The 57,671-nt window shown below is 47.5% G+C and carries 33 protein-coding genes (2 of these 33 only partly in view); 10 read left to right on the top strand and 23 right to left on the bottom strand.

Going from position 1 to position 57,671, the window contains the following annotated elements; all coding sequences use genetic code 11:
* A protein-coding gene (locus AAHN97_RS07235; protein ID WP_343306893.1) for an excinuclease ABC subunit UvrA crosses the window boundary here: on the bottom strand, positions 1–1,336 show its 5' portion. The gene continues 917 nt to the left of window position 1, outside the view; only the first 1,336 of its 2,253 coding nucleotides appear in the window; it begins with the start codon at positions 1,334–1,336; the stop codon falls past the left edge of the window.
* Positions 1,337–1,406: 70 nt separating this feature from the next.
* On the opposite strand from AAHN97_RS07235, the gene AAHN97_RS07230 reads away from it, so the two are divergent.
* Positions 1,407–1,826 carry a glycine zipper domain-containing protein gene (locus tag AAHN97_RS07230; protein WP_343306892.1) on the top strand — a complete coding sequence of 140 codons (420 nt, stop codon included), beginning with the start codon at positions 1,407–1,409 and terminating at the stop codon, positions 1,824–1,826.
* A gap of 74 nt (positions 1,827–1,900) precedes the next feature.
* On the opposite strand, the gene AAHN97_RS07225 is transcribed toward AAHN97_RS07230, so the two are convergent.
* Both AAHN97_RS07225 and AAHN97_RS07220 read right to left on the bottom strand, forming a co-directional pair.
* Entirely contained in the window at positions 1,901–3,886 is a 1,986-nt protein-coding gene (locus AAHN97_RS07225) for a RagB/SusD family nutrient uptake outer membrane protein (protein ID WP_343306891.1), read from the bottom strand.
* Positions 3,887–3,897: 11 nt separating this feature from the next.
* Positions 3,898–7,119, bottom strand: coding sequence for a SusC/RagA family TonB-linked outer membrane protein (locus AAHN97_RS07220; protein WP_343306890.1), 3,222 nt, complete (start codon positions 7,117–7,119; stop codon positions 3,898–3,900).
* A 421-nt stretch (positions 7,120–7,540) separates the two neighbouring features.
* Here AAHN97_RS07220 and AAHN97_RS07215 point away from each other — a divergent pair, with 421 nt between their 5' ends.
* Positions 7,541–10,927 (top strand): HEAT repeat domain-containing protein, encoded by a 3,387-nt coding sequence (locus AAHN97_RS07215; RefSeq protein ID WP_343306889.1) that lies wholly within the window; start codon positions 7,541–7,543, stop codon positions 10,925–10,927.
* Between the two features lie 29 nt (positions 10,928–10,956).
* Here AAHN97_RS07215 and AAHN97_RS07210 read toward each other — a convergent pair whose 3' ends face one another.
* The 3 genes from AAHN97_RS07210 to AAHN97_RS07200 all read right to left on the bottom strand — a co-directional run bounded on the left by AAHN97_RS07210 (position 10,957) and on the right by AAHN97_RS07200 (position 16,371).
* A complete protein-coding gene (locus AAHN97_RS07210) occupies positions 10,957–11,196 on the bottom strand; it encodes a hypothetical protein (RefSeq protein ID WP_343306888.1) in 240 nt (79 codons plus the stop codon).
* Positions 11,197–11,308: 112 nt separating this feature from the next.
* Positions 11,309–12,334 (bottom strand): PorP/SprF family type IX secretion system membrane protein, encoded by a 1,026-nt coding sequence (locus tag AAHN97_RS07205; RefSeq protein WP_343306887.1) that lies wholly within the window; start codon positions 12,332–12,334, stop codon positions 11,309–11,311.
* On the bottom strand, positions 12,331–16,371 hold the full coding sequence (locus AAHN97_RS07200) for a PKD domain-containing protein (protein ID WP_343306886.1): 4,041 nt from the start codon (positions 16,369–16,371) through the stop codon (positions 12,331–12,333). The genes AAHN97_RS07205 and AAHN97_RS07200 overlap by 4 nt, the downstream gene beginning before the upstream one ends.
* A 241-nt stretch (positions 16,372–16,612) precedes the next feature.
* Here AAHN97_RS07200 and AAHN97_RS07195 point away from each other — a divergent pair, with 241 nt between their 5' ends.
* Complete coding sequence (locus tag AAHN97_RS07195) at positions 16,613–17,416, top strand: CHRD domain-containing protein (protein ID WP_343306885.1); 804 nt, start codon at positions 16,613–16,615, stop codon at positions 17,414–17,416.
* 50 nt (positions 17,417–17,466) lie between these two features.
* On the opposite strand, the gene AAHN97_RS07190 is transcribed toward AAHN97_RS07195, so the two are convergent.
* From AAHN97_RS07190 to AAHN97_RS07110, 17 genes are all read right to left on the bottom strand, one after another.
* The gene (locus AAHN97_RS07190) at positions 17,467–17,790 is read right to left on the bottom strand and encodes a YciI family protein (protein ID WP_343306884.1); all 324 of its coding nucleotides are present in this window, start codon (positions 17,788–17,790) and stop codon (positions 17,467–17,469) included.
* Positions 17,791–17,886: 96 nt separating this feature from the next.
* The gene (locus AAHN97_RS07185) at positions 17,887–19,920 is read right to left on the bottom strand and encodes a BACON domain-containing protein (protein ID WP_343306883.1); all 2,034 of its coding nucleotides are present in this window, start codon (positions 19,918–19,920) and stop codon (positions 17,887–17,889) included.
* A gap of 4 nt (positions 19,921–19,924) precedes the next feature.
* Positions 19,925–20,761, bottom strand: a complete 837-nt coding sequence (locus AAHN97_RS07180) for an endonuclease/exonuclease/phosphatase family protein (RefSeq protein WP_343306882.1) — start codon at positions 20,759–20,761, stop codon at positions 19,925–19,927.
* An 8-nt stretch (positions 20,762–20,769) separates the two neighbouring features.
* Positions 20,770–22,272 carry a RagB/SusD family nutrient uptake outer membrane protein gene (locus AAHN97_RS07175; RefSeq protein WP_343306881.1) on the bottom strand — a complete coding sequence of 501 codons (1,503 nt, stop codon included), beginning with the start codon at positions 22,270–22,272 and terminating at the stop codon, positions 20,770–20,772.
* A 14-nt stretch (positions 22,273–22,286) separates the two neighbouring features.
* Positions 22,287–25,670, bottom strand: a complete 3,384-nt coding sequence (locus AAHN97_RS07170) for a TonB-dependent receptor (RefSeq protein WP_343306880.1) — start codon at positions 25,668–25,670, stop codon at positions 22,287–22,289.
* Positions 25,671–25,761: 91 nt separating this feature from the next.
* Positions 25,762–26,886 carry a FecR family protein gene (locus AAHN97_RS07165; protein ID WP_343306879.1) on the bottom strand — a complete coding sequence of 375 codons (1,125 nt, stop codon included), beginning with the start codon at positions 26,884–26,886 and terminating at the stop codon, positions 25,762–25,764.
* A gap of 103 nt (positions 26,887–26,989) precedes the next feature.
* Complete coding sequence (locus tag AAHN97_RS07160) at positions 26,990–27,592, bottom strand: RNA polymerase sigma factor (protein ID WP_343306878.1); 603 nt, start codon at positions 27,590–27,592, stop codon at positions 26,990–26,992.
* A gap of 185 nt (positions 27,593–27,777) precedes the next feature.
* Positions 27,778–30,402, bottom strand: coding sequence for a family 78 glycoside hydrolase catalytic domain (locus AAHN97_RS07155; RefSeq protein ID WP_343306877.1), 2,625 nt, complete (start codon positions 30,400–30,402; stop codon positions 27,778–27,780).
* An 8-nt stretch (positions 30,403–30,410) separates the two neighbouring features.
* A complete protein-coding gene (locus AAHN97_RS07150; RefSeq protein WP_343306876.1) occupies positions 30,411–31,283 on the bottom strand; it encodes an alpha/beta hydrolase in 873 nt (290 codons plus the stop codon).
* Between the two features lie 12 nt (positions 31,284–31,295).
* Positions 31,296–32,399, bottom strand: coding sequence for a polysaccharide deacetylase family protein (locus tag AAHN97_RS07145; RefSeq protein WP_343306875.1), 1,104 nt, complete (start codon positions 32,397–32,399; stop codon positions 31,296–31,298).
* The gene (locus AAHN97_RS07140) at positions 32,396–34,018 is read right to left on the bottom strand and encodes a DUF5597 domain-containing protein (RefSeq protein ID WP_343306874.1); all 1,623 of its coding nucleotides are present in this window, start codon (positions 34,016–34,018) and stop codon (positions 32,396–32,398) included. The genes AAHN97_RS07145 and AAHN97_RS07140 overlap by 4 nt, the downstream gene beginning before the upstream one ends.
* A gap of 6 nt (positions 34,019–34,024) precedes the next feature.
* The gene (locus AAHN97_RS07135; protein ID WP_343306873.1) at positions 34,025–35,809 is read right to left on the bottom strand and encodes an alpha/beta hydrolase; all 1,785 of its coding nucleotides are present in this window, start codon (positions 35,807–35,809) and stop codon (positions 34,025–34,027) included.
* The gene (locus AAHN97_RS07130; RefSeq protein ID WP_343306872.1) at positions 35,806–37,959 is read right to left on the bottom strand and encodes a hypothetical protein; all 2,154 of its coding nucleotides are present in this window, start codon (positions 37,957–37,959) and stop codon (positions 35,806–35,808) included. Before AAHN97_RS07130 ends, AAHN97_RS07135 begins: the two co-directional genes overlap by 4 nt.
* Before the next feature lie 79 nt (positions 37,960–38,038).
* Positions 38,039–39,502, bottom strand: a complete 1,464-nt coding sequence (locus AAHN97_RS07125; RefSeq protein ID WP_343306871.1) for a RagB/SusD family nutrient uptake outer membrane protein — start codon at positions 39,500–39,502, stop codon at positions 38,039–38,041.
* Positions 39,503–39,514: 12 nt separating this feature from the next.
* Positions 39,515–42,808, bottom strand: coding sequence for a TonB-dependent receptor (locus tag AAHN97_RS07120; RefSeq protein ID WP_343306870.1), 3,294 nt, complete (start codon positions 42,806–42,808; stop codon positions 39,515–39,517).
* Positions 42,809–43,028: 220 nt separating this feature from the next.
* A complete protein-coding gene (locus AAHN97_RS07115) occupies positions 43,029–44,252 on the bottom strand; it encodes a FecR family protein (protein WP_343306869.1) in 1,224 nt (407 codons plus the stop codon).
* A 65-nt stretch (positions 44,253–44,317) separates the two neighbouring features.
* On the bottom strand, positions 44,318–44,902 hold the full coding sequence (locus AAHN97_RS07110; protein ID WP_343306868.1) for an RNA polymerase sigma factor: 585 nt from the start codon (positions 44,900–44,902) through the stop codon (positions 44,318–44,320).
* Between the two features lie 583 nt (positions 44,903–45,485).
* Here AAHN97_RS07110 and AAHN97_RS07105 point away from each other — a divergent pair.
* The 7 genes in view from AAHN97_RS07105 to AAHN97_RS07075 are tightly spaced (at most 28 nt apart) and all read left to right on the top strand, a layout consistent with a single transcriptional unit that may run on beyond the window.
* Positions 45,486–46,898, top strand: coding sequence for a hypothetical protein (locus AAHN97_RS07105; RefSeq protein WP_343306867.1), 1,413 nt, complete (start codon positions 45,486–45,488; stop codon positions 46,896–46,898).
* Between the two features lie 18 nt (positions 46,899–46,916).
* Complete coding sequence (locus tag AAHN97_RS07100) at positions 46,917–50,051, top strand: SusC/RagA family TonB-linked outer membrane protein (RefSeq protein WP_343306866.1); 3,135 nt, start codon at positions 46,917–46,919, stop codon at positions 50,049–50,051.
* A 5-nt stretch (positions 50,052–50,056) separates the two neighbouring features.
* Positions 50,057–51,763: a RagB/SusD family nutrient uptake outer membrane protein gene (locus AAHN97_RS07095; protein WP_343306865.1), complete on the top strand. Its 1,707-nt coding sequence runs from the start codon at positions 50,057–50,059 to the stop codon at positions 51,761–51,763.
* A 28-nt stretch (positions 51,764–51,791) separates the two neighbouring features.
* Positions 51,792–54,575 carry a SusC/RagA family TonB-linked outer membrane protein gene (locus AAHN97_RS07090; protein ID WP_343306864.1) on the top strand — a complete coding sequence of 928 codons (2,784 nt, stop codon included), beginning with the start codon at positions 51,792–51,794 and terminating at the stop codon, positions 54,573–54,575.
* Between the two features lie 12 nt (positions 54,576–54,587).
* On the top strand, positions 54,588–56,285 hold the full coding sequence (locus tag AAHN97_RS07085) for a RagB/SusD family nutrient uptake outer membrane protein (RefSeq protein ID WP_343306863.1): 1,698 nt from the start codon (positions 54,588–54,590) through the stop codon (positions 56,283–56,285).
* A gap of 11 nt (positions 56,286–56,296) precedes the next feature.
* Entirely contained in the window at positions 56,297–57,064 is a 768-nt protein-coding gene (locus AAHN97_RS07080) for a PKD domain-containing protein (RefSeq protein ID WP_343306862.1), read from the top strand.
* Positions 57,061–57,671 carry the 5' portion of a glycoside hydrolase family 172 protein gene (locus AAHN97_RS07075; protein WP_343306861.1) on the top strand. It continues 631 nt past the right edge of the window, so the window shows 611 of its 1,242 coding nt (coding positions 1–611); the start codon lies at positions 57,061–57,063; the stop codon falls past the right edge of the window. Before AAHN97_RS07080 ends, AAHN97_RS07075 begins: the two co-directional genes overlap by 4 nt.

Below are 57,671 nucleotides of genomic sequence, written 5' to 3'. Positions count from 1 at the left end.
GTGTTTCTTTCAGCGGGTTGCGGCGGGAAAGGAATTTACCGGTTAAGGTATTGCTTTTCGTCAGGCCTTTGAGCGTTCCTTCGAACACCACCGTTCCTCCATTGCTGCCGGCTTTCGGGCCCATATCCACAATATGATCTGCTACTACTATCACATCCGGATCATGTTCCACTACCAGTACGGTGTTCCCTTTATCCCTGAGCAATTGCAGGAGTTCATTCAACTGGTGTACATCTTTGGGATGCAGGCCAATACTGGGTTCATCAAAGATATAAGTCATATCCGTGAGGCTGCTGCCCAGGTGTTTGATCATTTTGATCCGTTGCGATTCTCCGCCGGAAAGGCTGGCTGTTTCCCGGTTCAGGAACAGGTATCCCAGCCCGATATCTACCATGTGTTTCAGGCGTTCATTGATGGCAGACACCATGGTGGCAGCCAGCGGTTCTTTGATAGCGGCTATTACATTGCGCAGGTCAGAGACCTGCATGGCCGCAAAATCTGCAATATTGTATTTACCTATTTTACAACTGAGGATCTCCGGGTTAAAGCGGGTGCCTTTGCAGGAAGGACAGGTACCACGTGTAACAATCTTTTCAAACGCCTCTCCTTTGGCTTCTTTGCTTTCTTTGTTCAGGTAACTCCTGTGAAACCGTGGTACAATGCCTTCATATTTTGAAGTTGGTGGAAAACGCGGGTCAGGGTTCTTTAGCGTAAGATCATCTGCATATAATAAGTTGTGCCATTCTTCCTTCGTATAATCCTTCAGCTTTTTATCATTATCAAACAAACCGGAATAGGCATAACGTGACCAGCGCCAGCTTTCTTTGGAGAAACCGGGGAAAAGGATGGCGCCACTGTTGAGCGACCTGGACTTATCAAAGAAGGATTCCAGATCAAGGGTAGCTACAGTACCCAAACCTTCGCATTCCGGGCACATACCCTGTGGATGGTTAAAGGAGAAAACATTGGAATACCCCACAAATGGTTTACCAACACGGGAGAACAAAAGCCTGATCACCGTAAAGATATCCGTTACCGTACCTACTGTAGAACGGGCATTGCCGCCTATACGTTTCTGATCGATGATAATGGCGGCGGAGAGATTTTCCAGGGAATCTGCTTCCGGCTGGCCATAATGCGGCAGGCGATGGCGTATAAAAGCGGAGAAAGTTTCATTCAGCTGGCGCTGTGATTCTGCAGCGATGGTATCAAATACCAGCGATGATTTACCGGAACCTGAAACACCCGTAAATACCGTGATCTTCTTTTTGGGAATATTCAGTGAAACGTTCTTCAGGTTGTTTTCCCTTGCGCCTTTTATGATGATGTGGTCCATAGTTACAATAGGTAACAACCTGCATGCCAATGTATAGCATACATGGCATAGTTTCTGCAAGGAACAGGGTATGAAAAACCTGGTTATTATACTCGTAACAACAATGACGCTGGCTGCCTGTAACAATAAGGCAGAAACAGCCAGGGCTGTGGAAGCAGCCAAAAAGGCAACGCTTGACTCGATCAATGCGATCAATACGGCTAAGCAAAAGGCAATAGACTCTATGAAACATGTAAAAGAGAAAGAAGAAGTTGCTGTTGCTCCTGCTGCTGATAATAATGCACCTGTTGCCCAAAAGAAGAAAAAGTGGAGCCATACTGCCAAGGGTGCAGTAGTGGGTGCCGCCGGTGGTGCCATTACAGGCGCTATTGTGAATAAAGACCGTGCAAAGGGTGCGGTGATCGGAACTTTGATCGGGGCCGGTGCAGGTGCTGCTACCGGTGCAATCGTAGATCATCAGGAAAAGAAGAAAAAGAAAACATCTCAATAGCATACATACTGCTATTTTTTAAAAAAGGCGTCCCGTTGTGCGGGACGCCTTTTTTATTGCCTGAAGTTTATTCTTTAAAAGCCTATCGCTCCCCTGTTCGCCTCTGTTGGCCAACCCGGGTTCTGATAGATCGGGGAAGTGTTGATATCGTTGTTCTCTGATGTGATCAGGAAGTGCTGCATGGCAATAGAACTGTAATAATGGGCCATCGTCCATTTATAACCGGTATATGCCAGTACGGAAGGTGTTTTCTGGTAAATACGCAGATACGGGCTGATAGCCGGATCAGACACCGTGCTCTTATCACCGATATTATAGGTAAGTGTGGATGCTTTATACCAGTTCTTCATCGGCCCCCAAAGTTTGAACCCTTCCACAAAGTAAGGCGTGGTACTCATCTGGTCCATTGCTCTCCACCTTTTCAGGTCCATATTCCTCATGCCCTCGCCTATTAACTCACAGCTTCTTTCGCGGCGGATGTTGTAGAGTACTTTATCAACCATTACACCTGCGGAATATACGCCCCAATCGTTCTTTGCCTCCTGGGTGAGGTCTGTTGCAGCGATTGTTTTCTGAAAATCGATATCCACACCTGCGCGTTTCCTGATAGCTTCCCAATATGCTTTTGCAACACCGTCCACTGCTCCTGTTTTTTCATAACAGGCTTCCATATAATTGAAGAACGCCTCTGTTCCTTTAAATACAATACTGCCTATATCTCCCGTTCCGTTACCCAATTGTGCGCCATCATATACATTTCCTTTACGGCTCATGTACCCTGTTACCTGGTCGTGGTTGCCGATCAGGTTCAGGATGTCCGGATAACCTACTACCGGTGTAGCATGTGTTCCTAAAGAAGATGGCTGCAGGATATTTATCTGCCCCGGCTGCGCCAGGAATAACCATAAGCGGCCGTCTCTCTTTTCCCTGATGAGCTGAATGGAATCATCTCCCGCATAACCGGAACCGGGGGCATAAATGGGCAAACCATTCGCCATTAAGAAACGATCTACATAACCTCTTGTGAAGCCCCAGTTATGTGCAGCCTGTACATTATTGGCGATACCATTACTGATGCCAAGCCCCCGGTCATAATCTCTCCATAACAGCACTTCACTGAATGAAGACAGGTCCGTGGCACTGAACATCCTGCAATAAGGATTGGCTTCACTGGCCACTGCAAAATCCTGGTTGGATGTTTGTGTACCGGCAGCCATGGTATTATTCACCAGTGTGATGGCATCCGCCACTGCTTTTGAGGCTTCCATAGCCTGCGTTAAAAAGAAAGAGATTTCACCCTCTATACTACCGGATTGAAAGTTGTAAGAGGCATTGTAATCCTTTGTTTTACCCGGCCATTCCGGTCCATTGGGTACAAAGGCCGTGCCTTTGAAGTATTTAAGGAAAGTGCCTTCATAAAGCGCGACCCTTGATTTCAGCAATAACGCACAGTTCTTAGATAAGCGGTTTTTGCCGCCACTTGGTGCAGTATTCCCCATCAGCAAAATAGCAGAATCAAGATCAGAAAGAATAAAACGGGCCACTTCTGTTTGTGGCATACGTTTACAGGCTGCTGTTAAGATCTTCTTATCATCCGGCAGTGTTGTTTTGATGATAGGAAAATCTCCCAGCCCCATCAACTTATCAAAGTAAGCCCAGGCTCTGAGGAAATACATTTCACCGATATAGTGTTTAATGTTGTTGGTATTACCGGTGATCTTTCCCTCTGCAAAGCGCGGGGTAACTGTTTCCAGGAAATAGTTGCATTGGAAGATACTGGTAAAAGACCAGGCGCCACCGGATTGCGCCACCTTCCACTGGCCGGGTGTGTATTTCACATCGTAGGCCCTGCGTGCAGCAACATCCGTATGTACGTCACCATCAAAGTAACCGAATGTAGGGAAACCTTCATATTGTTTAATAGCATATGCTGCCAGCTGCGATTCTTCCAGCAGGTATTTGTCCGGCGTAACTTTGGATAATGGTGCAATTTCCAGGTTCTTGTTACAGGCACTCAGTATACCTGCGGCTACTATGAATAATATATATCTTGTTTTCATTTACGTAAGGTTTATAAGGTTACATTCAGACCAACGGCATAGACTTTAAACAGCGGATATACACTTCCTCCATATCCTCCGTCTACTGTTTCAGGATCAAACATGGTAGCCATTTTGGTGATGGTAAATAAGTTTTCGCCTGAAACATACACCCTGAACTTTTGAATACCGGCCCTTCTTGTAAGTGATATAGGGAGGGTATATCCCAGCTGGAGGTTCTTCAATCTTACGTAGGACGCATCCTGCAGGTACCTGGTTTGTACTACCTGGTTTTTGGCGCTGAATAAAGGGCGTGGATAATAAGCATCCAGGTTCTGTCCCAGCGGATGATTGGGATCGTCCCGGAAATAGTCAGTATGTTCTTTTAAACCTGCTGAGCCCCATATGCTGGCAGAAGCGCCCCAGAAGTAGTAACCGTTCTGAAAGTAATCCCTTTTCAATACACCCTGGAAAAATGCCCTGAAGTCGAAACCTTTCCAGTCTGCGCCAATATCTGTTCCGAACATATAACGGGGTGTGTTGTTACCTATCAGCATCAGATCCCCCATATTACCGATGGTGTTGGAGCCGTTGGTGATCTTCCCATCCCCGTTCAGATCATTGAACATCAGGTCGCCTGCTCTCCAGTTATTACCCAATGCATTTTGCCCGCCGTTTGCCAGTTTGGCTAAATGCGCATCCATTTCAGCCTGCGTTCTGGCAATACCAATGGTATTGTATCCCCAGATCTCCCCCATTTCATGACCTGCTATATAGGTACTGAGGCTGCCCGTAGGATTGGGATATTTGGTGATGGTTGTTCTCGCGTCTGACAAGAGGATATGCACGCTGTATCCCAGGCCGTTCTTTAGCTGATCTCTCCAGGTCATATCTACTTCCCATCCTCTTGTTTTCAGGTTGGTATTATTGGTCCTTGGAACATCCGTACCTAAGATAACGGGCAACTCCGGCGCAGGGCCTATCATGTTATTGGTGTAACGGGTGTAATACTCAACAGTAGCTGTGAGCCTGTTCCGGAAGAAACCTGCATCCACACCAATGTTCCAGGTCCTTACCTTTTCCCATGAGAGGTTAGAACTGATGATGCCGGGTGCGGAAGCGGTGTTGGGTTTTGCACCGTTCACCAGCCAGGAGCCATTGGAGCTTCCAATAGGCATGGTAACATAAGTAGGGTACCAGTCAGTTGTATTCTGGTTACCCAGCTCTCCAAAAGACCCTCTGAGTTTTAATGCATTTACATATTTCGCTACCGGTTCCCAGAACGCTTCCCTGTCTATGTTCCAACCGGCAGAAACAGATGGAGAATACATCCATCTCATATCCTGCCTGAAACGGGAGGAACCATCGTAACGGAGGTTTGCTTCCAGCAGATAGCGGCCTTTATAATCATAATTGAGCCGGCCGAAGAAACCATTGGTGGCCCATTTCTGATTATTACCGGCCACATTCGGCGGTACTGCCCTGCCATTGTAATCATTACCGGAAGTAGCATCCAATACAGGCAGACCGGGCACGATCAGTCCGTTACGTTCCGCCATGATATACCGGGTTTTGGTCACCTCAGCCTGTGTACCTGCCAATACTTTCAGGTTATGAGCACCCAGCGATCTTGCATACTCCGTGTATACATTCACGTTCAGGTAATTGTTACGCGAAGCTTCTTCGTGCACATTGGTAGCATTCTGGTATACATAGGGATTACCCGCCACATCATGATTGAAGGTCTGCTGAATATCCCAGTGGTAGAACTGGCTGCTGATGCTGTAGTTCAGATCAGCCATTACTCTCCATCCTTTCAGCGGTTCAAGCGTGAGCTTCAGCTGCTGGGAGATCACGTCATATTGTTTTGCACCTATACCGCCATCTCTGAGTGCCAGTGCAGGAGAAGGGGAATCGTACAGGAAACCATTGTTGTCATACAGCGGCAGCATGGGCCATCCCTGCGGCGCAATCTGCTGGTTAAGCGTATTGGTCATATAACTGGGCCTTGTAAATTCTTCCCTGCTGAACCGTGTGATGTAAGTAAGCGCAGCCCATTCAGATAGTTGCGCGTTCACTTTTCCCGTGATATTGTAACGTTTGAATTTATCAGTGCCGAATCGCATGAAACCTATCTGATCCAGGTAATTGGCAGACAGGAAATAGGTGAGTTTCTCCTTTCCGCCGCTGGCGCTCAGGGAATATTCCTGTGAGGGAGAATGGTCTTTATAGATGGCTTTGTACCAATCCACATTATCATTTCCTTCATAATAACCATCTGCCCAGAGGTTAGGCTGGCCGGGCCTTGGGATGATAGTGGTTTTAATTTTTCCTTCCATGAAGTCTTTGATGCGCTGCATTCTTGCGGCCTGGAAATAAACACCGTTACCGGAGTTAACGTTGGCATCATTAAAGTAGTTGGCAAATGTCCAGGAATCCATTGTATGTGGTAACAACACAGGGCTGCTTGCACGGAAATTGGAACTGAAGTTCACCATGGTTTTACCGGCTTTCCCCTGTTTTGTGGTGATCAGGATCACACCGAATGGTGCCCTGGTACCATAAATAGAAGAGGCTGCGGCATCTTTCAGCACAGAGATATTATCAATATCCTGCGGGCTGATGCCATTAATATCTCCTTCCATTCCATCTATCAGAATAAGCGGCGCGCCGCTGGAGCCCTGCCCTATTGTACCCACACCACGGATATTGATGCTCGGCCTGTTTTCCATACTTCCACCCAATGCTCCGCTCTGGCTGATGTTCAGGCCGGGAGCGATGCCCTGCAGGGCCTGTGCTGTATTAGACACCGGCCTTGATTCCAATGCTTTGGAAGCAACGGTGGATACTGCACCGGTGAGGTTGGCTTTCTTTTGCGTACCATATCCTACCACCACTGCTTCATCCAGGCTTTTAACGGAAGACGACATTACAATATCGATCACCGTGCGTTGATTAATTTCCACTTCCTGCTCCTGCATGCCGATGAATTTAAACACCAGCACCTTTGCATTGTCAGGTGCCTTTAACTGGTAAGTACCGTCTGCAGTTGTTACCACCCCAACAGTAGTACCTTTCACCAGCACCGTTACACCTGGCAGGGTTTGCCCGCTGCCATCGGTTACTTTTCCCCTGATATGGATATCGTAAGCAAATGCGTCTGTAAAAACCGTCATCAGTAACAGCCATGTGAGTTTTGCAATACGTAAGACCGGTAGCCGTGGCACGGCATTAACATGAGTAGCAAGTATCATTTTTCATGCGTTTTAGTGTGGATTATATAAGGTGGAAATTCTTTAAATACGTGGCTTCTGGCTGATATGCATATTCTCTGACGTGGTTCCTCTTCAGCGCTATAAATGTAATATCAATTCCTCCCGGGGATGATGGATAAAAACTGGAATAGGATGGAGAATCTTATGATTTTAAGAGTATTCAATACAGGAAAACAGCGAGGCATAAATAACGGTTTTCCGGTATTATTTTGCTCTGTGAGTATGGTTACATTTACATTATCCTTATAAGAATAGTGTCTACGAATAATCCTTGACGGAGCATTAAAGGAACCTGCGCATTCGCGCGGGTTTTCTTTTTGCCGGGATAATAAGTGTAATATTAACACACAAAATCTCCCGTTTCTTTGTATTTCGGCTTTTTTTATGCTATTTTTCTGGAATGAACAAACCGATATATCTCCTCCTTGTAGTAGCCGTGCTACAAAGTTGCCAGCAAGAGGGCGCTACAGATAAGCGCATCAAACTGATGGATTCCACGCAAACGGCACAGATAGCAGCCTCCATAGATTCTCTCGTAAAACCGGAACTCGCGGAAGGCCTCACGCTGAAATTATGGGGTATTGATTCCCTGGTGATCTCCCCTATTGCCATTGACATTGATGATCATGGCAGCATCTACTATACTACCACCCTCCGGCAGAATAATTCTGAGTTCGATATCCGCGGGCACAGGGACTGGGAGATACCTTCCATCAGCCTCCAGACCGTGGAAGACAGGCGGGCATTCCTGCGCAAAGAACTCTCTCCGGAAAACAGCAAAAACAACCTTTGGCTGAAAGACCTTAATGGCGACAGCTCTCACGACTGGCGGGACCTTACCCTGGAAACAGAGCAGGTATACCGCCTGGATGATGTGAATGGGGATGGTGTAGCGGATCAGTCGCAACTGGTGGTGGACGATTTCCATGATGAAGTAACAGATGTGGCCGGCGGTGTGCTGAGCGATGGAGATGATCTGTACGTGGCGGTGGCGCCTGACCTGTGGAGAATGAAGGATAAGAATAAAGATGGCATTGCAGATGAAAAAACATCTATCTCCCATGGTTATGGCATTCACGTTGGGTTCAGCGGCCATGGCATGTCCGGCGTGGAAATGGGGCCGGATGGAAGGATCTACTGGCAGATCGGTGATATTGGTTTTAACGGTAAAGGGCCTGACGGGCAGAAGTGGGAACATCCCAACAGCGGTGTGATTGCCCGTTCCAACCCTGATGGCAGTGACTTTGAAATATTTGCTTATGGCATCCGCAATACACATGAATTTGTATTTGATGAATACGGGAACCTGATCAGTGAAGATAATGATGGTGATCACCCCGGTGAAAAAGAACGCCTGGTGTATATCACGAATGGTTCTGACCAGGGCTGGCGCAGTAACTGGCAGTATGGTAAATACAGGGATAAGGATAACAACAATTACAAGGTATGGATGGAGGAAAAAATGTACCTGCCCCGCTTTGAAGGCCAGGCAGCTTACATCACGCCCTGCATTGCCAATTTTGTGAGCGGCCCTGCCGGTATGGTATACAACCCGGGTACCGCATTAGGCCCTGAGTATAAGAACACTTTCTTTATTGCTGAATTTGTGGGCAGCCCTACCAACTCCGGCATACACGGTTTCAAATTAACGCCCAAAGGCGCCACTTTTGAACTGGGTGAACATAAGAAGATATTAGGCGGCGTACTGGCCACCGGCCTTGATTTTGGTCCCGATGGTGCCCTTTACGTGGCAGACTGGATAGATGGATGGGATACCCACAACTACGGCAGGATCTGGAAGCTGGACCATAAAGATGCAGCCACTTCAGCCATCCGCAAAGAAGTACAAATATTACTGGCAGCAGATTTCTCTGCACGCAAAGAAGCAGAACTGGGTGCATTGCTGGAGAACCCGGATATGCGGGTACGCCTGAAAGCGCAGTTTGAACTGGCGAAGCGCAAACAAAAAGGTGCAGAGATATTCCAGCAGGCATTGCAACAAACAACGGATCAACTCTCCCGCGTGCATGCCATATGGGGCATCAGCCAACTTGGCCGCCAGGATAAAAAATACGCCACAGCATTATTACCGGTACTGAAAGACAATGATCCCGAGATCAGAGCACAGGCTGCCAGGTGGCTGGGAGATATCCGGTATAATGAAGCCGGCGCTGCATTGGTTCCTTTATTAAAAGATACCAGCAGCCGTGTTCGTTTCTTTGCCGCAGAAGCATTGGGCAGAATAAAATATGAAGCGGCTGTTTTCCCGATCATTTCCTTCCTTGAAGATAATAATGATGCAGACGCTTACCTCCGCCATGCAGGAAGCCTTGCACTGGCCCATATAGGAAAAGCAGAACCGGTGATCGCATTATCCACACATGCTTCCCGTGCATTGAGGATCGCAGCCGTGGTAACGCTCAGAAGAATGAGCCATCCCGGTATTGCAAAGTTCCTGAACGATACGGATGAATTTGTGGTAACGGAAGCAGCACGCGGTATCAATGATGATCTTTCCATCAAAGATGCCTTACCTGCTCTTGCCAACCTGCTGAACACTACCCGCTTCAGCAACGAAGCACTGATAAGGCGGATCATCAGTGCTAACCTGCGGGTGGGCACAGATGTAACCATGCAGAACCTGATCACTTATTCCCAGGAAGCAACTGCACCTGCCAACATGAGAGCAGAAGCTATCGATGCGCTAAGCGTATGGCCTAAACCTTCTGTGCTGGACAGAGTAGACGGGCGCCTGAGAGGCCCTGTTGTAAGAGATGCTGCTCCGCTCCTGCTTAAATCTACCGATGCTTTTATCACGCTGTTAAAGAATAAAGATCTGCCTGTAAGGATCAGCGCAGCCAAAGCGATCCACAAACTCAATATCAAACAGGCAGCTCCGCAATTATTGGTTGTATTAAAAGCAGACAAGGAAGCAGAGATGCGTGTAGAAGCACTGAAAGCATTGGTTGCCTTACAAGACCCATTGGGAGAGCAGGGCATCAGGCAGGCGCTTGCTGATAAAGAGAAAAAAGTACGCGTTGCAGGGCTTGATCTGCTGGAGAAGATGAATATCCCTAAAGCCGTAATGGTAACATTGCTGACGGATGTGATCGCGACCAAAACCATGGAAGAACAGCAGGCTGCAGTATTAGCGCTGGGCAAATTACCGCTGGAGAATTCCAGTAAAGTGTTTGACGACATGCTCAACAAAATGGCTGCCGGTAAACTAAGTCCGGATATTTACCTGGAGCTGGGTGAAGCGATTGACAGTACCCGCAATGCACAACTCAGTGCACGGTATAAAGAGATCAGCAGTAAATTATCCCCGGATGATCTGATGGCATCTTATGCCAGCAGTTTACTTGGCGGAAATCCTGACAAGGGCAAACAGATCTTCTTCCGCAATCAGAACGCACAGTGTATGAAATGCCATTCCTATGATGACAAAGGCGGTAATGCCGGGCCACGCCTGAATGGTGTAGGCAAACGCATTTCCCGTGAACAGATCCTGGAAGCATTGATCTCTCCCAGCGCCCGCCTCTCCCCTGGCTTTGGCATGGTAACACTGGAACTGAAAGACGGACAAAAGCTCACCGGCGTATTGCAGGGAGAAAGTAAAACAGGTTTAAAAGTAAAAGTGGGACTGGAACCAGACAGGACGATCAACAGTGATCAGATCGTGAAGAAAACATATTCACCATCCAGTATGCCGGATATGAAAACGGTATTATCCAAAAAAGAGATCAGGGATCTGGTGAGTTTCCTGGCTGAGGAGAAAGGAGAATAAATAATTAAAAAAGCCGTATAGTTTTTACGCTATGCGGCTTTATTTAATTCCAAATAACTATCTGTCTGCTCTCTAAAAGAAACCATTTCCTGCCAGTAGCGCCATAAAAAGATACTTATCACCGGGATAGATACAGCAACGGTTTTACAGAAACGCCAGGCATCAATCATTCCACTGGCCATTAAGGGACCAAAGAAGATAACCAGGAAAGTATCTACTGCGTATTTCTCTCCGAATATCCTTACTGTTGTTAAATTGATCTTCGACATAACCACTGATTTACATCTTATACAGATGTAAAACTGTGCCAGATTAATTTGCGGGCAGACAGTGGGTATATGCGCTTCGGCAGCCCATCTATTTGTGGAAGCTTATCTACTGTTACCAGCTGTTCCGTGGTGCATAATCTCCATTTCGATTCCTCAGTATCAATCCCAGGGTGATCTCATGTGATCCTTTGCTGACAAAGTTCAGCGATGAGGTGGTATAATCGTACGCATACCCCACATTGAGCATAGGGGTGATATAAACACCCAGCATACCGGCAAATCCTTCCCCGTTCCTGTAATTGGCGCCTATCCATAAGCGGTCCCGGTATTGTACCCGGGCATTAATATCTATTCCCAGCGGTACGGGTGAAATGTATTTAAACATCAAAGAAGGCAACACACTGATATCATCATTGATCCATAAACGATAACCTGCCGTTATGAAGATATGTGGTGCAAGGCGGCCACGTTCTGTTGCGGTAGCTATACCTCCCTTATCAAAAGTGAGTTCCTGCGGAATGATATTATTGGCGGAAACACCGGCGAAAAAATCAGCAGAGTATAACCAGATACCCGCGGATACGTCCGGCTTCCATCTTTCCATTAAACCAATGCCGCCTACTGCGGGATCGGAAGCATTGGCGAAGTTCAGTTTATCTGCATCGAGGCTGTAATTCTGTATGCCTGCGCCAATGCCTACGCTAATGCTTGTTTTGGGCGCCAGGCCTATATGGTGTGCATATGCCGCACTAAAAGCAAAACGTCGTATAGGGCCTGTTACATCATTCATAACCATCAGGCCCATGCCGGGGTGAGAAGATGGTCTTTCATAGTCCGTCCAATATGCCCTGCCTCTTGGGTTATAGCCGATATCACTGCCGGTGGGGGTCACCAGGTCGTTGCTATTCCCCAGCGGACCGTGAGCGGTTAAATAACTGGTTACCGGTGCATCCTGCAGGCCGGCCCATTGATGCCGGTGACTGGCTTTGATATCCCAGTAGTTTTCAATACCTGCCACTGCGGGATTGATTACAAAGGGGTTCATGAGATACTGGGTGTAATGCGGCAGCTGCTGCGCTTTGGCAGTAGCTGCAAACGCTATTGTTATCAGCAGGATGTATAAGCTTCTCTTGGTCATTTCAGAATAGTTACAGAACCGGAAATAGGTTTGGAGCCAGGCTGCAGACGGATCACATAATAGTAAGTACCTATTGACAATGGTGCTCCGTTGTAGCTGCCGTTCCAGGGTGTGCCGTATCCGGCAGACCGGTACACCGGCTGACCATAGCGGTTAAATACTTCCACAACGGCATTCGGATAAAGCGCCAGGTCTGCAATCACCCATGTATCATTGATATTATCCCCATTGGGAGAAAAGGCGTTTGGCGGATTGATGGCCTTGATAACCTTTAGGCTCATCTGATCTGTTGCTGTACAATAGGCACTGTTGGCTGTTAAAGTGTACACCCCATCCCTGCGTGCTATCAACGATGCATTGAGCAGATCAGGATTAACAAAATCTTCTGCGGGCGACCAGCGGAAAGTTACACCCACTGCAGCATTTGACTGTGCATGCTGTAAAGGTACTACCGTACCTTCCGGCACAGTGATAGAAGGCCCTGCATCTACCACCAGCTGTGCTTCCACAAATATGGTGTGAAAAGATGGTGCAGAAATACAGCCCTGCGCATCAGTCGTGCGAAGGCTGATATCATGTGGGCCGGCATTTGCATATTGCTTTCCGGGATTGGCAGCACCAGATGTGGAACCATCTCCAAAATCCCAATTCCAGCTAACAGCGGCTGTACTCCTGTCTGTCAATGTTAAAGTTTCCTGCTGGCAAACGGTATCTGCCGATACCATAAAATCCGCTACCGGCAATGGCCATACGGTAATGCTGCTTTGAACAGAATCTATACATCCGGCAGTTGTGGTGAATACATATTTTACCAAGTGTGTGCCCTCTCCTGCTGCAGCGACGTCAAAACCTCCGGACGCATTCACACCTGCTCCGCTGTAAATGCCGGTACCAGGTTGATCATGCATAGCAGTAGCCACGGAAACAGGGCCGGGTGCAGATATACATACGGGAGGAATAGTGCCGTATGTAAGTTGTGGTTTGAACCTGACCGCTACATTCACGGTACTATCTTCCGAACAACCACCACTGGTATAAACTTTATACTGAACGGGATACGTGCCGCTCTGTGCATATTGATGAACAGGGTCTTTATCTGTTGCAATACTGCTTCCATCCCCAAAATCCCATTCATACAAATTGAAGGCTTGTCCATCGGGAACAGTGGGATTACTTTGAAAAGCAGTGGTACCGTTCAGCGGAAGGCAATCAGCGGGAATAGTGAGATTGATCTTTGGTTTTGCATATACCGTCATGGTGGTATATGCAGTATCGCTGAAGCATAGTGCGCTTAGCTTTGTGACCAGCTTTACTTCATAGCTGCCATAGGCAGGGTATGCAGCAGACTGGGGATCGTTATTGTTTATCGTTATGTCTGTTCCGTTCCCAAAACTCCAAAACCGTTGTGCAGGTAAAGGAGTGGCTGCATTATCTGTAAATGTAACAGTATTACCTTCGCATACGGCTGGGGTTGAAGCATTAATACCGGCTACAGGGCGATCCGTGATCGTAAGGGGTATCGTGAAATCACCGGAACATCCATCGGTAGTGAGTACTTCCAGTTTGGCCTGATGGTTGCCAGGCAATAACAATTTCTTTGTTTCTTTTTCTGTTGCAACGCTTCCGTCCGAGAAAGTCCAGTTCCACTGATCCGGTGTACCGCCATTGGCTGTGCCTGAGAGGTACACGGTATCCCTTGTGCAGGTAGTGAGCTGATTGCTGGTGATGTTCACCTGGGGTTTCGGATTTACAGTGATTGTGGCCCGTGCTGTATCGCTGACGCACAATGTTGTAACCTTCGTCACCAGCTTCACTTCATAACTGCCTGGATTAATATAAACAGGCTGCTGGGGATCATTAATACTTACATGATTAAACGTCGCGTTGCCAAAATCCCAATGGCGCGCAATGATAGGCGAACTACCTGTGTAGGTGGATACGTTATCTGTAAGTGTAATGGGATCGTTTAAGCATAAGGAGGTGGTGGAAGATGTAAAACCGGCAGTAGGGCGATCTACAACAGCAACGGATGCACTGGCTGTTCCCACACAGCCTTCTGTGGAAATTTCCTCTAATAGTATTATCCGGCTGCCCGGCAGGAATACTTTTTTAGTTTCCCTGTCTGTTACAGTACCATCCGGGAATGTCCATTTCCATCTGTCAATTGTAAAACCATTGTTTGTTGTTTGCCCTGAAAAATAAACGGTATCCAGCATGCAATCAGAGGAACGGGTAGTGGTGATGTTTGCTGTGGGGCCGCTCTTCACTTCAACGGGGATGAGATACTGCTCTGTTTTATCACAGGGATCATTGCCTGGATGTGTAGCCAGTACAGGAATTGCATAAGAACCTGCAAGGGCGATCCGGTATGCCTGAGGTAAAGTGTATTGATAGTAAGCAGCCCCATTTATTGTAACTGTTCCTGCAGCTACAGGAGCGTTATCCGTTACGTCTGCAGCCGGTGTGATGTTCACACCAAGATCACTGATCTTCCAGACCAGTTTAGTGGGCTGATAGGCTAACAGAATGGATACATCGAAACCTGTATTACTGCAGGTAAAATCATTTGATGTGGTGGCCGTATTCAATTGATTTTTAATCCTGCCTATGCCTTTCAGGTTATTCAGATGGAGTCCTATATTATAACCATAGCTTTCCACAGAACCCAGGCCGTAGGTGGTACCCACAAACGGAAGGTCGGAGGACACCTCAGTAAAGGCATTCGCACCTGCCCATCTTTTTACCACTACTTTATAACCGGCATCCTGCGGATGGTCATATATGTGATCGAAGGTATTGCCGCCATCTATACGTAAAGAGGGTAATCCTGCTGTGGAAACGATCAGTGTGAGATATTGAACGGTAATGTTTTCGCTGGTTGTACGGGAAAAGAATGTGCTTTTTACACCCTGATCTATTGGACTTACATAGGTCATTTCAACGTCTCCATCACCACTGATATTGGGGCATCCTCCCTGGGAGGCCATATACTGCGCTACCATTACCGGTTTATCAGCTTCTATCAGGTCTGCCGTGCCACTATTGAACTCGTAAAAAGTATTCTGCTGCAATCCTGTAAGAGCAACACCATTCCTGGTTACCACTGTGGCTGGGTCCGTCACAAGCACTCTGTATATATTGGTCTGCAGACTTGCCGCAAGAGTAGAATTGGAAAAAGGAGCAGTAAGGTACCGCATACCCCATACCTGCCGCGGTAATACCTGCTGTATGATATTATCGCCGGAAGCAGGTGTGCCTGCCGGACAGCTGATATAGGTGCGGCTGCTACCTGAAAATACAGCAACAGCAGGGCAACTGGCGCCCCCTAAAGATTTCACGGTAGTACCAGACAGGTCATAGCCCCTGCCACCACTTATACTGCCACCTAATACCTGGTAAACATCCCCTTTAGATAGCGTTACGGTATAAGGCACCCCTGCAGGCCTTCCGTTACGGGTGGGCACAGAAGGCGTGATCTCTACCGTTGAGGGCTCTTTGGCTATGACGTACATCCACGAGAAACAGTTATTTGCATACTCCTGCTGGCTGTTCAGGGAAGTATAAGTATAACCCCAGGATTCTGCCGGCATCAGCATAGTGGACCCTGACGAAGCACTGCCATAGATATGCGCATTGGCAACTATAGGCACATTGCTGGTGATATAAATAGCTTTATTGCTGAATATACCCTCACTTCCGGTACCGCCAAAAGATGGGGGAGCAGAATACAAACGTGCATCATAGAAGCCCGCCTTGGGAATACGTTCTGTTGTGACGGTGGTATTAGCCGGGATGTTATATGTCCTGGTCCAGGCAGTGCCATAGATAGAAACTGTGACTGTTGCAGGTTGTTGCGCAGTCAGGCGCAGCACCATTTCCTGGGAATTGCCCTGACCGGGTTCCATAAACTGGTGATGCCCGTATGCCACCCAGAATTCCTTTCCCGCATTGGTTAGTTCCTGTGCAAAAGCTGATTGTTGAAAAAGAAAAACACAGGTGATAAGAATGGTTCTCTGCCACTTAAATAGTAGGGTCATAGATACATGGTCTGCTAAAAGCATCCAAGATAAGGAAGATCATTTATTTTTTATAGCGTTTGGGTGGTGGGAAGCTAAAGAAAACTGACTTCATCGATTATTATATCTTTTAAGTAAGCAGCAGATCAGTTGGAACATCCCTGTTATACTTAGCTGCATCCGGCATGCTTAAACATAACAAAATCCCCACAACTTTTTGGAGCCATTTTTGTAATAGCTACAACGAATTAAACCACTTGTTATGAGAAACAACCATATCCTCGCAATAACAGCTGTGAGCCTGTTAACTTCAATATCCTGCAACAAGGATAACGGCAACAATCCGGACATTATGTTCACCATTCCCCTCAACACCAGGCTGGAGAACCCCATGCCCGCCGGACGAACTGAAACAGGACTGTTAACCATGCAGTTATACAGCAATAATGTGCTCAGGTATTCCTTCCGGGTAGAAAACCTGGCTTCCGGAGACCAACTCACCATGGCACACTTCCATGTAGGCGACCCCGTTACCAACGGGCCCATTATCCAGAACTTCCCTTCTTTCAGCGGCACTACAGCCTCAGGAGAGATCACTTTACGTCAATCCCTGGCAGACAGTCTGAAAGACAGCAAAAATGATATTTACTTCAACGTACACTCCACCCAGGTTCCAAGCGGCCTGGTAAGGGGAACGGTGAACAGCGACATTATAGCGGCTGCAGATGTAGCTATGACCGGGCTGAATGAAGTACCACCTGTTGTGACCACGGCTACCGGCACTGCTTTAATACGCCTTACCGTAGACCGCAAACTTTATTCAAAAGTGACCGTTGCCAACCTGCCAGGTGGTGAAACATTAACAATGGCACATATACACAGAGGTGCAGCCGGCGTAAATGGTGCTGTGCTGGTGGGATTGTGTGCTACCGCAGCCGATTTCGGCATCTCAAAAATGACACAGGTGGATGAAGCTGTTGCTAATGCTATAAAAACAGAGGCGTTATACACCAATGTACATACGACCGCCCATCCTGATGGCGTGATAAGAGGCCAGATCAGGTAATAAATAGCAAAAAACCTTTAACATTACTGTTAAAGGTTTTTTGTTGTACCCTATAATACGGCTCTTATTTCCACAACACCACCCGCTTTGATAATGGGATTACTTTTAGCCAGTTCCACAGCATCTTCTATAGTGTCCGTTTTTACGATCATGTATCCCAGGATAAATTCCTTGATCTCTGTATAAGGGCCATCGCTTACAATATCCGGCTGTACTGTTTTAGCAAGGGAAAGGGATAAGGTATTCCCTTTATCTGCCAGTTTATTCTGAGCGGCAATACTTCCCAGCCAGTTCATCTTTGCCTGCAATTGTTCAGGTGATGGTTTCTGCTGAGGATCAACTGTGTTCCTGAAGATGAATACGAACTCTTTCATGGTTTTTTACTAATAACGACCAGATATCGGGAATGGGGACAAAAAAGCCGCGCTCATGATGAACGCGGCTGAATTATGGAAAAAGGCCTGGCTGCTCTATTTATTATATTTAATGGAAACATGCACCAGTCTGCAGGCTGTAGCCGCAGTTAATGTTCCTCCTGTAGGGCTGGTAGTGGTACCTGCGTTCTTATCTGCTACCCTTAAACGGATATACAGATTAGCCAATCCGCTCGCAGCCTGCGGGAACTGGAAGTTGAGGACTTTATACCCGGCCACCTGTGTTAAGAGGGTATTGGAAAAGTTCGCTACGTCTTCAAATGTGAAGGTGCTCACCTGGCTCCATACCGCGGTTGCATCATTTTTGTCCGACCATTCCACCACAAAGTTCCGTGGCCCGCCAATATCCACATTACCATCTATCTGCAAAGAGATCGGCTGGCTTATGTCTGCGGTAGACACGGCAATCTCCCAATATTCGCCTTTGTTAGTGGTGGTATTCCACCAGTTCTTGCTGCCCCAGCCACCATTGGTAACAGCTCCTTTCACAGTGGCGGTTTCCTGTATAAGGCCATTATAGTCGGTGGTAGTATAGAGACCATTGGCTGTAAAGTCCATTGCGGGCCTGGCGCTTTGCGTGATCTTTCCGTCTCCGGTATCAGGTGTTAAGGGATTCGCAGTCAGTGTGGGTGTAGCTGCATATTCATTTTTGAAACGGCTCCATTCTACCAGTACTTTCGAGAAACCATTGTTCCTGTCTGCCTTCAGATCAATATCGCTGCGTTTCAGGTGGCGGATCGCATACTTCCCGATGTTGCCGCCATACCGTTCGTAGGTTTCAGATACAATAATACCGGTGATGCTGCCACTCCCCTGCGGTACCGCATTGCCATCCCTGCGGTAAGGTACATCCAGGTTGGTGAGCATGTACATGCTGTTACCACGGATATCCCGGATACTGGCGGGATAACAATCCATCCTGGCGGTATAACCTTCATTAATGTTGGTGAATGCACCGAAAGGAATAGAAAGCTCCACATCCTTTAACTTAACATAGGTATACAGGTCTTCGTCAGTCAGTTCATTCATGTATTTTTCACGGGGCAGCAAGGCTGTCGATTGCCCATCTTTCTGCATGATATTGGTTACTGTTACACCAGAGATCACTGTTCTGCCAGGATTGCTGAGTTTAGTGAGCGTGGTGCCTTTCAGCCAGATCTTCACACGATCATTAAAATTAAAGATGTTCTCTCCGGGCGTTTTGGTTTTGAAATACAAACCGCTTTTACCATCCGGGCTTTGCACGTATACAGAGATCGCATTTTCTGTTTTATCCAGGTTGTGTTTGTTGGTCGCGCTGTTCTGGTTCTTAGCGATATTGGGATGCCCTTTGTCACTAACCACTATTCCTTCCACATATATATTCTCTTCTACAAGGCCTGCTGCCAGTGTTTGCTTTATATAAGCGAAATCTTTAGCCACTGCATCCTTGTAGCTGATGCCTAAGTATTGTTTCACCCGAATGGAATCCTTTACGGTAGTACCGAGCGCATCCAGGTAACTAAGCCTGAGGAAAGCAGTTCGCTCTGCAGTTGTTTTGTTGGTGTCCACCTTAAAGTATAAATACCCATCTGTGATCTGCAATTGGGAGATCCAGTTCACCTGGCCGGTTGCATCGTACTGATAGCTCACTTCCATTTTAGCCAGCGGAACATTGGTGGTGATGGGAGTTTTGAGGATACCACCATTAACTATGCTTTGCGCAGTGGTATCATTGATCACAATAGCCGGCACCAGGCCTCTTTGCTGCAACTGGATAGTATCTGTTTTTCCTTTGCTCCGTACGATCAGTTTCATCATACGGGGTAGTTTATCCGCGTTGTCTGTTACAGCAACCAGCGCGTCTCCTTTGCCGCTGCCGGAGGCAGTTTGCACTGTGATCCAGTCTGCTTCTTCTGCCGTTTCCATTTTCCAGTCGCCATCCGCATATACAATAATGCGTGTGGTATCAGGCGCAGCGTTCAACCTTACGATCCTTGAATCAACGGCCAGTTCCGTGGAGAACCTGCGTTCTTCCTCTTTTCTGCATGCGGTGATAAGTATAAGCAGAAATAATATATAGCGTTGCATACAGTTATTTTTTGAGCTCCATAATGATGGGCTTGTGATCGGAATACTTTGCCGTAAAGTCGTCGTAAATGAATTTGCAGTATTGCAGTTTCTTTGCAAGGTCTTTACTCAGGTAGATATAGTCTATGCGGGTATTGGAAAGGATGCCGCTTTTACCGGTCTCTTTCTGCACGGTTTTATCGTATGTTAAACCAGCGTCCACATATCCGGCCTGCAAGATGCTTTGCTGTACCTGGTAATCCACCTGCCCGTTTGCAAGATTGCTGATGTTGGGGTTTTTCAGGGATACTTCCCGCTGACGTTCTACAAAATTGGTTTGAGCCACACGATGACTGTCTAAAGGAGACAGGGAATTGAAATCTCCCATCATCAGCCAGTTCTTATCCCCATGCTGTAACCGCAGTGTTTCCAGCACCTGTGCTATTTCACTTCTTCTTTTCAGGTGTTTATGCGGGTTCAGGTGCAGGATGCAGAAGTTATAACCGTTAATGCTGGCTGTGATAAAACCATGCGTCATGTTCTCATTCACTTTACGGATGTTCACGATCGGGTAACGGGAGGTTACACCTGTGGGATATCCGTTTTCTTTAACGATCACGGCATAATTATGGCCATAAGTTGCAGCCAGTGCCTCCAGTGTCAGCTGTGTAAACCCATTACATTCCTGCAGAGCCAGTACATCCGGGTTCTTGTCTTTTACCCACTCCACAAACAGTTGTTTGCCTTTAGAGGTATCAGTTTTCATCCCTTCCAGGATATTATAGCTTAGTACTTTTAATGGCTGTGCTTTAACTGCTGTGATGGATATGATGGCCATCGCGATACAAAGAATATATTTCATAGTATGTACTATTTATACTCAGGATTAGTTAAGATACCGCCGGACCGCACCACTTCTTTATCCGGTATAGGATAATATTCATGGTAAGGACGCAGGTTATTTTTGATGATATCGTATTCCAATGCGGAAGTTTCACTCACCCGCTGAAAGAATTCACCCCAGCGTACGAGGTCCCATTTCCTGCCGTATTCTCCCATTAATTCACGGCCGCGTTCTTTCTTCAGTTCAACCATAAACTCACTCTTCCCCGGATATGCAGGCAGTACAAAAGCAGCATTTGCCCTTGCTTTCACTTCGTTGATACATTGCAATGCCAGTGCGGGATCATCTGTTTCATTGGCAGCTTCTGCCAGCATCAGTAGTGCATCTGCATAACGGAACACTTTCTGGTTATTTCCGTCGGCAACGTTATTCATACCGGGGCACCAGAACTTGGGGCCGAACCAGGCTTTACCTGTACCATTATTCAGCATGGGCCGCTTGAAATAAGCACCATTATACGTATAAGCCAGGATGGTCTCGCGGCGGGGATCTGTGAGATCATACAGGTCCATGAAATATTCAGTAGGTGTAACGGAGTTGTAGGGATTGCCTTCTGCTCCAAGTTCCGGGATCGCTACACCATCATACACATTGGTTCCGGCAGTTTTGGTAGGTGTAAAGAAACAGGCCACCTGTGAGGTTTTCTTTATACCGGCAGCAGACCAGATGTATTGCACTTCAAAGATAGACTCAGGCGTGTTCTTATTCCTGAAGTAAGTATCTGTAAGCGGATATTGTGTAAGCTGGCCGTAGATCTTCCTTATCTCCTGCATAGCAGCAGCGCAGACAGCATACTCCTTATTCCACAGCGCCAGCTTGCCTATGAGCATATAAGCCATCGGCGCAGACACCCTGTTCTGCGGTACGGCGGAGGTACGCATCTGTGGCATGTGCGGCACGTATTCCTGCAGTTCCCTAATCAGGGAATCACGGGTATCATCCGCACTCATCCTGCCTGTTTTGGCGATCTTTTCCAGTACATTAAGACTGTTCACATCATCCCTGTAAAAAGGCACATCTTTAAAGGTACTGGTGAGCACGTAATAGTACAAGGCACGCAGTGTAACAGCTTCTGCAATGAAAGCAGGTTTCTTATCTTCCGCAATAGTGGCATGCTGAATACCATTGATAGCAGCATTGCAATACATGATACCGGTATAACAGGCCGTCCAGACATTATCTCCCATACCAGGGTTAGCCGGTGAAATCTCAAACTTGGCATCCAGTTGGGAAGAGTTCAGAAAAGCAAGGTCTGTTGTAGCTTCCAGCGCAATGATCAGATCAGAATTGAACACATCCGTAAGGTTAATGTAACATCCGTTCAGGGCGGCGATGCACTGGTTCTCTGACTTATAGAATCCTTCCGGGCTTACAAAGCCGGCAGGTTTTTCTTCCAGGAATTTGCTGCAACTGCTCATCGAAATAGCTACCAGCGCAACAAGCATGATTTTGTGGATCATTCCTTTCATACAAATATTTTTACTTAGAATTTTAATTCAGCACCAAAAGTGAACGTTCTGCTGGCCGGGTAAGCACCATTATCCATACGGCGGATGGTAGAACCCTCGCTTTGCGTGGATACTTCCGGATCGTAGCCATTGTAATATTTCCAGAGATACAGGTTATTACCGCTGAGCGTAAGCGCCAGTGATTGCAGCTTTTTACCGGTAAGGCGGGATAGATCGAAAGAGTAACCCAATGAGATGTTTTTCAGACGCAGGAAAGTAGCATCATGTACAAAACGGTCGTTAGGAATATCATCTTTTGAATCTGCCCTTGGATAGTCTGAGTTAGGATTCCGCACCGGATGCCATGCATTCACCATGTAACGGAACTGGTTGCTGAGATAAGTACCGGTACCCATGAACAATTCAACCGGGTTATAGATATCTCCTCCAACGGAGTAGTTGAAGTAAAAAGATGCATACAGCCGCTTATAACGGAAGGAGTTCTGCAAACCACCATATACTTTGGGATCTGCATTCCCCAGGTATACCAGGTCCTTATTATCAAGGAGGCCATCATGGTTCTGATCGATATAACGCTGGCGGCCGGGAGAATAATAACTTACGGCGGAGGAAGCCCATTTCTTTTCTGTTTTATCCTTCGTAATCTCATCGTTGCTTTTCCATACACCTGCATACTGCATACCCCAGAGGGCATTCAGCGGGCGGCCTTTCTCATATCCGTACATCATATACTGCGCGCCATGAGCATTGTTGTAAGTAGCCACCCTGTCCAGCCCGCCTATATCTTCCACCATCTGTTTGTTATGTGCAATAGTGAAAGTGGTAGACCAGGTAAAGTTGCGGCGGCGGATGTTTTCATGGTCGACAGTGAGTTCAATCCCTTTGTTGGATGTTTTGCCAATGTTCGCCAGGCGGGAACCAAACCCTACATGCGTAGGCAGCTGCACGGTGAGCAGGAGGTCTGAAGTATTGCTCTGGTATACTTCCAGTACTATACCCAGGCGTTTGTTGAATAAGGAAAGGTCTATACCTGCATTATAGGTAGTGGTCTTTTCCCAGCTGAGGCCTTCATTGGAAATACGGGAAGGGTAATAAGCTACCGGCTGTGCGCCGCTGAAAATAGCGCCGCCTGTTGTGGAGGCCAGGCGGGCCAGTGACTGATAACGGGAGATAGCATCATTACCGGAAGTACCTCCACTCAGGCGGATAGCAAATTCATCCAGCTTATTGAACTCCTTCATGAATGGTTCATTCATTACATTCCAGCGGAATGCGGCAGAGGGGAAATAAGCCCATTTGTTATCCGCAGAGAAGTTGGAGGCACCGTCCGCACGCATGGTAACCGTTAAATAGTATTTGTTATTATAATTATAGTTCAGGCGGCCCAGATGAGATACACGTGCCAGGTTCTCCAGGGAAGAGCCCAGGTTAACAGTTTCCCTGGAAGGCAGAGCAGACAGATCGTTTGGCCCTACATCATCCACAAAGTAACCGCTGCCGCTGGCAGTGAGGTTCACAAAATTTTTCTTCTGTATGGTGAATCCGTACATCGCATCGAAATTGTGGCGTTTGTTCCAGGTGTTCCGGTACGTGATGGTGTTTTCGTTCAGGATGTTGTTATCCGTATAACTGCGTTTATATGCGTAAGCGCCGGTATTTGCTTTCACACGGGTGGGCATGGTGGATGGCGTGAACTGATCATCGTTCAGGTTGTAATCTGAATAAGAGATCGTGGAACGCAGTGTTACATTCCTTAGAGGCTTCACCTCAAGATATAACATAGAGCTAAGGCTCTTTTCCACCCTGTCGTTTGTTTTCAGCAATACGTTTGCCAGCGGGGAATCAAATAAAGTACCGCTGTACCATTGAGAGTTCCAGTCATTGAAAGACCCATCCGGTTTATATGCAGCAATAGTAGGTGCCAGGAAAAGTGTGGAACGGTACCATAAAGTGTTAGTGCCTATATCCGCGTTATTCAGCGCACGTTTTACATTAGAGAAGTTGAAGCGAACGCCTGCCTTCACAAATTTACTGATAGTCCTGTCTAAGTTCAGGCGCACCTGGTAACGCTGCAGGCCGCTGCGTTTGATGATACCCTGGTTATCGTTATAGTTGGCAGAGAAATAGTATTGTGTGGTTTTATCACCTCCGGTGGCAGACAGCGTATAGTTCTGATAAGGAGCATTGCGGGATATTTCCCTCGTCCAGTCAGTGCCTTCTCCCAGTGCTAATGGATTGGGGTAAGGATATTCCTCCAGCGGCTTTGTTTGGTTGGCAGCAGCGCTGAAGTAATAACGGTCGTTCTGCATCTGGGCAAACTCTGTGGCATTCATAATATCCAGCTCACGGGGTAATTCAGAGATCCCCACATCACTGCGGAAAGTGAAGGATGTTTTGCCCTGTTTGTCCGCACCGGATTTTGTGGTGATGATGATAACACCGTTACTACCACGGGAACCGTAAATAGCTGTGGAAGAGGCGTCTTTTAAAACGTTGATGGAAGCAATATCTGAAGGATTGAGTTCATTGAGGCTTTTGATGGCATCCATCAAGCCATCTACAATATACAATGGTTCATTACTGGCAGAGATGGAACGTGTTCCCCGGATACGCACGGTAGTAGCAGCTCCGGGTTCTCCATCAGTAGATACAAACTCTGCTCCTGCTATCCTGCCCTGTAACATCTGGTCCACACGTGTAACCGGCACATTGTCTATATCAGACATTTTCACGGAAGATACTGCGCCGGTAAGGTCGCTCTTCTTCACGCTGCCATAACCGATCACCACCACCTCGTTCATGCTTTTCTTAGAGACCGCCAGCTTTACCGTTAGTGGAAATTTGATAGCATCGACCCTGATCACCTGCCGGTCGTAACCGATATATGTTACAAAAAGTACGTCCTTACTGCCGGCTTCTATTGTAAACTCGCCTTTTTCATTGGTCTGCACGCCGCGTGAAGTGCCTGCAACAGATACTGTGGCGCCGGGTAATGGATTTCCTTCTTCATCCATCACGTTTCCCTTCAGCGGAGGTTCCTGTGATCCGGGCGTTCTATTTTGGGTGACGGTATTTCCTGTTACTTTTGCTTTGATGGTAATGGTTTTGCTATTGATCTCGTAGTCGATAGGCTGATCTGCCATGATCGTTTTCAGGAAGGCTTCAATGGCCATGTCTTTGGCAGTTACAGATACCGGTTTGGTTTTACCCAGCAATGCGGCATTATAGAACACTACATAACCAGTCTGTTTCTCCAGCTGACTAAAGACCTCTTTCAGCGGAAGCTGCCTGGCACTTATGGTCACTGTTTGGGCAAAGGCGCTGGCCTGCATGCAAACAAACACTAGCAGTATCAACAGTAGCCGGGGCTTCCCCGTTTTGAAAGTAGATGTGAACATGATTGATTTTAATTATAAAGTTGAACACATAGCATAGCAGTGCCTGCAGTTGATCAGTCAACAGGTACTGGTTGTATTAGCGATAAATCTGTTATTGTCTTATGATAAGCTTTTTCCCTTCAAGCCTGCAATGCACATCAGAGATCTCCAGCATCCTCATGATATTAGACAGGCTTAGGTTTCTGTCCATTTTTCCCCCGAAAGTAATACCGGGTATTCCATTTTCATATTGTACATCTATATCGTACCAGCGCTCCAGTTGTTTCATCACTACCTGAATATCGGCGCCTTCAAAATTGAAGATGCCATTCTTCCAGGCAAGAACCTGGCTGGTATCTGCGCGGTTCACCTGTATGCCAGGAGAGATACGTGCAATGCTGGCCTGGTAACCCGGTTTCAATATTGAACTGTTATTCCCTGCGTTCACCTGTACACTCCCATTTATAAGGGTAGTGGCAATTACCCGTTCATTTTCATATGCGTTAATGTTGAAGGCAGTACCGAGCACCTTCACTTCCGTATTGTCCGTAAGCTTTACGGAGAAAGGTCTTTTTGCATCCGGCTTAATATCGAAATAAGCTTCCCCTTTCAGTGTAACTACCCGTTCCTTTCCTGAAAAACTGGTGGGATAGGTGACTGCGCTGGCTGCGTTCAGCCATACATCACTGCCATCCGGTAATACGAGATGGAATAACCGGCCCTTGGGTGTGCTCAGCGTATTATAACTGATCTCTTCCGCACGATGGTCATCGTAAGCAATGGTGCCCTGCGTTAATGATACATGGGTACCGCCCTGGTTGGCGATCACGCCTTTCTGCAGGCTGTCCAGTGTTACCTGTTTTCCATCGCCCAGCGTGAGGATGGCACCCTGGCTGGCAGGTTGTATATCCTGTGCCGGGACTGATGTTGCCAGTTGCCCGTTCTTAGATGGTTTAGAAGAGGGATAGATCCAATACAGTGTGCCAAGGCCTGTTACAACTGCCGCAGCAGCTGCCCAGCGGGTAATGGCTGCTACCCTTCCGCGTTTATGCTTCCGGGGGATGGCTTGCTGCAATACAGACAGGATCTCGTCTGCCCGCTCCTCTTCTATCTTTATTTCCTCTCCCGGTTCATTCATCACCTTCTCTATCACCTCCTTCAAACTGGCATCGTTTTCCTTGTCCGCCATCATGGCAAACAGCTTTTCTTTATCCTGTTCAGAACAGGATTGGTTCATATATGCCCGGAATAGTGATTCGAACTCATTCATGGTGATCAGCCGGTTTACTAATAGAGACGATAAAAAAAATGAAATGGGGCAGTGAAAGAAAAAATATTTTTCAGAGCAACTCCTTCAGGAGGGTGAGTGACGCTAACATACCAAGCCTGGCAAGGCAATAGACGCGGATAAAGTGCATGGCTTCCGAGAGATGGCGTTTAACTGTTTCAGGGGCAATATTCAATGCGCTGGCGGCTTCGTCTCTTTTGAGGCCCTGTTCTTTAATGAGTGTATATACTTTTTTCTGCTGGGGGGATAACCTTGTGACGGCCTGGCGGAGGATCTGCCGGTATTCCTTTTCCTGCAAATGTTCCCCGGGATGTTCTGTGGCACGCAGCAGGAGCTCGTCCCCGTCCTCCGGTATGGGGATCGCCATTTTTTGCGCAGCCATTTGTTTGAGCATGCTGAAGGTCCTGTTACGGGTGATAGTGAACAACCAGGCTTTGAAATGCTTCACTTCCTTCAGCTCTTCCCTTTTCAGCCAAACCTGCAGGAATACATCCAGCAATATCTCTTCAGCCACGGGGCTGGCTACAGTAAGCCTGAAGGCGATGGTATATACTTTATTACGGTATAGGTGAAAGATCTCACCAAAAGCCTTTTCATCTCCCTGCGACACTTTATCAAGCAGATCCATCTCGTGACTAACTTTCTGAACAGGCATCACATTGATTTTGGTAGCAAATATAATATTGACAGCAAGAAACAGCTATGGTACTGTTTTAAGTATAACGTGAATTAATGATAATATAACGTAGTCTGTTGGTTCACTCAGCGGGTAAAATACAAATATTTAAATAAAAAACCCGCGCTTTTGGCGCGGGTTAAAAGCTTTTAACAGCAGGCGGATCAGTTCTCAGCAACAAAAGTATACCGGCCTGAGGGCACCTGCAATAATATATGGCCCTTCTCCTTCCCTATCACTTTTACTTCTTTAAAGCTGTTCACCTTTTCTCCCGGCATGTAAACAGTGGCCTGGGAGTTTACAGGCACTGTAACATTCAATGTAAATCTGCCACCCTCCTTTTTCCAACTGCTTTTGATCACACCATACAACGAAGTGGTTTCGGCCTCAGCAAAAGTTACACCTTTCACCGGGGATGGTTTTACCAGGAAGGACTGGAAACCGGGGTGCGCGGGATCAGCACGGATACCAGCCAGGCTTTTGACAAACCAGGAGGAAATGCCTGTGAAGCAGGTATGGATCTTACTGGTCACATCTACACTCCAGTATTCAGGCCAGGTGGTTTCTCCCATTTCGAGGAAATAACCATAGCTGGGCTCATTGGTTTTAGAGAGGATGCGGGCGAATGCCTCATGATACTCCTCGTATTCTATCAGGAATTTCAGGAGCACCGGCAGACCGGAACTCCCCATATCAAAATAAGCATCCGGTGCGGAGATCTTTTCTTTAAAGTTAGCGAGCACGGTGGCATATAACTTTTCAGGAACAATACCGGTCATTAAAGGGAATGCAGTTTGCACCTGGTCCCCGTTCATATAGATATTCAATGCCGGATCGAAGAACTGTGCATTGATACGGGTTTTCAGGAACCTCAATCTTTTGCTGTATAACACGGCATCTTCAGGATGCCTTAGTATACCTGCTATTTCAATCATGGTACTAAGATTCATGGCATACACACAGTTATTGAAGAAGGTAGCTTCCGGTGTACCGCCAAACTCTTTCCTTCCACCGGGTGCCGCCCAATCTCCAAGGAACTTACCACCGCCGAAGAAAGCTTCCAGCAAACCAAACTGGCTTTTGGTATGCAGGAACTCCAGCCATCTTTTGCTGGTATTGTAATTGGCCTCCAGGATCCTCTTATCACCGTAAGTACGGTAAAACTCCCAGGCCACGTTCAGCCCTGCACTGCTCCACATTGGTCCGCCATAATGTTCATTCCATTGCGGTGCGGTATGATGGATCCATCCATCGTGTTCCTGCACATCAGACCAGTCTCTTACGTGTTTGGTATAAAACGCGCCAACCTGGTAGTTAGGCAGGCCTATACCCCAGGCGGTGGCAAAAACTTCTTCTCCATAACCCAGGCGTTCCCTATGTGGACAATCCGCCGTAAATCCCTCTGTGGTACACATGCGGTACGTCCAGAGATCTGTTTCATAGATCTTATTAAACAGGTTACTGGAAGAAGAAAAGCGGCCGGTGCGTTCTATGTCTGTGGCAATAACAAAGCCCTTTACATCAGCTGCTGAAGGTTTCCGTTTCAGTCCGCTGATATTCACATAACGGCCAGCGGTATAGTTGAAGCGGTTGCGGAATGTTTCCCCTTCTTCTCCTTTGCAGATATAGATATTACCCTGTGACCAGTCCTGTATAGTTACAGGATCGTCTGCCACCATGATCTTTACTGTGTCTCCGGCAGACATGCCATGCAGTTTTACTTCCAGCCAGCCTGTATAGTTTTTGCCCATATCCACTTTATAGATGCCTTTTATGGTATCGGTAACACCGGTAGCGGGCACTGTTTCAATGATCCGGGCAGGCTCCATATTGTGCGCAGATAAACTCACCTTATGATTTGTTTCCACGGCGTTTCGCCATTCGCTGTCGTTGAAGGCTGTTGAATGCCAGTTCGGAATGTATAACCGTGCGTCTATGTATTCAGCGCCATGATCCTCATATTGATTTCCTCCGGTGTTCTTACTGGAGCTCACCTGGCATTTCCAGCTGGCATCCGTGGCGAGAGAGAAAGTTCCGGCATTCATCTGTACCCTTAGAGAAGGGAAGATGGTTCTGCCAAAGAACTCATTCCGCGACCATCCGGGTCCATACCATACAGCGATCGTATTCTTTCCTTTTTTCAGCAGTGCTGTAACATCATATGTTACATACATCACTCTTCTGTCGATACGAGTTAATGCGGGTGCCAGTACGCGGCTATCGGCTTTTTGGCCATTGATATATAGTTCATGATATCCCATGGATGCCACATGTACGAAGGCTGTATTCACTTTATCCAGGGTAAAATTCTTCCGGTACCAGATATGGGTTTCTTTAGCTGCATCCGGATGTTTTATCCATGGTCCTTTCCAGTCTGTAGTTTGAAGCAGGCCTATGGAAAAGCGTGCAGTGCTGCTCCAGGAGGTACTCCGGCCATCTTTATCCACCGCCTTTACTTTCCAGTAACAATCTTCATTGGAGCGTAATGGCCTGCCTTTAAATGTTACGAGGGCGGATTGATCTGATGTGGTTTCTCCGCTATCCCAGATATCTCCTTTATTTTGATCCAGCAGGAATTTACTGCTTGCCACTAATACCCGGTAAGCTGTTTGCTTCTGGCCTTTTGTATCTTTTGTATCAGTTAGCCTCCAGGTGAAACGGGGCACTGCTGCATCAATGCCTAACGGTTCCTGCATGTATTCACACCGGAGATCGGTTACCTGCATCGTGCTTTGTGCGGATACATATGAAGCAAACAAAAGGCAGATAACTAATATGATAGAACGCATAATGTTATTTAGAATTGGTGGAAGGAAGCAGAAACAAAATCCAGCACTTCCGGTAATGCCGTACGCCAGTAACCCCAGCTATGGCCTCCATCCCGGATCCGGAATTCATGAGGGATCTCTTTTTTGCGCATAGCGATATGCACGAGGGAGTTTCCTTCAAACAGGAAATCATCATCACCGCAATCAATATACCAGCGCACTGCCTTCTTTTTATCATCCGGCATATTGTTCACCAGGTACAACACACTCTGCCTTTCATAATAGGTTTTGATCTGCGCAGCCGTAGCAATGGAATCCTGGCCGCGGCGCTGCATCCATTTAGTAACATCCTCTGGTACCATCGGGCCGGTGGCTGCACTTAAGGGGCAGGCGGCAGCGAATAGTTCAGGATGATGCAGGGCATAGGTGAAAGTACCTTCTCCGCCCATTGAAAGGCCTGCTACCGCGCGGTAGCGTTTTTCTGATCTGGCACGATAGTTTTTTTCTATGAAAGGGATCAGTTCCTGGAAGAAAAAATCTTCATAACGCCATTCCCCTTTGATATCGTTCGCGTAACCACGGCGGCCGGTATTGGCATCGGGCATTACAATGATCATAGGGGTAGCTTTGCCTTCACGGATAGCTTTATCCGTAATGTTCAATACTTCGCCGAACTGGATCCAGCCGGTTTGATCATCTCCTGCGCCATGCAGCAGGTACATCACAGGATAATTACGTTGGGATGTTTCATAATCAGGGGGCAGATAAATGGCAAACTTCCTGTCTCCCTTTAATATTTTACTGGGCAGGCTGAGGTTATCAAACACTTTCCCCGTTTGTGCAAGTATTGCCAGGGGAAGCACCATACATGCCAATAGCAGTGACATTATTTGTTTCTTCATGATGTGGATTTATTACCAGGTTATATTGATCAGTTTTCCATTATAACTTTCAATCGTGCAATTAACACCCTTTACTTCTTTGATGGCGGTACTGCTTTGCACCAGGAACGTTAGCGCGTTGTATTTTTCCAGGGTGTTCACATCAAAGCTGATATTGAACTGGTGCCCCGAACGGGTGATCAGGGGTTTCACGGTACGGCGTATATTTTCATAGGCATGTACTGCTTCCGGTGGAGCAAACCATATGTTGTCTTTTCCTTCCTTTCCATACTCCTTTGCCAGTCGATTGAATAACTCCTTAAAATCAGCAAAGCGGTAACTGATATTCCACAGATCATCGTTGCCTACACTGTGTGTGAAAGTGTTCAGCCAATAATATTTCCCGGTTGCAAGGTGTTCCCTTATTCCATTGAATACGACGTCCGTCATACTGGTTTTACTGTTCAGGAATAACCTGCCTGCACAGAGCCTGTTCCAGTCTTCCCGTGTGGATGGTTCTATCCAGTAGTCCGGGTACTGCCCGCTATGCACTACTTTCAGGCCTTGTGCAAAAGCGGCATTGGTGTAAAACGGCGCGCTCAGGTGATCATCTTTTCCGCCTGGTATTACAAACTGCTGCATGTTATGCTGCAGGCGCTGTTGTACTGTACGGGTATTCTCTTCCACTTCCCATCCGGCTTTCACATCTTTCCCCGTAGCGTGGGTGAAGCTATGATTCAGGATGTCCCAGCCTGCTTGTTTCATCTGTGCCAGCTCATCCCAGGAAAAATGAATGGCTTTGGCGTTAATAGCTACTGCAGCTTTAAAGGAAACCGCATTTCCGCAACCATCTGTATAATAAAGCCCGGGATAATCTGCGCCATCGCCACCTTCGTCAAAACCCCATTGATCTTTGAACGGGGCAGCTACCTGGCCGCCGTTAAAGTATGGGAGCGCCACACGTGCTGCAGATATATAGCCATCATCCAGCGTAAAGCTGCAGGCGAAACTTTTATTATAACGCAACGGGGCTACAGTGACTACCGCATCCTTATCCTCTACCGTAATGGTGATCTTACGGTGCTGTGCAACTGCCAGCTGAGCTACGAATACAAAAAATACTATGCTCCATCTCATTGTTCAAAATTTGCTTTCATCTGACCGGAAAATGTTTTGCCCGCCGGGCGCAGTTTTATCTTCAGGATCACCCCTTCCTGCAATAAAGTGGAATGATACACTTCATCTCCATTCCAGAACCTTTTGCGTACCCATTTCCCCTCATCATAATAACCTTCCTCTACGGCTACGATCTCAGCGCTTTGCGCACCAGAACCATAGGTTGGCCTGAACTGGAACTTCGCATCAAAACCTATCAGCAGGAATTCATTATCTGCCAGTTGTGCTACCAGTGCGCGGCCAGATGGGGAACGGTCCTTTTTCCAGGTGGGGAAACCATAACTGAAGAGGATATCATATCCTTTAAAGTTAACTAATTGATCCGGACGGTTGTGTTCTTCTATCACTGCTTTCAGGCGGCCTGTACCCTGCAAGGCTATTACTTCGTTCAGCGCGCCCCGTAATAAACGGTAATTGGCGGCAATACCGGCAAATTTATCATCCAGTTTCTCTTTCCGGCGTTCATCATTCGGGTCAGCGCTGAAAGGATCTATGCCATACACTGCTACCCCCATGGCATCGTAATTACCCAGCATGTGAAAATGGTACCGGGCAAAATCAGGGCCTTTACCTGTTTCCGGTATAAAGAGCGGATTATCCGGCGCACTGTATTTAGTACACAGATCATCAATGGCAGCCAGGTTGTTCTGATAGATATCCGGGGCCAGCAATACCATATTAGGTGCAGTGGCTTTCCAGATATGCAGCATATTGGAAGTAGGCCCGCCACTGGGGTAATCACCGGGGCGCTGGAAACGGTGTTCCCGCAGCCAGGCATTGGTGTACATCGGTAATGCATACTCCTGCTTTCCTCCTTCCGCTACTTCGTTGATGTAACGCGCAATGTGATAGGCACTGAAAGATTCCGGTGCATCCACACCAAAAACCTCCTGCCAGGTACCGCTCTGTTTACCCAGCTGCTGTAGTAACTTAGCTGGTACGGCGCTCTTAAATACCGCATTGGCTCCTTCAGAATAATCTCTGTCTGTACCCAGTGAGCCGGCCTCATTCTCCACCTGTACCATGATCACCGTCTGCTCCTTCGCATCTGCCTTTTTCAGGTAACGCATCAGGGCTGAAAACGCTTTTTTGTCCGCATCCAGGTTAGCCTGTGCTACCGGAGACAGCAACTGCAACTCTCCCCCTCCTGCATCTTTCATGCGCGGATAAAGATCAGGACGGGTCAGGATCCATTCCGGCGCATACTGGGAACTGCCGTTCTTATAAGAACCGAACCACAATAAAATAAGCCGGATATTTTCCCTGCGGGCGCCTGCCAGCAAGGAGTCCAGTTCTTTAAAATTATACTTACCAGGCTCCGGCTCCACATTCTGCCAATACACAGGTGCTTCCAGCGTATTACATTGCAACTCGCGCAGCTGCGGCCATGTTTTTTCCATAATATAAGGCCAGCTGCTGCTATTCCATAACTGGGCACCTAAGACCAGGAAAGGTTTGCCATCTACCATTAAATTGTATCCTTTCCCCTGTTGTTTCTTTACAACAGATGGCAGCGGCTTTTGCGCCAGGCATACAAAACTGCAGTATAAGAATGTTGTAATAAGACCAATGATGCGCATGTTATACTATATTTTAATTCGGACTAAACCCCAACGCACTTTCCTTTCGATGGGATTAAATGTTTTTGTTTCATAGCTGGCCAGAAAGGTGATGATGTGCCCCTTTGGGCAGCCTTCTTTTATTTTCACCACAGAGCTTAATGTAAACCCATCAGGCCAGCGGGCAGGGAGGATCTCATCCACCAGTCTTTCCTCTTCAGATGCTACCCACAGATCTTCCGAATAGAGCCGTAGCCGGGAAGAATCTTTGTATAGTTGCATACCCCTTTGCGCATCACCATCTATGCGTATATCTGTCCATTCCGGCACATCAAACCATGAGGGTATTATTATTTCGTCTTCAGATACCTGGTTGCCTGCCGTGATCTGTAATATTAGTTTCACTTCGAATGGCTCACCGTTCGATGTTGGTTGTTTGCGGCTGACAATACGTACAGGTGGCAGTTGCAATAATCGTTCGTGTGGTTGTGCGTTTATTTTTACTACTGAGTCTGCTACCACCACAGCCTCATCATTGGTACGGATACGGATATCCAGTTCCTCTATCTGGTTGATCTCACCCCCACGGTTAAATAAGAGTAGCAGCATTTCGTTCTGACCGTTCTTTAAGAACTGTAAATTATGATTCAGCCCTATCCATGCGGAGGGATCACCTTCCCGGTAAATACCGGTTTCCGTGCTTCCCCTCTGTGTGATTGCCAGGCGACCGCTGCTGTCCGCCAGCAATTGTTGCCGATGCAGCGTACTCGTTCTCAGATCATACTGCACTACCCGGTACCGCTGCCCCGGCTGATATACCGCGGCAGTGATCATTTTTGCCTCTACACCTGCTATCGGTACTCCTAAAGGGAGCCAACGGAGGGTACGAAATCCCCAGCCGCTTTTATCAACATGTTTGAAATACAGGTAACCTGGTTCATGCAGGTTACTTTCCACTTTATAACCCCAAACATCAAACGCAGGATACAAGTCGTAGTGCGACCATCTTAAAGGTGCTGGTAAAGTATTTTTAACCCCTTCTGTTACAAAACGAAGGGCACTTTCAAATACGCGTGTTTCTCCCGGCAGATCTACCATATGGCCTCCATCGAGCGATTGATAATCCAGTGGCAGTCCCTCCCATGCTGCACCTTTGCGCACTTCTTCATTCAGGCCGTACAAAATATCTGTGGGACTGGTATGCATCCGTACCCTTACACCCTGCAGATTACCAAAAGTATAACGCACCGGATAGAGTGTGTGATTGTTTGGATAACCAAAGAAGAACTCAGGACTGCCGGTCATGCTTACAATACTGCTTACCTTATCAGGATACCGGCCACCCAGGTAATAAGCCATAATACCGCCCATGCTGAAACCTATAATACTGCGGTGCTCCCGCCCGGTTAGTGTTCTATAGGCTGAATCAATGTGCGATATCAGTTCCGGGAAATAATCTTTCATCTGTACCCGGAACTTTACATCTTCATGATTGCCTATGTTATATGGGCGGGGTTCACTTTCATCTATATTTCCATCCCACATCACCATAATCACGCGGTACTTATTCACCAGTTGCTGCAAGGCGGTATAATCCAGTTTTGCATTATCATCTTTAAAATGACGGCCGCCCCATCCATGAAAGAAATACACTACCGGATAACGCTGATCATTTTTTGCATAATCATCCGGCAGGTATAAGCGGTATGACTTGGCATGCCCGAAAACGCGGCTATTATGGGTCAGGTCTTTTTGCGCCTGTGCATGCAGGCTATAAAAACAGATCCAGGCAAAGAGTATCAGGTGTTTCATAAGGCTGCGGTTTCAACCAGGAATCCTGCTGTATGATCCAGTTGTGTGGATGTTACGGTAATGGTGAGGCGGCCTGCTGTCCATGACCAGTTATCTGCAGGCACAGTACCCTGCATGTTGAACTTTGTTACTTTCACAGGTTTGCTAGCGCAGGGCAGTTCTATTTTCCCTTCGCTGAAAGGGATCACTGCAAGGCGTGTAGTAGTGGTGATGGATTGTTCATCCTGTGAAATGAGGCCCCAGTTGCCGGAACAGGTTATATTTTCTACGGGAACGTTTTCTGTTCTTAGCGTAAGTGCTGTGAGCACGCCGTTCTCGGACCTTCCCCAGTTGCGCAGCTTAGGCGGCGCCTCCATATTTCCGGCGGTACTATTGAACCATACCGGTTTCCAGAGCACAGAACGGCGATACCATTTATTCACGGCGAGCCGCCGGTTCAGGAAACGTTCCGGTATGGGTTCGCCATTCTCGAGTTCAGTAGGTAATACAGCTCCGGGGGAACCCAGTATAATTGTGTTCATCAACACTTCATCATCTGTTCTCCATTCATAGGAAGAAGAGCCGCTGATCGCTACACGCTGCTGAGACAGCAGGGAAGCCCATATGCTCCATTCCGCATGCCCCTGCCGGGTATCATACCAGAGATCCCCCTGATCATCCAGCGACACCATATCCACCAGTGGTGCCCACAAGGGACTAATACCGTAGTACAGGATGATCACATTCGGATCTATACTTTTGGCGGCGGCTGCAATGAGCCGCACCATTTCATAGGAAGAACGTTCTCCGCGGAAACGTGGGTCTTTTGGCGCACCCATGTTCGGATTAGGCATACCATATCCAAAATCCAGTTTGATCAGCCGCGGTTTCAACTGGCGCATTACACTGCGGGTCCTTTCTTCCAGGAAAGAACGGGTGCGGGGAGAACTTACATCCAGGCAATAATAAGCATCACCTGATGGGTCAAAATTCCAGTTTGCCAGGCAGGGTTTACCTTTGGCATCCCTGATAAGATCATTGGTTCCAAGACCGGCGGCCAGGGTGTCTTTGATCCAGCCTACGGTTTCCCATATGCCAATATCTGTTCCTTTACGGCGCACTTGTTCCACCTCTTCAAAAAAATGCGGGAACTTTTCGAGGTTGGGTTTTCCGGCACCTTGTGAAACCTCCCATGGATCATCCAGTACCATCATTTCATTGCTCATTTTCTCCATGAAATCTGCAATTGGTTTGATGGGGTATTTCTTTAACCGCCACATGCCCCAGGTATTCCATACAGAAGAAACAGGTGCTACCTTTTTGTTGGCATCAACAGGGAACGATGCGTAATATTTTTCAAAGGCAGCCATGGCAGCAGTATCTATTGTAATGCGAAGGAGATCTTCCCAGGTGCGGGTACGTTGCGATCCGCCCCAGAGATCTTCGCGGAAGAGATATTCATAGCAGCCACGGGTACCGCGTATCTTGAGCGTCATGGCAGCATCCGGTACACTGCCTGCGCCGATACAGATCCATCCCTTGCTGTTGCCCATTGCCGCAAATAATACAGGGCGTGGGAAAGCAGCGCCATAGGGTGTACTCATGGAAGGACCGAAATTACCCAGTGCAATATCCGGTTGCCCGAAATCCCACATACGAAAATAACTTTGCACAGTTCCTCCTTTTGCTCCCGGCACACAATAGCCCATCGTTTGCCAGTCAGGCAGAAAAGGCCTGTCCCATACAGGCTTTACATTTACTGCGTTAGCTGCTATGGATGATGCACCTATATACATTTCTACTATGGCGGGTACTTTGCCCTGCCATTGAATGCTGAGCCGGCTGATGCGGATCCCCCATGCCTTGCGTTCCAGCACCAGCGTACCGGTGCCATACTTTTCCAACACCAGTGATATTTCCCCTTTATCGTCAGGCATACCCTGCGCACGGGCTTTCAGGTAGCGGAACTTCCCTTTTTCATCCTTTATCCGGAATGAAGGGAGCAGGCCACCCTGCCAGGTGACAGCGCCACCCGGCACTTCAGTAAGTGTTGCACGATCGTTCGTTAAATTCCATTCGAAGCGCAGGTTTCCTTCCTCGTAGCGCCACTGTGCCTGCGCAGGGAAGAAAAGCCAGCAATTTAAAAGACAGATCCAGGTAATTACTTTCATCTTATTAAAATAATCAGCTTCATTTTGATGCGAAGCTTTTACCTGCATCAAAATGAAGCTACATATCAGTTATATGATTCTACTTTGCCAGTTTAGGATTCAGCAATACATCATAATCCGGTATGGGAGACTGGTATTGCTTTTTGGTGATATCCACATCAATTTTCATATCCAATGGATCTTTCAATGCCTTCACTGTTTCCACCTTTTCCGTCCGCACCAGGTCAAACCAGCGGGAAAATTCAGCGGCCAGTTCCCAGCCCCGTTCTGCCACCACCGAATCCCTGAAAGGCATTTTACCTAATCCGGGTACCAGGTCATTCAATCCGGCACGGAAGCGTACACGGTTGATGGCTTTATAGGCATCTGCATTGGGAGCTCCATCTGCCATGGCCTGTGCTTCCGCATAGATCAGCAGAACTTCTGCAAAGCGCAGATAGTTCATATTCCGGGAAGTCATAAAATCATTTTCATAAGAAGGCTTTCCTTTCTCTGTACCGTCCCTGTATTTGGCAATATAGGGATGTTTGGTACTACCCTGTTCAAAGCTGATGCCGTTTGTGAATTGCGTATGAAAAGTACCATTTTTACGGATACCTTCCGGAAATCTTTTATAGAAACCCAGTTCAAAAAACACGTCGTCCCAGCCGGATTCCTCAGAGGGCATGGTGGTGTAGCCCCCATGGGTCATGTAATACGGGCTGTTACATTTTTCTACAGAACAAAACTGTATGGCCCACACGATCTCTTTATTATTCTCATTGCTAAGCGGCCATATATCCGCAAAATTGGGAAGGATATCATGGGGTGAATGATCAATCACATCCTTTGCTTCAGCCGCTGCCAATGCATACTTTGTTTCATCTTTCAGCGGCCAGCCACCCATGGTTAGGTATACCTGTGCCAGCAATGATTTTGCAGACCATACCGTAGGCCGTCCCGGAGCGCCCTGCCAGGAAGGCGGCAGGTGTTCCTTTGCATAGGTGAGATCTGCAATGATGAGATCGTATACATCTTTCACCGGAGATTTATCAACGTTGTAATTCATTTCAACGGATGTGATCAGGGGTATCTCTCCAAAGATGCGTACGATCCAGAAATAGGAAAATGCACGGAGGAAACGCGCCTGTGCCACCAGTTTATTGATGTTCTCCGGATCGGATGCACTTACCTTCTGGTAATTTGCGATAACGTTGTTGGCGGCATAGATCACCGAATAAGGTATACGCCAGCCGGAGTTTCGCATGGCCCCGTTCTGTGAGGTGCCGGCAAAGAGATCAAACTCTTTGAAATCCTGTTTATTACCCCCCGAAAGTGTGGTAAGATCATCCGCTCCCATTAATGGCACCCATACCCTGGTAGAGCCAAAGCCATTCCATGGATCGCTGACAAGGCGGCTGTAGATAGCCGTTACAGCAGCATCCAGGTCTGATTCCGTACGGAAGAACACATCATTCACCAGGGAGCCCTGCAGGTTTTCTTCCAGCTTCTGGCAGGAGCTTAATAAGAGTATCAGTATTGTTATATTGCGTATCTTTTTCATGATCTTAAAGTTTTAAAGTACGAGCCTTAAACCTACTGTAATGGTCCTGAATGCAGGATACGTACTGTTATCGATTCCCATCGCCACATCTGAAGTAGTAGGTGTAGTAGATAACTCCGGATCAAATCCCTTGTATTTTGTAATAACAAAAAGGTTCTGTCCGCTTACATAAAACCTCGCCTGGCTGATCTTCATACTTTTCATTACAGAAAGCGGCAGATTGTAACCAAGGGAAAGATTGGACAGGCGGATGAAACTACCGTCTTCCACAAACTGGCTGGATTGCTGCAGGGTATTGGTAGAAGTGGTGATACCGGGAATATCTGAGTTTTCGTTCTTCGGCGTCCATCTGTTTAATACCTCTCTGGCTGTGGCATATCTTGCATCTGTACTAAAACTCATAGGCAGCCAGCGTGTATAGTTCCATACATCGTTCCCCTGCATGCCGCTAAAGAGAAGGTTCAGATCAAAGTTTCGCCACTCCAGCGTGGTATTCCAGCCCCAGGTAAAATCAGGTGCCGCTTTGCCGATCCTCATCATATCCGGTCCGCTGATCTCACCATCTCCATTCACGTTCAGGTAATGTGCATCTCCCGGTTGCCGTTGTACTTTAGCGGCCTCTGCTGCTTCTGCTGTTTTCCACACGCCCTGGTATACATACCCTCTGAACTGCCCCAGCGGCTCTCCTACTTTTACGATGAATGGATTGAGGCCTACGTTATATCCGCCATTGGTATAGATCTCTTTAGCACCGCCCAGGTCCAGTACTTTGCTGCGGTTGGCACTGATATTAAACCCGGTTTCCAGCCGCAGGGCAGGCTTGTCTATTACAACACCATTCAGCAACAGCTCAACACCCCGGTTCTGCAAAGAGCCCACATTACTCGTGCGGGTACCGCCGCCGTTGTAATCAGGGATATTCACATCCAATAATAAGTCTGTAGTTTTTTTGTGATAATAATCCAGCGCACCATTCAATCTGCCGCCGAAGAAACCAAAGTCGACACCAATATCCAGCTGTGCAGTTGTTTCCCATTTCAGATCAGGATTAGCAGGTGTACCCGGCCCAATCCCCACACCCAGGCTGCTTCCGTTGAAAGGATAACCTCTTTCAAATGTTTGCAGCAGGTTGAGTGTCTTATAGGGGCCGATGGACTGGTTGCCAGTGAGTCCGTAACTCGTTCTCAGTTTAAGATCACTGAATACATTCAGGTTATGAATAAACGGCTCTTCTGAGATCCTCCATGCAAAAGCGCCGGAAGGGAAGTAACCGTATTTGTTGTTGCCTTTGAATTTGGAAGAACCATCCGCACGAAAAGTAACCGTGAACAGGTACCTGTCTTTCAGCGTGTAATTCACACGGCCCAGGTAAGATTGCAGGGACCATTGTGAAAAACCGGAACCTACTCTGCGGGTGGCACCAAGGGAAATATCATTGTACCCTAATGCAATGGTGGGGAAGCCGGTGGCCCAGGCTGTGCTGAATTTGGTAGTGCTCAGCTGCTGCTCATAACCAGCGGTGATCTTCAGCGAGTGGATGCTGTTAAACACCTTGGCATAATTGAGCATATTGGTGTTCTGCAAGGTCCAGGTGAAACCATTGTCGTACCCGGCTTCTGTGCTGGACAGGTTGTTGCCCGGCTGGTATCTTTTCAGGTAAGGGTTATTGTAATTGTTGCCGTTCACGCCGCCGCTGATAGTAGCAGACAGTTCATCTGTGATCATGTAATGCAGCTGCGAACTTGCCAGTACATTCAGTATGTTACCATCAAAGATCTGCTCGTTGGTCGTAAATACAGGGTTGGAGGTGATGGGGCCATATGAAGGAGACCTCCTGTAATCCTTTGTAGCCGTATCCCATACGGAAACATTTGGAGAAAAGATCAGGGCACTTCCCAGTGCCGTATTACGGCCATCGTATCCATAGATGTTCCTGGACTTTTCAAATGTGCCATAGAGGTTCAGGGAAAAGTCCAGCCGTTTGCTCATTTTAGATTTCACATTTGCACGGAGGCCGTAACGTTTGTAAGCAGAGTTTTCAATGATCCCTTTCTGATCAGCCAGGCTGCCGGATACATAGTATCTTGTGTTTTCCGTTCCTCCGCTGAAAGACAGCTGATAGTTCTGGGTGCTGCCTGTGCGGAGAATTTCATCCTGCCAGTCCGTACCTCCCGTTCTGCGCACCTCATCGATCTGTGCTGCTGTGAACAGGGGGTTGAGGCCATCTACACTTTGCTTTTCATTGGCCACCTGCATATACTCTACTGCATTCAGCAGATCGTATTTCTTACTTACTTTATCCGTACTGTAAAATGCATCGAAGGTAACGTTAGCCCGGCCCGGCCTGCCGCTTTTAGTGGTGATGATCACTACGCCATTGGCGCCACGGGAACCATAAATAGCGGTGGAGGAAGCATCTTTCAGAATGTCCATTGATGCAATATCATTGGGGTTCAGTGTTCTGATATCTCCACCAATGATCCCATCAATAACATATAGCGGATCACTGTTGCCGGTAATGGAATTACCTCCCCGGATACGGATCTTCATGCCTGCGCCGGGTGTGCCGTTCGGCTTTTGCACCTGTACACCGGGAGCACGTCCTTTCAATGCATCCTCCACACGGATGACCGGTTGCTTTTCAAATGAAGCTGCAGACACCGTGTTAATAGCACCTGTGAGGTCTCCTCTTCTTGCTGTACCATATCCTACCACCACCGTTTCCTGGAGGCCTGTTACATCCCGCACAAGCCGAACAAGGATGCTGCTGCGTTTATTCACCGGCACTTCCTGTTTCACAAACCCGATATAGGAAAAGATCAGTGTACCATCACCATCAGGCAGCGTAATTGAGTAATTCCCTTCTGTATCTGTGGCTGTGCCCAGTGAGCTTTGTTTCAGTGCCACACTCACACCCGGCAATGCCTGCCCTTTATCATCGGTGACCATTCCTTTCACCACCAATACCGTCACTTCTTTTTTCTCAGCTACGGGTACAGGCAATTCAGTACGTGGCACCACTACCACCGTTTTGTTGGAGATGCGGTATCCTAGTGGATAGTCTTTAAAACAGATGGCCAGGATCTCGGGAATAGTAGCATCTTTCACCCGGATATTCAGGCGGGGGGAATTGTTTACATCCTCCAGGTTGTACAGGAATTTGTAATCGCTCTGTTGCTGAATGATCCCGAACAAGCGGGTCAGGCTGGCATCTTTCAGGTTCAGGGTGAGGCGTACATCTTGCGAATAGCTGGTAGCTGATACCTGCATGATACAAACCAGCATCAGAAAAGTAATGTTTCGCATAACATGAAGCATTAGCCGGGAGGAAGGATGTTCAGAGAACGCCCTCCTGCCGAAAAGATTTTTTTTCATAACTTACGTGGAGATAGTGATTAATAGGCATTTCCCATTTGCTTAAACTTTGGAGCAAATGCCGGTTGCTTTCAACACCGGGGAGGTGGCCGCCTTCCCGGTTTTCATTTTTAGAATGCGCAGATTTCTTCTACATAACGATTGCTTTTGGTTAGGTTGTTTTTGCTGCAGCCGGTCTTACGATCAGTGTCCGGCCCTGCAGCTGGAATCTGACCTTGCCGGTCATTTCGAGTAGTTCAAGTACCCCGGCTATATTTTCGTAACGATGGATGCGCCCTGAGAAATGAAATTTTCGTTCCATACTGCTTTCACAATTTATATCCACATCATACCAGCGTCCTATCTGGCGCAGAATATCTCCGAGTGATGCGGCATTAAAAACAAACAGGCCATTCTTCCAGGCCAATGCTTCTTCCATATCTGCACGCACTACTTTTATCTCATTCACGGCAGCTTGTACCTGCGCCTGAAAACCAGGCTGCAGTATCATTCCCCGCTCCTGTTCCCGATGGCCTACTTTCACGGCTCCACTGGCCAGTGTTGTACGCTCTTCCGGCATATCCGTATAGGCATATACGTTAAAATCTGTTCCTAATACCCGCACGAGAGAACGCGCTGTTTTTACAATGAAAGGATGCTGCACATCTTTTGCCACTTCAAAATATGCTTCACCCGAAAGCTCCACTACCCGTTCCTTTCCTTCAAACCGGGTTGGAAAACGCAGGGAAGATGCGGCATTCAGCCGGGCTGTGGTACCATCCGCCAGCATTACTGTATATTCCCCACCCTTGGGTGTTACCAGTGTATGATACACCGTTTCTGCATCTGCCTTTTGTTGATGCGCCTGGTAACGCAATGCACTGTACCCGTTCTTTACACGTGTGCCGTCTTCTTCTTCAAACTCCTGTTCCGCCTCCCCCTTCAATGCTACCTCATGCCCGTTTTTCATCACTAGTTTTGCCACATTCCCTCTCGGCAAAAAACTGCTGTCTGCACGCATATCTTCCACCTGCAAAACGGGTAAAGGTTTTTGCTCCTGCCTTAACAGGTAAACACTTCCCCCTGCGAGCGCCAGTAACAGCAGCACAGCTGCAGCATAGCGAAAGATATACCTGATCTTTGCAGGGGCAGGGCGGCCGGCCTCATACTTTTTTCTGAAGAACTGTTCCTTTGCCTGTTCCTGTCCTTCTGCCTCCCAGTGCTCCAACTCTGCTGAAAGGAATGAAGGATCCGTCATACGATCGTACAACGCTTTGTTAGCCGGACTTTCCTGCCGCCAGGCTTCCAGCCGGGCGGTTTCTTCTGCCGTAAGCGTACCATTTATCAGCCCTGCAAGCAGGCGGGAAATTTCAAAATGCGGATCATCTTGCTGCATAGTATCACATAAAACGATCAACCTGGGAAAAAGGATGGAATGGGGATCAAAAAAAATTGGGGTGATCAACGGAACAGGGATGCCAGTTGCCATAGCACCAGCGGTAATGTTGTATTGGCAGGCCTGGCGAAAAAAGCTTTCAACAGTTTGATTGCCCGCATCTTCTGGGATTTAACAGTATTTACAGACACACGGAGTTCCCTAGCGATCTCTTCATTCCTTAGCCCCTGGAAATACCCCAGGTTCAGCACACTGCGGCAGCCCTGCGGTAATTTCTGCAACGCCTGGTGAACATCAGCCAGCACTTCCGCCGTCATCATCCGCTCCAGCATGTTCTCCGTTATCGCTTCCTCTTCATGGTGTGTGGCTGCGTACTTACGTACTACACGCTCATGCCGCTGCAGATCCAGGAACGCATTCTTCACCGTTACATACAGGAAGGAACGGATGGCCGCTTCATGAGAGAAATCTGCGCGCCGCTCCCACAGCCGTTCAAATGCATCCTGCACCAGGTCCGCCGCTATCGTAGGTGAATCCGGCAGGAAGCCCCTGGCGAAATAACACAGGCGGGCATAGTACCGGTCGAAGCAAATAGCGAAAGCTCCGTGGCTGCCTGTCTGGAATTCCCTTATGTAAATGCTGTCTTGCACGAGGTGGTTGATTGAGGCCGTGGTATAAGTGAAAACAAGTGTTAATTGTTAAAAGGACATTTATTAATTAAAAATAATTAATTCAATTTAAATGCCTGCTAAAATTATTTTCTGACGGTTGCGTCAATTAATTTACAAAACAATTTAACAATGCACAATAGTGTGAGACATTATTATTTGCATACACTTATTTATCAAGATACAGGGAAACACACGCTTAAACGGCCGCCGTTGAAGGTTTGCACCCGTTACTGCTATTAAAAACAAGAAGGTAGATAAGATTATCAAGCTTAGATTTTTTTTAATTGTTAAATGAACAATTATAAAAATTAATTTCTACCTTGTTAACGAAGTTACCAGAACAGCTAGTAAGTGCTCCACCATTTATTGCAAAGTGACCAGGATTAGAACTGCATAGAATTTCACGTTACATCAATCAGAATTTACTCAACGGGAAGAGCATGGAAACCAAATAACGGATAATCGTTTATACCGGCGGAGCATGCACCTATTAAACTGATAAAAGCGCAGGCTGCAACAGCAGTCCTGAAAGCGTTATACATTAAATTTCAAAAAGTTCAACATGAAACAAATTGTACTCGGGTTTTTCTCCGTAGCTACAGTTGCTTTCTTTTCCTGCAAAACCCCTAAAGACGGGAATAACAGCGGAATGGAGGATACTGTGAGCAACAAACCACTGATGAAAGACTTCATGGGCATTAACGGTCACTTTCACTTCAAACCAGCGCTCTACGGTCAGGTATGCCGGCTTGTACGCAACTACCATAATATAGACTGGGATGTAAAAAAACCGGGAGACCCCATCACTATTCCCAATACGATCAATAACGTCAACTGGAAAAGGGATGTATACGGCCCATGGAAACAAGGTGGTTTTGAAACAGACATATGTGTACAGTTTGCCAGCTTCGGCGGAGGGCATGATCACTTTACTGATAAATGGAAAGAACAGGAACAATGGAGTTATAATTATACAAAAGCGATGGCTTCATTTTACGGACCATCCGGTGCTGAAAAGCTGGCCACTTCTTTTGAGATAGATAATGAACCAGGGCGCAGGGTAGATCTGCCCATGTTCCGCAACCTCTTTGTTCAGATGGCAAAAGGGATCCGGGACGGCGATCCCAAAGCAAAAGTGGTGACGCCCACTATACATGCACGCCCTGCAGATGATTATTCACAGGATGTACATTCATTTTACGGAGATGCGGATGTACTGCCTTTATATGATGTACTGAATGTGCACACTTATTCCACCATTCCTAAATCAGGCAACAATCCCAATAACTGGAACCGTACCTGGCCGGAAGATACTTCCGCAGTGTACCTGAAAGTAGTGCAGGAAACTATTGACTGGCGCAATACCAGCGCAAAGGGAAAAGAAATATGGGTAACGGAATTCGGTTATGATGCCTGTACACCAGATGTAATGAAGAACAGGAAAGACTGGTGGGAGAAACTGGACTGGCAGGGCCATACAGACCTGCAGCAGGCGCAATACCTGGTGCGTTCTTTCCTGGCATTTGCCACCTTGGATGTAAACCGTGCCTATCTCTATTATTATAACGATGATAATGAACCTTCTTTTCATGCAGCATCAGGCCTTACCCGCAAGTTTGAGCCAAAAATGTCTTTCCATGCAGTAAAGCAGTTGTATGAAACATTGGGCAACTTCCGCTTTTCGCGTATTATAAAACAGGATTATGGTCAGCTCTATGTATATGAATTCAGCAATGGCAGTAACAGGACCTGGGTGGCCTGGTCCCCTACCGGCGTAAAGTCACACGAAAAAGAAGGATATCAACCAAGAGAGGCACGGGTAACGCTCACAGGCATGCCTGGCAAACCCCTCAGTGCAAAAACCATGGCCACCGCCGCAGGAGACGCTCCCAACGCATCCTGGGAACAGGTGGATAACAATAGCATCAGTATTACTATCGGGGAAAGTCCCACTTACATTCTCATGAAGAAATAGATCTCCAAATCCTCTGTTATGAAAAAAATTCTATCACTCCTATGCATGATCCCATGCCTTTCCGCCGGCTACCTGAATGCCCTCGGAGGGGTTAGCGGGCACAGCGCGCCCCTGCTTCCGGGCATCGCTTTTCAGCAGGAAGTAACGATCACCGGCACCATCAAAGATCAAAAAGGAGAATTGCTTCCGGGTGTTACGGTACGCGTTAAAAACCAGTCTATTGCCGCTATCACCAATGAATCAGGCAGGTACAGCCTGAAGGTACCGGACCGTAATGTAATACTGGTGTTCACCTTTATGGGTTATGTAGCCCAGGAAAGAAGTGTGGGCAGCGGTAATGTGCTGGATGTTACCATGCCGGAATCTTCTGAAAATCTTGGCGAGGTGATAGTAGTTGGTTATGGTACGCAAAAGAAAGTATCTGTAACAGGTGCTATTTCTTCTGTTACAACCAAAGATCTTTTACAATCACCTGTTGCGAACATCAGTAACTCTCTTGCCGGCCGCATGTCCGGCCTGCTGGCCAGGCAATCCAGCGGAGAGCCGGGCAAGGATGGTTCTACACTCCGGATACGGGGTGTGGGCACCTTTACCGGATCGCAGGAACCGCTGATCATGGTAGATGGTATTGAAGTATCCAACTACAACAATATTGATCCGAATGAAATTGAGAGCGTAAGTATCCTGAAGGATGCTTCTTCCACTGCCATATACGGTGTGCGTGGTGCAAACGGCGTACTGCTGATCACCACCCGCCGTGGCAAGGAAGGTAAACCTCAATTGAACCTCACCACCAATGCTGCGCTTAATAGCTTTGTGGACCTGCGCGAACCTATGAACAGTGCAGAATATACCCGCTCCTATAATGCAGCCAGGAAATACGACAGTTATATCACCGGCTCTGTATATACACCACGTTTCAGTGATGCGGATATCGCCAAATATGAATCAGGGGAAGATCCCATCATGTACCCGAGTACCAATTACTATGATATGCTGCTGAAAAAAACGTCCCTGCAAACACAGCAGAACCTCACTATCAGCGGTGGAACAGAGAAAACAAGGTATTTCATTTCAGGTGGTCTCTTCAATCAGGAAGCACTTTTCAAACAAACAAAACTGGATCCGGGATGGGATGCACAGATCAAATTCAAGCGCTATAACTTCCGTTCCAACTTCAACTTTGATGTTACCAAAAAACTGAAGATAGCACTGGACCTCTCCCTGCAGAACGAACATCGCAGAGGTTCCAACTGGAATACGAACCGTATCATACAGGCTATCGGCGATGCACCACCATGGCAATCACCGGGTATCCTAGATAACAAGATCATTACACAGGGTTACAGCCAGCCTGTTAGCCCTGTTGTAAACCTGCTGGGCTCAGGTTATTCGAAAGAATACATCAGCTATCTCAATGGTACAGTGAGAGTGGATTACGATCTGGATGTGATCACGAAAGGACTTTCCATTCATGGTAAAATATCCTATCAGAACTTCAACAGCAAAAGAGATACCTACAGCAAAAATGTAGTGACCTACTCTGTAAGAAGAGAAGCGGATGGCAAACTCCTGTTCAGGCCGCAAAGCCTGGAAGAACCTTTTGGTTATTCAGAAGCTATCGGGAAGAACAGGCGCAGTTATGCAGAAGCAGGCCTGAACTACAACCGTGTTTTCGGGCATCATACGGTAACGGGTCTCCTGCTCTACAACCAGACAAAATTATTTGACCCCAACCTGGCTTTCCTGGTACCTAATGGTTACCAGGGGCTGGTGGGGCGTATCACCTACTCTTATAAAGACCGTTACCTGCTGGAGTATAATGCAGGGTATAACGGAACAGAAAACTTTGCAGAAGGCCGCCGTTTTGGTTTCTTCCCTGCTTATTCTGCAGGCTGGATACCTTCTATGGAATCCTTCTTCCCGCAGAATGATATTGTTACCTTCCTGAAGATCAGGGGTTCTTACGGAGAAGTGGGGAACGACAAACTGAACAATGCCCGCTTCCTCTACCGCCCTACTTCCTATACTTACTCCAACGGATACTATTTCGGAGAGGCCGGTGTGAACTTTTCACAATACACCACACCGGTGGAAGGCGCATTGGGTAATGAACTGCTTACCTGGGAAAGAGCGGCCAAGAAAAACATTGGGCTGGAAGTGAAATTCTGGAAGAACAAGCTTGCCATCACCGCAGATTATTTCTCTGAAATGCGGAGCAATATCCTGGCTTCCCGCCAAACCATCCCGGTAATTACCGGCGCCACCTTCCCTCCTTACAACTTCGGCAAGATGCAGAACAAAGGTATAGATGGCGACATCTCCTTTAACGATCATGCCGGCAACGTGCAATACTGGATAAGAGGTACTTTCACCTTTGCCCGTAACAAGATCCTGGAAATGGACGAGATCCCGCAGCCCATGCCCTATCAGCAACGCACCGGGCATCGTGTGGGGCAATACTTCGGCCTGATCGCTGAAGGATTGTACAATACCTGGGCTGAAGTGAATGATGCAAAAAGGCCTGCTTCCCAGTGGAATAATAACAAGATACAACCCGGTGATATCCGCTACAGGGATGTGAATGGGGATGGTATTATTTCAGAGAGTGATTACGTGCCGATCGGTTACTCCAATTTCCCGGAGCAATTATACGGCATGTCCTTCGGCGCCAGCTACAAAGGATTTGATCTTTCCGTGCTCTTCCAGGGTGCTACCAAAGTAAGTACGGACCTTCCTTCACGCGCCAAGATCGCTTTCCCGCTGGATATAGGTGCTTACAAAGGTCTGCTGGAAAGTTGGTCGCAGGAAAGATATGAGCAGGGCCTTCCCATCAATTACCCGCACCTGGCTATTGGTACAGATGCACAGCAGCATAACTACAAAGAATCCAATTTCTGGATCAGGGATGCCAGTTATGTGCGGTTGAAGAATATGGAGATAGGTTATACCCTTTCAGCCAATACGCTCAGAAGGATCGGCATCAGTGCTGCCCGTTTTTATGTGAACGGAAATAACCTGCTCACCTGGCATAAGCTGCCGCCGGGCATTGATCCGGAACAACCTGTTAATATCTACGATGGGAACAGTAACGGTGCAGAACCCTACCCCATTGTGAAAACGATCAACTTCGGTCTTAATCTTAAATTCTGATGAGCATGAAAAAATTACATGCACTCTATATACTGGGCCTGTGCAGTGTACTGTCTGTCTCCTGTGAGAAGAAGTTCCTGGATAAAGCGCCCGGTGTGGACGTTACAGAAAACACCATGTTCTCTTCACAGACAGAACTGGAAATGTATGTGGCCAGTCTTTACCGGCACGGGATCCATCACGGCCTCCCTACAGAGGACAGAAGTCTTACCAATGCCGCTACCTACGATATTTCTGCCGGTGCAACGGATGAAGCGGAATACGCCGTAGGCTGGCTCACAGGCCAGCGCTGGAATTCCGCCAACATTACTGCCAGCGATATCGTAAACCTGGAGGATTATCGTTTCTTCCTCCGCTGGACTGCTATCCGTATGTGCAACATTATTATGGAAAGAATAGATGAAGTGCCCAACATCACTCCTGCTTACCGTGACCAGGTTTTCGGGGAAGCAAAATTTGTACGGGCGCTGAATTACCTTGAAATGATCAAACGTTATGGCGGCGTTCCCATCGTGGATAAAAGGTTTCAGCTCACAGATGATCTGAACCTGGGGAGGAATACCATTGAAGAATGTATCAATTTCATTGTGAATGATGCTACGGATGCCGCTGCAAAACTACCTCCTGTTTATCCCAGCACCATGCGCGGACGTGCGACAAAAGGCGCGGCACTGATGCTCAGATCAAGAGCATTGCTGTATGCTGCCAGTCCGCTGTTCAATGCAGCGCAACCTTATCTGAGCCTGGGTGGTGATAAAGATAAACTGATCTGTTACGGCAATTTCGACAAGAACCGTTGGAAGCTGGCCGCAGATGCAGCCAAAGCAGTACTGGACTGGGCACCCACCGGCGGCATTCACCTGATCACAGACAAAGGCGTAACGGCGAACTATAAATACCAATGGTCTACCAACGACAATGCAGAGATCATCCTTGCCAATAAGATCTATGGCCCGCGTAATGCATGGGAGATCCCCTGGGCAACCATGAAACCGAATACCCTTTCCAATTCAGGATGGGCAGGTGTAATGGTTACCTTCAACTTTATCAGGAAATATGAAAAGACGGATGGTACACCGCAAACCTGGCCACTCGCAGGCGGTAATAACCTCTTCCAGAAATATGATGAACTGGATCCTCGTTTCAAACAAACCGTTGCTTATCATAATTCTTACTGGAACAGGGAAGATCCCAAATTCAATTGTCTTAATAGCCAGCTGGGTCACTGGATGCATAAGCTGATCCCTGAAGCTTTGCATAACGGTGCCGCGCAGATCCCTAACTGGCAGATCTTCCGGCTGGCAGAAGCTTACCTTAATTATGCAGAAGCACTCAACGAGTTTAACGATGGGCCTACTGCAGATGCTTATGCAGCAGTGAATGAGATCCGCAGGCGCTCCGGCATGCCTGATCTTCCGGCCAATCTTTCGCAGGCAGACTTCAGGCAGCGCGTACGTAACGAACGGGATATTGAGCTGGCTTTTGAAGATCATCGCTTCTGGGATATACGGCGCTGGATGATAGCAGAAGACAATGGTGTGATGAAAGGAGATTTCTGGGGCCTGAAACTTGCCGCTATAACGGGAAGTACGGAGATCAGTTTTACGCCGTTCATTTTTGAGCAACGTTCTTTCCCAAGAAAGATGTACCTGCATCCCTTCATCCTTTCTGAAGTGAACAAAGGGCATATCATTCAAAACCCTGGTTGGTAACCTATCCTTCAATCGTAAAAAGCATTACATGAAATCAAGTATATATCATCTCTTTACCCGGCAGCGGTTTGTAGCACTGGCATTCGCCTGTTCTGCAGGCTGGCATGCTTCTGCCCAAACTGTACGGCCTGATTCTGTTGAGGTACCTTATGGCAGGCAGGCAGCCTGGATGGTAACCGGCGCTGTTTCTTCCGTACAGGGCAGTGAATTAAAGAAAACCTTTAACACCAACCTCGGCAATACATTGTACGGACGCCTGCCCGGGCTTACCGTACAGGCAGGCAGCAGTGAAAATGGCGTGAATACACCCGGTATGGTGATCAGGGGCGTTGGCACTTTTGGTGCCGCCGATACCAAAATACTCGTATTGGTAGATGGCTTTGAAAGCACCTTCGCACAATTGGTACCGGATGAAGTGGAATCTATCACTATCCTGAAAGATGCGGCGGCTGTTGCGTTGTACGGCAGCAGAGGTGCTAACGGCGTGATGCTGGTCACTACAAAAAAAGGCGTAAAGGGAGCATTGAGAGTAGGTTTTGGTGTACAATACGGCTTCAACAAACCCATTGCACTACCTGAAAACCTCCGCTCCTATGACTATGCCACCTTGTACAACGAAGCTTTGCAAAATGATGGTAAAACGCCCATGTATACGAACAGTGACCTGGAAGCGTACAGGACTGGCAACGATCCCTACTTTCATCCGGATGTGAACTGGTATGATCAGATACTGCGTAAAGCTGCGCCCATGAGTAATTACAATCTTACTTTCAATGGCGGTAATGAAACCGTGCGCTATTTCGTAGCACTGAATGCATTGACCAGCCAGGGCCTGCTGATCAAAGCGGGAGATAAAGAAGATGAAAGCAGTAATTCCAAATTCCAGCGTTACAACTTCCGCACGAATGTGGATATCAACATCACCCAAAAACTCACAGCTGCTATCAGATTAGGCGGTACGGTAGAAGACAAGGCAAACCCCGCAGGTAATACCACTGCTAACCTGTTCGGACTTGCCGCATCCATCCCTGCCAACGCCTTCCCGGTTTATTTGCCCAACGGCAGCTTTGGGGGCAATGCCCTGTATGCGAACCCGCTCGGCAATGTATTGCAGACTGGTTCCTATACCTCCAATGGCAGAACCCTGCAGGGATCGTTGCGGTTAACACAACAACTGGATTTCATCACACCAGGGCTGAGTGTTTCTGGTGCACTGGCATTGAATACTTACTTCAATAGTTATTCCAACAAAAGCAAACAATACGAACGTTTCTCCATTTTTCGCAACAGCAACGGCGATACCGTGATCACCCGCTTCGGGCAGAAAACATCACTGGCCGGGGATGAAAGCCGTTCAGAGCAATGGCGCAACTATGCTTTGCAGGGATTCCTGAACTACGACCGCAACTTTGGTATTCATAATATTTCCGCTATGCTGATGTATAACCAGGATAGTTATTCTATCAGCGGCAACAACCTGCCTTACAAACACATCAATGGCGGCGCACGCATTACTTATGCTTACGATGAACGGTATGTGGCGGAAGTGAATATGGCCTATATGGGTTCAGAGAATTTCCCCAAAGGCAAAAGGTTCGGTTACTTCCCTGCGTTCTCTGCCGGATGGATCGCTTCCAATGAGAACTTCCTGAAAGAGAATAAAGTGATCAGCTTCCTGAAACTGCGTGCTTCATATGGCCTTACAGGAAATGATCTTATAGGCGGCCCCCGCTTTATGTTCGATCAGTTATTCCCCTTCGGCGCATCACCTTACTTTGGAACAGGTAATAACGGTACTGCCGGTATCTATGAAGGCACTCCTGCCAACCCTGATGTAACCTGGGAGAAAGAAACAAAAACGAACCTTGGCCTGGAAGCAACATTGATAGAGCGCATTACTTTCAACCTGGATGTATTCAGTAATAAACGCCGGCACATTCTAGCACAACCCTTTTTCACCGTTCCGCAATATGTGGGTGTAGACCTGCCTTTCCTGAATGTGGGTAAAGTAGATAACAAGGGCCTGGAAGCGGTGATTGCTTATCACAATGCAGCCGATGCCAAAGTGCAGTGGTTTGTAGCAGGAAATGCCGCTTATGCGAAGAACAAGATCGTGTACAATGCTGAAGCTGTGCAGGAAGATACTTATCTGTACCGTGCAGGGCATCCGGCGGGCCAGCCTTTTGGCCTGCAGGCCATCGGTTTTTTCAAAGATGCAGCAGATATCAATGCCAGCCCAAGGCAGACCTTCACTACTGTGCAGCCCGGTGATATCAAATACAAAGACCAGAATGGTGATAATATCATAGACCAGAACGATGTAAATGCTATCGGCAATTCCTACCTCCCTACCCTTACTTATGGCCTGCATGCGGGTGTAAAGTTCAGAGGGTTTGACCTGGATGCTTTCTTCCAGGGTGTGAGCGGCAGTACCGTTACACTGGGTAACCAGTTCTATGCCTTCCAGAACAACAGGTCTGCACCGGAGATGGCAAAGGACCGGTGGACGCCTGCCACGGCAGCATCTGCCACTTACCCGCGTTTGTCTTCAGCGAACAACCTGAACAATTACCGTTTCTCTTCTTTCTGGCAACGTGATGGCAGTTATCTCAAACTACGCACGCTTGAGCTGGGTTATTCCCTGCCAAAACAAACGCTTGCCAGGATAAAGCTGAGCAGCGCCAGGATCTTCCTCAATGGCAATAACCTGTTCTCTGTGGATGATATAGCAGGCGACCTCGATCCGGAAACACTGAATATCGGTTATCCGGCCCTGCGCACATTCTCTGCCGGCTTTAGAATTGAACTTTAAAAGCAACGATCTATGAAACACATTACGCTAATATACGGTGTGGCGGCACTCTTCCTCCTGAGCGCCTGTGAGAAACTGGACCGTGAAGTGATCACAAACATCACCGAAAAACAAGTAACACAATCCTACCAGTACTCCAGCTACCGGCAGGCCATACTCTATACAGAACTGCCGGAAGGTTTCCTGCAGGTGGACAGGGCTATGATGGCTTCCGCCAGCGATGAAGCGGAATACACGCAGGAAAATGCCAATATACAGAAGTTCAACAACGGCTCCTGGAACGCCTACGATAATCCGGATAATGCTTGGGCGAAATATTACAAGGCCATCCGGCGTGTGAACCAGTTCCTTGCTTCTTCAGACAGCATTAACCTGGAAACCTACCGCCTGAGCACCAATCCTTCTGATCAGCTGATCTATCAGCAAAGAACAGCAGAGATCGCGCGCTGGAAACTGGAAGCACGTTTTCTGAGAGCGTTCTTTTATTTTGAACTGGTGAAACGTTATGGTGGTGTTCCTATTTTCACAACGGAACTGAGTGTAACGGAAGATTTCTCCAAAGTGGAAAGGAGTTCACTGGAAGCCTGCATCCAGTTCATTGTGAAAGAATGTGATGAAAGCGGAGCAGGATTACCAGCTAAGTCTGCCGATGCAGACCTGGGCAGAGCTACCAAAGGTGCTGCACTTGCACTGAAAAGCCGTGCACTGCTCTATGCCGCCAGCGATCTCTTCAATTCCACTACCTGGTCTGGCGGTTATAGTAAACCGGAATTGATATCCATGCCCACCGGCAATCGAACACAACGTTGGAAGGATGCGGCCAATGCTGCCAAAGCAGTGCTTGACCTTGCAGGTACCGGTTACTGGATCCACTGGGAATACGGGCCTCTCTTCAATACTTTTAATTCACCGGAGATCATCTTAACACGCAGGAACGGGCCCAGTAATGAATTTGAGAAAGCCAACTTCCCCATCGGCTACAACCTGGGAGAAAGTGGTAATGCGCCCTCTCAGAATCTGGTAGATGCCTACGAAATGACAGATGGCACACCCTTCGACTGGAATAATCCTGCACATGCTGCAGATCCTTATGCCAACCGTGATCCACGTCTTCGCTTAAGCATCATCACCAACAATACCTGGTTTAACAGCCGCAATGTGGAATTATGGGCAGGCGGGCGTGATGGGCAGGGAATTCCTTTAGCCAGCAAAACAGGTTATTACATGAAAAAGTATCTCAGCGAATACACAGACCTGTTACAGAACAGGACCAGTGTACACAGCTGGATCCTTATCCGCACCGCGGAAATATTCCTGAACTATGCAGAAGCGCTGAATGAATGCGAACCGGGCAATCCTGATATCGCGCAGTATGTCAACTATGTGCGCGGGCGCAGCACCATTGGTATGCCTCCCCTGCCTGCAGGTCTTTCACAGGCACAGATGCGGGAAAGGATACGGAATGAACGCAGGGTGGAATTTGCATTTGAAGATCACCGTGCCTGGGATGTTCGCAGATGGATGCAGGGGCCACAATACTTTGGCACACCACTCAGGGGTGTGAACATTACGCGCAATGCTAACGGTACATTCACTTATACACCTGCTGTTGTGGAGCAAAGAGTGTTTGAACCAAAGATGTACCTGTACCCCATTCCCAAAGGAGAATTATTCATCTCTCCCAAACTGGTGCAAAATCCTTTATGGTAAAATTATCATTCATGAGAAAAAGTATCAACATACTCGCACTAATAGCCAGCCTCGCCGTATCCTGCAAATACAATGAGGTAGTGGAAGCCAGCTATCCTGATCAGAAAGTATATTTCCCTGCAGCACGCGAAGGGAGATTTACGATCAACAATATTGCAGAGCCAGGCAAACCTTTCCGTTATGAAGTGAATCAGGAAAAGTTCAATATCCCGCTCAGTGTATTTCGTGGCGCCGTGAGCAGATCAGGTGCTATCCCCGTCAACATCCAGGTAAATAACGACACCATCAATGGCCTGATCACGGATGGCACGCTGCTGAATACAGAACTGCTGCCAGCTGATCAATACACTATTCCTACTACTGTGCAGATAGATAACGGGCAGGAAAGTGCGCAAATAGCCCTGAGTATTAACATGGCTTACCTGATAGCCAATGCCGGTAAACAAAAAGCCCTGTGCCTGAAACTAAGCAGCAGTGGCGTAAGCACGAATCCTGCGCTGGACAAACTGGTGTTACTCATTGATCCTATTATATTCACACCTGTGGCAGCCTTTCTGGCAACGCCCAAAACAGGTGATCCTACAACCATCAACTTTAACAATCAATCCAAATATGCATTAAAGTACAGCTGGAACTTTGGGGACAATGGCACTTCTGAGCTGAAGTCTCCTGAACATAAGTACGCAGCTGCCGGTACATATGAAGTAACGTTAACGGCTGAAGGAATTGCAGGCGCACCGAAAAAACATACTTATAAAACAACTATTACGGTATTATGAGAGTGATCATCCGTTTAAGCACGCTGTTATTCATGGCAGCGTGCCAGCAGCCTGCGGCGCCGCCGCAGAACAACCTTTTTACTTACGTGGAAGGTGCAGAAACCCGCTGGAGCAGCCCGGAAAATAGTAATGCAGAAAAAGGGAAAGGCGCTACCGCCAATCATGGTGCAAAAGGTCATCCTTACGACAGTATTGACAATGGTGCATCGCTCGCGTTGCTGGATGTACAGGGCCAGGGTATGGTGAACCGCATCTGGATCACCATCAATGACCGTTCTCCTGAAATGCTCCGTTCCCTGAAGCTGGAAATATTCTGGGATAATGAAAAGCAACCGGCAGTTTCAGCACCATTAGGAGATTTCTTTGGCGTGGGCCTCGGGCGCATGGCTAAGTTTGAAAATGCCCTCTTCGCCAGCCCCGAAGGCCGCTCCTTCCTCTGCCACATTCCCATGCCTTTCCGCAAAGGCGCAAAGATTGTAGTAACGAATGAATCCGGGAAAAAGCTGAATCATATTTTCTTTGATGTTAATTTCCAATACCTGAAGAACTGGAACGATCAGTACCTGTATTTTCATGCTTACTGGCACAGGGATACTGCTACTACACC

This window comes from Chitinophaga niabensis (assembly GCF_039545795.1).
In the GTDB taxonomy this organism is placed as follows: Bacteria; Bacteroidota; Bacteroidia; order Chitinophagales; family Chitinophagaceae; genus Chitinophaga; species Chitinophaga niabensis_B.
This window is presented reverse-complemented; position numbering and strand designations above follow the sequence as displayed.

Bases quoted from the DNA above. Each gene is read 5' to 3' on its own strand.
- AAHN97_RS07220 (WP_343306890.1), bottom strand. From the start codon at position 7,119: ATGATACTTGCTACTCATGTTAATGCCGTGCCACGGCTACCGGTCTTA.
- AAHN97_RS07105 (WP_343306867.1), top strand. From the start codon at position 45,486: ATGAAACAAATTGTACTCGGGTTTTTCTCCGTAGCTACAGTTGCTTTC.
- AAHN97_RS07170 (WP_343306880.1), bottom strand. From the start codon at position 25,670: ATGTTCACATCTACTTTCAAAACGGGGAAGCCCCGGCTACTGTTGATA.
- AAHN97_RS07175 (WP_343306881.1), bottom strand. From the start codon at position 22,272: ATGAAAGGAATGATCCACAAAATCATGCTTGTTGCGCTGGTAGCTATT.
- AAHN97_RS07080 (WP_343306862.1), top strand. From the start codon at position 56,297: ATGAGAAAAAGTATCAACATACTCGCACTAATAGCCAGCCTCGCCGTA.
- AAHN97_RS07120 (WP_343306870.1), bottom strand. From the start codon at position 42,808: ATGCGAAACATTACTTTTCTGATGCTGGTTTGTATCATGCAGGTATCA.
- AAHN97_RS07180 (WP_343306882.1), bottom strand. From the start codon at position 20,761: ATGAAATATATTCTTTGTATCGCGATGGCCATCATATCCATCACAGCA.
- AAHN97_RS07135 (WP_343306873.1), bottom strand. From the start codon at position 35,809: ATGAAACACCTGATACTCTTTGCCTGGATCTGTTTTTATAGCCTGCAT.
- AAHN97_RS07100 (WP_343306866.1), top strand. From the start codon at position 46,917: ATGAAAAAAATTCTATCACTCCTATGCATGATCCCATGCCTTTCCGCC.
- AAHN97_RS07200 (WP_343306886.1), bottom strand. From the start codon at position 16,371: ATGACCCTACTATTTAAGTGGCAGAGAACCATTCTTATCACCTGTGTT.
- AAHN97_RS07140 (WP_343306874.1), bottom strand. From the start codon at position 34,018: ATGCGCATCATTGGTCTTATTACAACATTCTTATACTGCAGTTTTGTA.
- AAHN97_RS07090 (WP_343306864.1), top strand. From the start codon at position 51,792: ATGAAATCAAGTATATATCATCTCTTTACCCGGCAGCGGTTTGTAGCA.
- AAHN97_RS07145 (WP_343306875.1), bottom strand. From the start codon at position 32,399: ATGAGATGGAGCATAGTATTTTTTGTATTCGTAGCTCAGCTGGCAGTT.
- AAHN97_RS07165 (WP_343306879.1), bottom strand. From the start codon at position 26,886: ATGAACCAATCCTGTTCTGAACAGGATAAAGAAAAGCTGTTTGCCATG.
- AAHN97_RS07215 (WP_343306889.1), top strand. From the start codon at position 7,541: ATGAACAAACCGATATATCTCCTCCTTGTAGTAGCCGTGCTACAAAGT.
- AAHN97_RS07155 (WP_343306877.1), bottom strand. From the start codon at position 30,402: ATGCGTTCTATCATATTAGTTATCTGCCTTTTGTTTGCTTCATATGTA.
- AAHN97_RS07190 (WP_343306884.1), bottom strand. From the start codon at position 17,790: ATGAAAGAGTTCGTATTCATCTTCAGGAACACAGTTGATCCTCAGCAG.
- AAHN97_RS07160 (WP_343306878.1), bottom strand. From the start codon at position 27,592: ATGCCTGTTCAGAAAGTTAGTCACGAGATGGATCTGCTTGATAAAGTG.
- AAHN97_RS07085 (WP_343306863.1), top strand. From the start codon at position 54,588: ATGAAACACATTACGCTAATATACGGTGTGGCGGCACTCTTCCTCCTG.
- AAHN97_RS07185 (WP_343306883.1), bottom strand. From the start codon at position 19,920: ATGCAACGCTATATATTATTTCTGCTTATACTTATCACCGCATGCAGA.
- AAHN97_RS07195 (WP_343306885.1), top strand. From the start codon at position 16,613: ATGAGAAACAACCATATCCTCGCAATAACAGCTGTGAGCCTGTTAACT.
- AAHN97_RS07210 (WP_343306888.1), bottom strand. From the start codon at position 11,196: ATGTCGAAGATCAATTTAACAACAGTAAGGATATTCGGAGAGAAATAC.
- AAHN97_RS07205 (WP_343306887.1), bottom strand. From the start codon at position 12,334: ATGACCAAGAGAAGCTTATACATCCTGCTGATAACAATAGCGTTTGCA.
- AAHN97_RS07115 (WP_343306869.1), bottom strand. From the start codon at position 44,252: ATGCAGCAAGATGATCCGCATTTTGAAATTTCCCGCCTGCTTGCAGGG.
- AAHN97_RS07150 (WP_343306876.1), bottom strand. From the start codon at position 31,283: ATGAAGAAACAAATAATGTCACTGCTATTGGCATGTATGGTGCTTCCC.
- AAHN97_RS07230 (WP_343306892.1), top strand. From the start codon at position 1,407: ATGAAAAACCTGGTTATTATACTCGTAACAACAATGACGCTGGCTGCC.
- AAHN97_RS07095 (WP_343306865.1), top strand. From the start codon at position 50,057: ATGAAAAAATTACATGCACTCTATATACTGGGCCTGTGCAGTGTACTG.
- AAHN97_RS07130 (WP_343306872.1), bottom strand. From the start codon at position 37,959: ATGAAAGTAATTACCTGGATCTGTCTTTTAAATTGCTGGCTTTTCTTC.
- AAHN97_RS07125 (WP_343306871.1), bottom strand. From the start codon at position 39,502: ATGAAAAAGATACGCAATATAACAATACTGATACTCTTATTAAGCTCC.
- AAHN97_RS07225 (WP_343306891.1), bottom strand. From the start codon at position 3,886: ATGAAAACAAGATATATATTATTCATAGTAGCCGCAGGTATACTGAGT.